34 protein-coding genes and 1 tRNA gene (2 of these 35 running past the window's edge) are annotated in these 57,671 nt (G+C 72.2%); 7 read left to right on the top strand and 28 right to left on the bottom strand.

The features are described from left to right. Both ACFVT2_RS10585 and ACFVT2_RS10580 read right to left on the bottom strand, forming a co-directional pair. Window positions 1–249 carry the beginning of an SDR family NAD(P)-dependent oxidoreductase gene (locus tag ACFVT2_RS10585; protein ID WP_390014808.1) on the bottom strand. It extends 8,592 nt beyond the left edge of the window, so the window shows 249 of its 8,841 coding nt (coding positions 1–249); its start codon is at window positions 247–249; the stop codon falls past the left edge of the window. Then, window positions 246–23,630, bottom strand: coding sequence for an amino acid adenylation domain-containing protein (locus ACFVT2_RS10580; protein WP_390014805.1), 23,385 nt, complete (start codon window positions 23,628–23,630; stop codon window positions 246–248). The genes ACFVT2_RS10585 and ACFVT2_RS10580 overlap by 4 nt, the downstream gene beginning before the upstream one ends. Window positions 23,631–24,502: 872 nt before the next feature. Here ACFVT2_RS10580 and ACFVT2_RS10575 point away from each other — a divergent pair. Genes ACFVT2_RS10575 through ACFVT2_RS10550 form a run of 6 tightly spaced genes read left to right on the top strand, consistent with a single transcriptional unit; the run spans window position 24,503 to window position 29,521 of the window. Beyond that, window positions 24,503–25,372, top strand: a complete 870-nt coding sequence (locus tag ACFVT2_RS10575) for a 3-hydroxyacyl-CoA dehydrogenase family protein (RefSeq protein WP_390014972.1) — start codon at window positions 24,503–24,505, stop codon at window positions 25,370–25,372. Continuing rightward, a complete protein-coding gene (locus ACFVT2_RS10570) occupies window positions 25,372–26,052 on the top strand; it encodes an O-methyltransferase (RefSeq protein ID WP_390014803.1) in 681 nt (226 codons plus the stop codon). The genes ACFVT2_RS10575 and ACFVT2_RS10570 overlap by 1 nt, the downstream gene beginning before the upstream one ends. After that, window positions 26,049–26,330 (top strand): acyl carrier protein, encoded by a 282-nt coding sequence (locus tag ACFVT2_RS10565; RefSeq protein ID WP_390014801.1) that lies wholly within the window; start codon window positions 26,049–26,051, stop codon window positions 26,328–26,330. The genes ACFVT2_RS10570 and ACFVT2_RS10565 overlap by 4 nt, the downstream gene beginning before the upstream one ends. Next, the gene (locus tag ACFVT2_RS10560; RefSeq protein WP_390014798.1) at window positions 26,323–27,423 is read left to right on the top strand and encodes an acyl-CoA dehydrogenase family protein; all 1,101 of its coding nucleotides are present in this window, start codon (window positions 26,323–26,325) and stop codon (window positions 27,421–27,423) included. The genes ACFVT2_RS10565 and ACFVT2_RS10560 overlap by 8 nt, the downstream gene beginning before the upstream one ends. After that, window positions 27,420–28,385, top strand: a complete 966-nt coding sequence (locus ACFVT2_RS10555) for a 3-oxoacyl-[acyl-carrier-protein] synthase III C-terminal domain-containing protein (RefSeq protein ID WP_390014795.1) — start codon at window positions 27,420–27,422, stop codon at window positions 28,383–28,385. The genes ACFVT2_RS10560 and ACFVT2_RS10555 overlap by 4 nt, the downstream gene beginning before the upstream one ends. Further along, window positions 28,382–29,521 carry an HAD-IIIC family phosphatase gene (locus ACFVT2_RS10550; protein WP_390014793.1) on the top strand — a complete coding sequence of 380 codons (1,140 nt, stop codon included), beginning with the start codon at window positions 28,382–28,384 and terminating at the stop codon, window positions 29,519–29,521. The genes ACFVT2_RS10555 and ACFVT2_RS10550 overlap by 4 nt, the downstream gene beginning before the upstream one ends. A gap of 101 nt (window positions 29,522–29,622) precedes the next feature. Here the strand turns inward: ACFVT2_RS10550 and ACFVT2_RS10545 are convergent, their stop codons facing one another. The 25 genes from ACFVT2_RS10545 to ACFVT2_RS10425 all read right to left on the bottom strand — a co-directional run bounded on the left by ACFVT2_RS10545 (window position 29,623) and on the right by ACFVT2_RS10425 (window position 56,466). Beyond that, window positions 29,623–30,066, bottom strand: coding sequence for a DUF2550 domain-containing protein (locus ACFVT2_RS10545; protein WP_390014791.1), 444 nt, complete (start codon window positions 30,064–30,066; stop codon window positions 29,623–29,625). A gap of 142 nt (window positions 30,067–30,208) precedes the next feature. Beyond that, entirely contained in the window at window positions 30,209–30,592 is a 384-nt protein-coding gene (locus tag ACFVT2_RS10540; protein WP_390014788.1) for a F0F1 ATP synthase subunit epsilon, read from the bottom strand. A 106-nt stretch (window positions 30,593–30,698) separates the two neighbouring features. Continuing rightward, a complete protein-coding gene (gene atpD / locus ACFVT2_RS10535; protein ID WP_390014786.1) occupies window positions 30,699–32,141 on the bottom strand; it encodes a F0F1 ATP synthase subunit beta in 1,443 nt (480 codons plus the stop codon). A gap of 3 nt (window positions 32,142–32,144) precedes the next feature. After that, window positions 32,145–33,062, bottom strand: coding sequence for a F0F1 ATP synthase subunit gamma (locus ACFVT2_RS10530; RefSeq protein ID WP_390014783.1), 918 nt, complete (start codon window positions 33,060–33,062; stop codon window positions 32,145–32,147). Window positions 33,063–33,082: 20 nt separating this feature from the next. After that, the gene (gene atpA / locus ACFVT2_RS10525; protein WP_390014780.1) at window positions 33,083–34,675 is read right to left on the bottom strand and encodes a F0F1 ATP synthase subunit alpha; all 1,593 of its coding nucleotides are present in this window, start codon (window positions 34,673–34,675) and stop codon (window positions 33,083–33,085) included. Between the two features lie 209 nt (window positions 34,676–34,884). Next, window positions 34,885–35,700, bottom strand: a complete 816-nt coding sequence (locus ACFVT2_RS10520) for a F0F1 ATP synthase subunit delta (protein WP_390014778.1) — start codon at window positions 35,698–35,700, stop codon at window positions 34,885–34,887. Beyond that, window positions 35,697–36,263, bottom strand: coding sequence for a F0F1 ATP synthase subunit B (locus tag ACFVT2_RS10515; RefSeq protein ID WP_390014776.1), 567 nt, complete (start codon window positions 36,261–36,263; stop codon window positions 35,697–35,699). The genes ACFVT2_RS10520 and ACFVT2_RS10515 overlap by 4 nt, the downstream gene beginning before the upstream one ends. A gap of 43 nt (window positions 36,264–36,306) precedes the next feature. Further along, window positions 36,307–36,576, bottom strand: coding sequence for an ATP synthase F0 subunit C (atpE, locus tag ACFVT2_RS10510; RefSeq protein ID WP_384098128.1), 270 nt, complete (start codon window positions 36,574–36,576; stop codon window positions 36,307–36,309). 76 nt (window positions 36,577–36,652) lie between these two features. Next, the gene (atpB, locus tag ACFVT2_RS10505) at window positions 36,653–37,447 is read right to left on the bottom strand and encodes a F0F1 ATP synthase subunit A (protein WP_390014969.1); all 795 of its coding nucleotides are present in this window, start codon (window positions 37,445–37,447) and stop codon (window positions 36,653–36,655) included. A gap of 279 nt (window positions 37,448–37,726) precedes the next feature. Beyond that, window positions 37,727–38,164: a hypothetical protein gene (locus tag ACFVT2_RS10500; protein ID WP_390014772.1), complete on the bottom strand. Its 438-nt coding sequence runs from the start codon at window positions 38,162–38,164 to the stop codon at window positions 37,727–37,729. A 288-nt stretch (window positions 38,165–38,452) separates the two neighbouring features. Continuing rightward, entirely contained in the window at window positions 38,453–39,805 is a 1,353-nt protein-coding gene (locus ACFVT2_RS10495; protein ID WP_390014769.1) for an MraY family glycosyltransferase, read from the bottom strand. A 119-nt stretch (window positions 39,806–39,924) separates the two neighbouring features. Next, complete coding sequence (glyA, locus tag ACFVT2_RS10490) at window positions 39,925–41,313, bottom strand: serine hydroxymethyltransferase (RefSeq protein WP_390014766.1); 1,389 nt, start codon at window positions 41,311–41,313, stop codon at window positions 39,925–39,927. 229 nt (window positions 41,314–41,542) lie between these two features. Then, entirely contained in the window at window positions 41,543–42,226 is a 684-nt protein-coding gene (locus tag ACFVT2_RS10485) for a protein-tyrosine-phosphatase (RefSeq protein WP_390014764.1), read from the bottom strand. Further along, on the bottom strand, window positions 42,226–42,873 hold the full coding sequence (locus ACFVT2_RS10480; RefSeq protein ID WP_390014761.1) for an L-threonylcarbamoyladenylate synthase: 648 nt from the start codon (window positions 42,871–42,873) through the stop codon (window positions 42,226–42,228). Before ACFVT2_RS10480 ends, ACFVT2_RS10485 begins: the two co-directional genes overlap by 1 nt. A gap of 82 nt (window positions 42,874–42,955) precedes the next feature. Beyond that, entirely contained in the window at window positions 42,956–43,801 is an 846-nt protein-coding gene (gene prmC, locus ACFVT2_RS10475) for a peptide chain release factor N(5)-glutamine methyltransferase (RefSeq protein WP_390014759.1), read from the bottom strand. A 36-nt stretch (window positions 43,802–43,837) separates the two neighbouring features. Then, complete coding sequence (gene prfA / locus ACFVT2_RS10470; RefSeq protein WP_390014756.1) at window positions 43,838–44,917, bottom strand: peptide chain release factor 1; 1,080 nt, start codon at window positions 44,915–44,917, stop codon at window positions 43,838–43,840. 168 nt (window positions 44,918–45,085) lie between these two features. Further along, a complete protein-coding gene (rpmE, locus tag ACFVT2_RS10465) occupies window positions 45,086–45,310 on the bottom strand; it encodes a 50S ribosomal protein L31 (protein ID WP_390014754.1) in 225 nt (74 codons plus the stop codon). A gap of 152 nt (window positions 45,311–45,462) precedes the next feature. Beyond that, entirely contained in the window at window positions 45,463–46,587 is a 1,125-nt protein-coding gene (locus ACFVT2_RS10460) for an LCP family protein (RefSeq protein ID WP_390014751.1), read from the bottom strand. 378 nt (window positions 46,588–46,965) lie between these two features. Continuing rightward, the gene (rho, locus tag ACFVT2_RS10455; RefSeq protein WP_390014748.1) at window positions 46,966–49,026 is read right to left on the bottom strand and encodes a transcription termination factor Rho; all 2,061 of its coding nucleotides are present in this window, start codon (window positions 49,024–49,026) and stop codon (window positions 46,966–46,968) included. 372 nt (window positions 49,027–49,398) lie between these two features. Beyond that, window positions 49,399–50,316, bottom strand: a complete 918-nt coding sequence (gene thrB / locus ACFVT2_RS10450; RefSeq protein ID WP_390014745.1) for a homoserine kinase — start codon at window positions 50,314–50,316, stop codon at window positions 49,399–49,401. A 346-nt stretch (window positions 50,317–50,662) separates the two neighbouring features. Then, window positions 50,663–51,748, bottom strand: coding sequence for a threonine synthase (gene thrC / locus ACFVT2_RS10445; RefSeq protein ID WP_390014742.1), 1,086 nt, complete (start codon window positions 51,746–51,748; stop codon window positions 50,663–50,665). 8 nt (window positions 51,749–51,756) lie between these two features. Continuing rightward, entirely contained in the window at window positions 51,757–53,049 is a 1,293-nt protein-coding gene (locus ACFVT2_RS10440) for a homoserine dehydrogenase (RefSeq protein ID WP_390014739.1), read from the bottom strand. A 157-nt stretch (window positions 53,050–53,206) separates the two neighbouring features. Beyond that, window positions 53,207–54,598, bottom strand: a complete 1,392-nt coding sequence (gene lysA / locus ACFVT2_RS10435) for a diaminopimelate decarboxylase (RefSeq protein WP_390014736.1) — start codon at window positions 54,596–54,598, stop codon at window positions 53,207–53,209. 115 nt (window positions 54,599–54,713) lie between these two features. Further along, entirely contained in the window at window positions 54,714–55,721 is a 1,008-nt protein-coding gene (nrtL, locus tag ACFVT2_RS10430; protein WP_390014733.1) for an ArgS-related anticodon-binding protein NrtL, read from the bottom strand. A gap of 163 nt (window positions 55,722–55,884) precedes the next feature. Next, window positions 55,885–56,466, bottom strand: coding sequence for a PleD family two-component system response regulator (locus ACFVT2_RS10425; protein WP_390014730.1), 582 nt, complete (start codon window positions 56,464–56,466; stop codon window positions 55,885–55,887). Window positions 56,467–56,778: 312 nt separating this feature from the next. On the opposite strand from ACFVT2_RS10425, the gene ACFVT2_RS10420 reads away from it, so the two are divergent. Further along, window positions 56,779–56,850 (top strand) — tRNA-Arg (locus ACFVT2_RS10420). 183 nt (window positions 56,851–57,033) lie between these two features. On the opposite strand, the gene ACFVT2_RS10415 is transcribed toward ACFVT2_RS10420, so the two are convergent. Next, window positions 57,034–57,671 carry the 3' portion of a sensor histidine kinase gene (locus ACFVT2_RS10415; protein ID WP_390014727.1) on the bottom strand. Its footprint extends 637 nt past the window's final position, so 638 of the gene's 1,275 nt are visible here — the last part of the coding sequence; its start codon lies beyond the right edge, outside the window; it ends in the stop codon at window positions 57,034–57,036.

Below are 57,671 nucleotides of genomic sequence, written 5' to 3'. Positions count from 1 at the left end.
GTAGGTGACCCGGCCCTCGGTGAGGCGGTGCCAGAACTCGCTGGTGTCCGCCGCCCCCGGGACCTGCCCGGACATGCCGATCACGGCGACGTCCAGCATCTGCGGACGGTCCGGGTGGCCGGCCGCCGGGGGGGCGGGGGTCGGCTCCGGGGCCGGGCGGTGCGCGTCCAGCAGACCGCGTGCCTGCTCGGCGCCGACCGCGCCCCGGGCGTAGCCGTCGAGGATGTCCCGGAAGTTCGCGCTGCTCATCGTTGCTCCCTCGTGGCCAGTTCGGCGTCGAGCAGGTCGAGCACCTCCGCGGCGGAGAGCTCTCCGGCCGCGAAACGTGCCTCCAACGTCACGATCAAGTCGTCCGGTGCGGGTGGCGCCGGCGGTGCTGCGGGCGCCTGCGGCGCGGGTGGCGCCGTGGGCTCCGGTGGGGCGTCGGCCGTGCCGAGCAGGCCGGTCAGGTGGTCGGCCAGCCGGTCGACGGAGGAGAACTCGTACAGGGCGGCGGCGTTGAGTTCGACGCCCAGTTCGTCGGCGATCTGCGTGACGAACGTCGAGCCGGTGATCGAGTCGACGCCCAGATCGGCGAAGGCCGTCGAGGGCGACAGGTCCTCCTTCGGCACCCGCAGCGTCCTGGCGAGCCGCTCGACCAGCAGCCGGCGGATCTCCGGGCGCCGGTCGGCGGCCCCGGACGGGCCGCCCGCGCTCGGTCCGGCCGCGCTCGGTCCGGCCGATGCCGCGGGGCGGGCCGGAGCCGCGGGGCGGGCCGCCGGTGCGCGCATCCCGATGACCTGGCGGTGCCGGTCCGCGCGCAGCAGCCGCACCGCGGTGTCGAAGCAGGCGGCTCCTTCGCCGTCGTCGAGGAAGCCCAGCGTCGGGTAGTCGCGGGCCGCCTCGCCGAACGAGGCCCGCCAGGCGCCCCAGTTGACGATCCCGACCGGGAACGCCGCGGTCCGGCCGACCGAGCGGGCGAACGCGTCGGCGGAGGTGATCCCGGCCGCGTAGGCGGCGTGGGTGCCGGCTCCGCCGAAGGCGAACGCCTGGGCCGAGGAGAAGTAGCAGAGGAAGTCCAACGGCTCGTCCGCCACCGCCTCGTAGAGGTGGCGGGTGCCCGCCGCCTTCACCTCGTAGTGCGCGCGGAACTCGTCCTCGCCGAGGTCGGCGAGGGCGCCCGGCGCCCCGGTGATCCGGGTGGCGCCGGCGAACAGCACCCCGTGGACCTCCCCGAGCAGGGCCTTCGCCGCGGCGATCGCCTGCCGGGCCTGTCGCGGATCGGTGACGTCGCCCTGGACGTAGCCGATCCGGTCGTCGTACAGGGCCGCGCGCACCGCGGGGTCGCTCTGCGGGCGGCGCCCGACGCAGACCACCTTGGCGTCGTACCGGTCGATCAGATGACGGCTGATGATGCGTCCTACGAACCCGCTGCCGCCGACCAGGACGTAGTTGCCGCCCGGCCGGATGCCGGGCAGTCCCGCCTGCGCCGCCTCGGCCGGCGCCACCGGGACGACCTCCTGCCGGTACCGGCGTCCCGCGCGCAGCGCGATGAGGTCGCCGGCCGGGGCCGGGGGCTCGGTGGCCACCGCGGCGGCCACCGCGGCGCGGCCGTCGGGCGTCGCCAGTTCGGCGCTCGACACATCGAGGTTGCGCACCGCGAACCGCCCGGATTCGCGGGCCAGGAAGTAGGCCAGTCCCGCCAGGCCGGCACCGCGCGCCGCGCTGGGCTCCCCATCGACCGACTGGGTGTCCTGCGTGACGACGGACAGGTCCGTGCGCGCGGCGGGGTCGCCCTGCCGGAGGGCCTTGACCAGGCGGAGCAGGGCGAGTTCGGGCGCGGCCGCGGTGTCCGGGCCGAGCGGGCCGGGGCCCGCGACGAGGTGGACCCGGTCGGGTGCCGGTCCGGCGAAGGTGAAGGCGGAGGCGTCGTCGAGGGGGCGCTCGGTCACCTCCGTGGCGCCGCCGTAGCGCCGGTAGTGGTCGGCCAGGGCCGTGGCGAGCGTGGCGCCCGGCGCATCGGTGACGATCAGTACCCGGCGCGGTGCCGGCCCGGCGGCGGGCACCGCCTCCGACGCCACCCAGCGCACCACGGTGAGCAGTCCCTCCGGCGGGACGACGGGCGGGGCGACCGGGGCGGTGCCGGGCGCGGCCGTCGGGCGGTCCGCCCGATCCGCGGGCAGCCGGTCCGGCACGGTGGACGGCGCGGTGGACGGCGCGTCCGCCGAGTGGTCCGTGCGGTCGGTGGGCACCCAGTGCCGTTCTCCGGCGAACGGGTAGGCCGGCAGGCTGACCCGGCGCGGACGGTCCGTTCCCCACCGGGCGGCCCAGTCCACCGGGGCGCCCTCGGCCCAGCGCCGGGCCGTGGTGTGCGGCTCCGTTCCGGACCCCGTCGGGCGCACCCCGTACCGGGCGAACTCCGCCAGCTGACCGAGGAGTTCGGCGGTGGTGCGGGCCACGAAGGCGACCCGGACGGCGAACTCGGCCCGGCCGCTCTGGAGGGTGTGCGCGACGTCGCGCAGCGGCCGGTCGTCGGCCGTGCTGAGCGCCTCCCCGAGGCGGGCGGCCATCACCCGCAGCCGGTCCTCGCTGCGGGCGGAGAGCGGCACCACGACGGGTTCCGCCGGTCGGCCGGCGGTTACCGCGGGCGCCGGGGCGGCCGGCAGGTACTCCTCCAGGACCAGGTGGGCGTTGGCCCCGGTGGCCCCGAAGGAGCTCAGTCCGGCGCGCCGCGGGCCGTCCGTCGGCGCGGGCCACGCCTCGACCGCGCGCTGGAGCCGGAACGGTGTGCCGTCCAGGCCGAGCAGCGGGTTCACGGTCCGCGCGTGCAGCGAGGGCACCAGTGTGCGGTGGTGCAGTTGCAGGGCCACCTTGGTCAGGCCGGCAATCCCGGCGGCGGCCTCCGCGTGCCCGATGTTGGACTTCACCGACCCCAGCGCGCAGAACCCGGTGTCGTCGGTGTCCCTGCCGAAGGCGGTGGCCAGGCCCCGGATCTCGATCGGGTCGCCCAGCGAGGTGCCGGTGCCGTGCGCCTCCAGGTAGCCGAGGGACCGCGCGTCGACGTCCGCCGAGGCGAGCGCGGCGGAGATCACGGCGGCCTGGCCGACCGGGCTGGGCACGCTGAACCCGCTGACCGCACCGGCGTGGTTGACCGCGGACCCGGCGACGACGGCGTAGATGTGGTCGCCGTCGGCCTCCGCGGCGGCGAGGGGCTTGAGGACCACCGCGCCGACGCCTTCCGCGGACACGTAGCCGTCCCCGCCCTCCCCGAAGGAGCGGCAGCGGCCGTCCGAGGAGTGCATGCCGACCGCGCCGTAGGTGCGGTACTTGCCGGGGTGCAGTGAGAGGTTGACGCCGCCCGCGAGGGCCACCTCGCACTCCCGGCGGCGCAGGCTCTCCACCGCCAGGTGCAGCGCGGTGAGCGAGGAGGAGCAGAGGGTGTCCACCGTCATGCTCGGGCCGTGGAAGTCGCCGAAGAAGGAGACCCGGTTGGCGATCTGGCCCTGGTTGAGGCTCAGCGGAACCGGCGTGGCCGCCTCCGCCGCCACCAGGGTGTAGTCCTTGTGCATGGTCCCGGCGAACACACCGACCGCGCGGCGCCGGTCCGGCCCCTTGGCCTCGGCGAGGGTGGCCGGGGTGTACCCGGCGTCCTCGATCGCCTCCCAGCAGGTGCGCAGGAACCAGCGTTCCTGCGGGTCGGTGATCTCCGCCTCCGGGCGGGAGATCCGGAAGAAGTCGGCGTCGAACCGGTCGACGTCGTCGAGGAATCCGCCCCAGCGGGACTCGGTGTCCCCGGCGGGTGTCCAGCGCCCGGCCGGCACCTCGGACACGCTGTCCCGGCCCGCCTTGAGGTTCTCCCAGAAGTCCACGAGGTCCGCGGCGCCGGGGTAGTGCCCGGCCATGCCGACGATCGCGAACCGCTCGGTGTCCCCGGACGGCAACCGGCGCCGCTGCAACCGCGGTCGGGCCAGCGGCACCCGCGTCGCGCCCGCGCCGCCGCTCCGGCCGGCCAGGATCGCGTGGGCGTTGGTGCCGCCGTCGGCGAAGCTGGAGACGGCGGCGACCAGCGGCGCGTCCGGCCAGGGCGTGAGCGTGCGGGCGAACCGCAGCGGCACCGCTTCGAAGTCGAAGTGGGCGAGCGGTTCCTGGCCGCTGAGGAACGGCACGATCTGGCGGTTGCGCAGCATCAGGACGGCCTTGAGGACGCCGGCGATGCCTTCCGCGCACTGCGGGTGGCCGATGTTGGGCTTGACCGAGCCGAGCGAGCAGGGGGTGTCGGAACCGGCGCGGTAGACGGCCGCGATCGCCTTCAGTTCGATCAGGTCCGGGACCTGGGATCCGGCCGCGTGGGTCTCGATGTAGGCGACGTCGTCGGGGGCGACCCCGGCCCGGGCCAGCGCACGGGCCATCACCCGCTGCTGTGCGGCCGGGTTGGGCGTGGCCGGTCCGGCGGTCCGGCCGTCGTTGTTGACCGCCACGCCCTTGATCACCGCGTGCACCCGGTCGCCGTCGGCCTCGGCCGCGGCGAGCGGCTTGAGCAGGAGGACGCCGACGCCCTCGGCGGGCGTGAAGCCTTGGGCCCGCCGGTCGAACGCGTGGAACTCCGGCCCGGTGTTGAGCAGCCCGCGGCGGTCGAAGAGCCGGTGCCCGTCGGCGTTGGGGAGCAGCGTGATCCCGGCGACCACGGCCGCCTCGACGTCGCCGGAGCGCATGGCCTGGACGGCGTGGTGCAGGGCGACGAGCGCGGAGGAGCAGGCGGTGTCCACGACCGTGCTGGGGCCTTGCAGGTCGAAGTAGTGGGAGAGGTTGGCGGCCAGGTAGTTCTGGCCGATCGCGACCACCGGGTTGCGGCTGCGGCCCAGCGTCACGTCGTCCGGGGCGTGCCGGGTGCGGCCGCCCACGTAGACGCCGATCTCCCGGCCCTTCAGCTCGGCGGGGCCGTAGCCGGCGTCGCAGAACGCGAACAGGGCCTCCTCCAGGAGCAGCAGCGCCTGCGGGTCCATCGCGGCGGCGTCGCTGTCGGAGAGGTGGAAGTGGGCGGGGTCGAATCCGTCCAGGTCGATCAGGCCGGCGGTGTATCCGGTCTCGCCGCCCCAGCGGCGGGCCGGCACCGGGGCGATCGCCGAGCGTCCCGCGCTGAGCAGCTGCCAGTAGGCGTCCAGGTCGGGGGCGCCGGGGAAGCGGCCGGACATCCCGATGACCGCGACGTCGAACGGTCCGCCGTCGGACGCCTCCGGTCGCGGGGCCGGCATGGGGGCGGACGCCGGGACGGGCACCGTAACGGCGGCCGGAGCCGGGGCGACGGCGGCAACTGCAGGGTGAACAGCGGCAGTTGGGGCCGCCGGTGCCGGTGCCGTGCCGAAGGTCCGGGCCAGGGCCGGGCCGTGGTGGGTGGCCAGCCAGGCGGTGAAGGACTCCACGGTGGGGTGCTCCACGAGGACCGACGGGTCGAGCTCGACGCCCAGTTCCCCGCCGACCCGGCGCAGGATCTGCACCATCATGATCGAGTCGGTGCCGTAGTCGGCGATCGGCACGTCGGCCGCGAGGCGCTCGCGGTCGAAGCCCAGTTGCTCGGCGAGCAGGCCGAGCAGCCAGGTCCCGGCCTCCTGCGCCTCCTGCGTCGCCTCCCCGGTCCCGGTCGCCGGCGCCCCGCCGTCCCGCGCACCGGCCGCCGCCGCGACCGCGGGGCGGGCCGGCGCCGGGGCGGCCGGCCGGCGGTTGCGCAGGGCGCGCGGTGTCCAGTCCGGGGCGACGATCGCCGGCAGGACCACCGGTCCGGCGCCGGTGGACAGGATGTGGTCGAGCAGGCGCAGGCCCTCGGCCTCGGAGAGTTCGCCCAGGCCGGTGGCCTGGTAGCCGGGCCCGGGCCGCTCGCTGCCCATGCCGACACCCCGCCAGCTGGGCCAGGCCACGCTCACCAGGGGCAGCCCGTGCGGCGCGCGGCGGGCGACGGCGTCCAGGTGCGCGTTGGCCATCGCGTAGTCGCTCTGCCCGACCGCCGCCGCGGGGACCATCGAGGCGACCGAGGAGAACAGCACACCGAACCGCAGCGGGTCGCCGGCGAGCGCGTCGACCAGGGCGTCGAGTCCGGACGTCTTCGGCGCGAGCACCGCCCGCACCGCCTCAGTCGGTTTGCTGACGAAGGCGAGGTTGTCCCGGTCGACGAGCCCCGCGGCGTGCAGCACACCGCCGATCGGCCCGTACTCGCGCCGGATCCCGGCCAGCGCCTCCCGGACCGCGGCGGCGTCCTCGCCCAGGGGCAGCGCGAGGACCCGCAGCCGGACCCCGTCGCGCTCCAGCGCCCGCAGTCCGCCGAGCTTCCGCCCGAGCGCGGTGTCCGGGCCGTAGCGGTCCCAACTCTCGCGCGGCGGAAGCTGCTCGCGCCCGGTCAGGACGAGGGTGCGGGCGCCCCAGGCGTCGACGGCGTGCCGGGCGAGCGCCAGGCCGATGCCCCGGGTACCGCCGGTGATCAGCAGCGGCTCGTCGGCCGGGAAGCGGACCGGGGCGCCGGTGGCGGCCGGCAGCTCGGCGAGCACGGACCGGTGGCGGGTCCCGTCGCGGTAGGTGACGTCGCAGTCGTCGCCGCCGTCGGCCAGTTCCCGGGCGAGCAGCGCGGGCAGGTCGGGGTCGGCGGGGTCCGCCTCCAGGTAGCGGGAGCGGATCCGGCCGTACTCGCTCTGGAGCATCCGGTAGAGCCCGGCCCTGGCGTCCCCCGTGCCCACGCCGAGCAGCAACGCCGGCCGTCCGGCCATCCGTTGGAGCACCGGCAGCCAGTCCGCGAGCGCGACGCCGCCGAGGTCGACCAGCGCCTCGAACCGGTCGTCGAGCTCGGCCACGGATCCGACCGGTACCGCGCCCGGCAGGGCGTCGGCGAGGCGGCGGGCGGCCGGCCCGGTGCCGAGGACGGCCACCGCGGCCGGCGGCCGGCCGGGGGTGGTCTCGGCGGGCTCCCACTCCCGGGTCAGCAGCCGGGTCCCGTCGGGTGCCGGGACGCCGGCCGGCCGCCGCTGCGCGGCGAACACCTCGCCGAACGCGTCCGGTTCGGCGACCGGGCGCCACACCTCGTCGTAGCCGGATTCCCGGAGCACCCGCTGCCAGCCGGCCGCGGTGAGGATCGGCGCGCCGGGGATGCGGACGTCCTCGTCGTCGTAGCGCCACCAGCCGTCCAGGAGGCCGAAGGTCAGGGTGAGCACCGCGGACTTGCGGGTGACCTCGTTGATGACGAGGACGCCGCCGGGGCGCAGCGCGGCGGCCAGATTGCGCAGGACGAGGCGGATGTCCTGGGTGGCGTGCAGCACGTTGGTCGCCACGATCACGTCGCAGTCGCCGCCGGTGAGCTGCTCGCCCGCGCCCGGCTGTTCGACGTTCCACCGGCCGTAGCGCAGGTAGCCGCGGCCGGGGCCGAAGCGGCGCTCCGCCTGGTCCAGGAAGGCCGGGGAGAGGTCGGTGTACCAGTACTCGACGCGGTCCGCGTGGGCGTCGAGGCGGGGCAGGACGACGGCGGTGGTGCCGCCGGTACCGGCACCGACCTCGGCGAGGCGGACGGTGGCCCGGGGGTCGTCGGCGAGGCGCTCGCGCACGGCCGCCGCGGTCACCTCGGCGACCACGTCGTTGAGCCGGTCGGCGACCGCGTTGCCCTGGTACACCGCGGTGAGCTTGGCCATGGAGCCGCCGGGGAACAGCACGTCGGTCGCGGGCACCGCACCGGACAGGATCCCGGGCAGCTGGTCGATGCACTCCTCGACCAGGGAGAGCTGCGCGTTCCAGTACGGGTCGGCCGCGAAGCGCGCCCGGACCGCCGGCCAGGCGGTGGCGTGCGCCGGGGGCTGCCCGGCCGCCAGCTCCAGGACGCCGTCGGCCAGCCGGGTCAGGCCCGCGGCGGTGAGCAGCCGTGCGGCCTCGTCCAGCCAGCGTCGGTACTTGTCCAGGACGGACATCCGCCGGGCCAGTTCGGCCACCGGCTCGGTGCGCCCGTGCGCGAACGCGCCGGCGGTACGGAGCCGTTCCAGCAGCCGGCCGGCGATCAGCCGGTCGAGTTCTTCCGCGGACAGGGCCGCCGGGGCCGGGGCGGCGGGCAGGTGGGTGCCCTCCCTGAGCCGGCCCAGTCCGCCCGCGGGCACGGTCTGCGGGCGGTGCTGCGCCGGGACGCCGTCGGCGGCGGGGGCGGGGGCGGGGGCGGCGTCGAACGCGTGCGGGAACCGCTCGGCCAGGTGGGCCGCCAGGTCGCGGACGGTGGTGTATTCGAAGAGCAGCGTGGGGGCCAGTTCCTGGCCCACGGCGTCCTGTACCGCTTCGACCAGGCCCAGCACCTGCACGGAGTCGATGCCCAGTTCGTAGTAGCCGGAGGTCACCGGGATCGACTGCGGTGCGCGGCCCAGGTGTGCGGCCAGCAGGCGCCGGAGGAAGTCCTGCGCGCGGGCGGTGGCGGGCGCGCCGGGGAGCGTTCCCCCGGCGGCCGGCGCTCCCGGCTCCGCCGCACCGGCGGCGGGCGCCACGGCCTTGCTGGACAGCTCGGACAACTCGGCCACCTGCCGGCCCTCCTGGTCGAAGAAGTCCACGGAGAGCCGGACGACCTCGCCGCGGCGGCTCACCGAGGAGCGGCGTACCCGGGCCGTGCAGCGCTCGGTCAGCGGTCCGGTCGTGCGGAACGAGGACAGGTGCAGCGGCAGGAACGCCCGGCCGTCGGTGTCGAGCAACGCACCGGCCGCGACCGTCCCGCCGAGCAGCAGGGCCGGGTGCACCAGGAAGTCGCCCGGTGCGGCGGTGAGTTCGGCGGCCAGTTGCTCCTGGTCGGTGCGGACCAGGCCGTCGGCGCGCGCCGCGCCGCGGTAGTGCTGGCCGTTGCCGGCGTCCCGGTCGTACGTGTCGGCCAGCGGCCTGGGGGTGTCGTGCGGGTGGCTCACCAGCCGTTCCCGGAAGACCGGCGGGTCGGTCACCTCGACCTCGGCCGTGGCGTAGGGCTCGCCGTCGGTCACGGTGACCTGCCACCGGCCGGCCCCGGCCGGGGTGCAGCGGACCTCCGCGGCCACCGGCCGGTCGGTGACGTCCAGCGGTCGCAGTGCGGTGAGGTTGCGGACCGTCACCCGCTCGACCGGGTGCCCGTGGTCGCGGAACACCCCGGCGATGAGGTCGAGGTAGGCCAGTGCGGGCAGCAGGAACCGGCCCTGCACCTGATGCCCGGCGATGACCGGGGTCGCGGTGGAGAGCAGCACCTCGCCGCGTGGCGGGGCGTCCTTCGGTGCCGGGGGCGGGGCGGGGCGGGTGCGCACCGCGTCGGCGGCGGGCAGCCAGCAGCGTTCGCGGGCGAACGGATAGCCGGGCAGCGGGATCAGCGGACCGTCGCCGGGCCCGTCGAGCTGCGCGCCGCGGACCCAGGCGGCGGCCAGTTCCCGCGGGGTGCGGTCCGCGGCCGGTGCGGCGGAGCGGACCGCGGTGCCGGTCAGGACCTGCGGTGCGGGCGCGCCCGCCAGGTGCCGGTCGAGCGCGTCCAGGAGGTCGGCCACGCCGTCGAAGACCACGGCGAGGCGGTGGGCCATCGGCTCACGGGTCCGGAGCGTCGCGGCGAGCGCGGCGGGGTGCGTGTCCCGTCCCTCGCCGCGGAGGAACTCGGCGATCTGCGCGGTGTGTTCGGTGAGCCGCTCCGCATCGCGTGCGGAGAGCACGCAGACGTACGGCGGCTCCGGCGCGGGGGGCTGCGTGGGTGACACGAACTCCTCCAGGATCACATGGGCGTTGCTGCCGCCCGCGCCGAACGCGCTGATGCCGGCGGTGCGGGGCAGCGGACGGCCCGCGGCGTCGGTGCGCGCCGCCCAGGGGGCGAGTTCGCGCTGGAGCCGGAAGGGGGTGGCGTCCAGGTCGAGGTGCGGGTTGAGGCGGTCGGCGTGCAGCGAGGGCACCAGTTCCCGGTGCCGCAGCTGGAGCAGGACCTTGGTCAGCGCGGCCATGCCGGCGGCCGACTCGGCGTGGCCGATGTTCGACTTCACCGAGCCGATCGGGATGCGCACCCCGTCCAGGTCGTGTCCCTGGAAGGCGCGGGCCAGGCCGCTGATCTCCACCGGGTCGCCGAGCGAGGTGCCGGTGCCGTGCGCCTCCAGGTAGTCCAGTTCCGCGGGGGTCAGACCGGCCCGGGACAGCGCCTCGCCGATCATCACCCCCTGGGACCGGGGGTTGGGCACGCTGAAGCCCTTTCCGGCGCCGCCGTGGTTCACCGCCGTGGACCTGACCACGGCGAGGATGCGGTCACCGGCCGCCTCGGCCGCGGAGCGCCGCTTGAGCAGCACCGCCCCGGCGCCCTCGGCGGGCACGTAGCCGTCGCCGCCCTCGCCGAAGCTGCGGCACCTGCCGTCGGTGGACAGGAAGCCGCCCTTGGCGAGTTGGAGGTACTTCAGCGGGTGGCTGGAGACGTTGACACCGCCGGCCACCGCCGCCTCGCAGTCCCCGTCCCGGATCGCCTGGCAGGCCAGGTGGAGGGCGGTGAGCGAGGACGAGCACATGGTGTCGAGGGCGATGCTCGGGCCGTCGAAGTCGAAGAAGTAGGACACCCGGTTGGCCACCGAGGCGTACGACGACGAGGTGGCGGCGCCGTCGCCGCGCAGGGCTTCGTCGACGCCGTACAGCTGGTAGTGGCCGTACATCAGGCCGACGAAGACGCCGGTGCGGACCGTGGACAGGGCCGCCCGGGAGGTGCCCGCGTCCTCCAGGAGGTGCCACACCGTTTGCAGGAAGATCCGTTCCTGCGGGTCGATGTGCTCCGCCTCGACCTGGGACATGCGGAAGAACATCGGATCGAACGACGCCACGTCGGAGAGCCAGCCGCCCCACTTGGCATACGTCTTGCCGGGGACGTCGCGGTCCGGGTCGTAGAACCGGTCGTGGTCCCAGCGGTCGTGCGGCACCTCCTCGATGCAGTCCCGGCCGGCGCGCAGATTGCGCCAGAACTGCCACAGGTCGTCGGCCTGCGGGTAGCGGCCGGCCACCCCGACGATCACGATCTCGTCGGCGGGGTCGGGCGCGGTTTCGCGCCCGGGTTCGGGCACGGTGGCGTGCACGGCCGGACCGGGGACGGCCGCGGCGGGGACCACTGCCGCGGCGGTCGCAGCCGCACCGGGGAGCGTGCCCACCGCCGCCACCGCGGCCGTCTCGGCAGCGGTCTCGGCAGCGGTCTCGGCAGCGGTCTCGGCGTGCGGTGCGGACGCCGTCCGGGGGGCGGCCAGGTCGCGCACCGCGGCGGGGTGCCGTTCGGCCAGGTACGCCGCCAACTCACCGATCGTCAGGTACTCGAAGAACAGCGTCTTGGACAGCGGGCCGAAGCGCTCCTCCAGTGCCCGGGTGAGGCTCAGCACCAGCAGCGAGTCGACTCCGTAGTGGTCGAACGGCTCGTCCTCCGCGACGTCGTCGAGCGGCATCTTCAGCTCGGCGGCCAGCAGTTCGCGCAGGAACGCGGCGGCGGTGGGACGGAGCGCACCGCCGTCCGGGTCCGGCCCGGCCGGGGTGGCCGCCAGGGGAACCGGCTCCGGCGCGGGCTCGGCGGGGCGCCGGCGCAGGGCCTCGGTGATCCGCCCGCGGTCGCCCGCGGTGAGCAGGACCCGGGAGGCGCCGGTGGCCAGCGCGCCCTCCAGGGCGTCGAGTGCGGCCCCGGTCGGCAGTGGATCCATGCCGAACTCGCGCCGCATGCCCTGCCGGGCCTCGGCGGTGAGGGTCATGCCGCCGTCGCGCCAGAGCGACCAGTCCACCGTCAGGCTGCGGCCGGGGCGCCGCTCCAGATAGTGGTCGAGGAAGCTGTTGGCGAAGGCGTAGTCGGTCTGCCCGACGTTGCCGAACACCGCGGCGGTCGAGCCGAAGGCGAGGAGGTAGTCGGGGTCGTCCGCCCGGGTCGCCTCGTCCAGGTGGACCAGGCCCCGCACCTTGGGCGCGAGTACCGCGTCGGCGTCCGCGCGGCTCTTGTGCAGCGCCAGCGAGTCCCGCAGCGTGCCCGCCGCGTGCACGACACCGGCGATCCGTCCGAAGCGGCGCCGGGCCTCGGCCACCACCCGCTCGACGTCGGCCCGCACGGCGACGTCGGCGCTCAGGTGCAGCCAGCCGTCCGGCAGGGGTTCGGTCGGTGCGGTCCGGCTGACCAGCACGATGCGGGCGCCGGGGTGCCGGGCGATCCGTTCGGCGACCAGCCGCCCCAGCTTCCCGGAACCGCCGGTGATGAGGTGCGCGCCGTCCCGGGCCAGTGGCGAGGCACCGGTCCCGGGGAGGTCGAGTTCGCGCCAGCCGCGGGCCGCGCGCCGACCGGTGCCGGTCCGCACCTCCGGTTCGCCGCCGGGGAGTTCGGCGAGCACCAGCGCGGCGAGCTCCCGGACGGAGGCGGTGGTGGAGCCGGTGCGGGCCAGCACGCTCATCCGGATCGCGGGGTACTCCTGGCCGATCGACCGGGCGAAGCCGTCGAGCGCGCGGTGCGCCGCCCCGGCGGCACCGGCCCGGTCGTCGTGGACGTACAGGTAGCGCAGCGGTCCGCCGCTTCCGGCGATCCGGGTCCGGCAGACGTCGAGGGCCGTGTGGAACCCGTCGCGCAGCGCCGCGTCGAGCCCGTCCCCGGTGGCGAGGTGGACGACGCACGAGGCGGTCTCCACGTCACCGACGCGTACCATCAACTCCGGTGCGAGGAGCGCGAGTTCGTCGCGGAGCGCCTGGGCGCGGCCGTCCCCGGTGTCGAGGACGGCGAGCGGTCCGGTCGCGGTCCGCGGGGCGGGTTCGGGTGCGGTGTCCGTCTCCTGCCACACCGGCTCGAAGGCGTGCACCGCGGGCTCGGTCTGCGGTACGGCGCGCAGGGTGAAGCGCTCGATGCGCGCCACCACGGTGCCGTCGGGGGCGGCCAGGACGATACGGAAGACCTGGGCGTCCGCGCGGCTCTCCACCGCCTCGGCGTGCACCAGGCACTCGGCCGGCAGTTCGCCGAAGAGCTGCACCGATCCGATCGAGTAGGGCAGGTGCGGTGTCGAGCCCGCCACCAGCCAACCGGCCGTCTGGAGTGCTCCGTCGAGGAGCGAGGGGTGGAACGCGTACGCGCCGTTCTCGGGGCGGCGCAGCCGCGCCAGGGCCTCGCCGTCACCGAGCGCCAGTTCCTCGACGACCTGGAAGGCCGGGCCGTACCGGAAGCCCAGGGTGTGGAAGTAGGCGTAGGTCTCCTGCCGGGTCCGGTGCCGGTGGCACCGGGCGCGCACCGCGGCCGGGTCGATCCGGTCGGGGGCCGGCGCGGCGTCCGCGCCGGGCGCGTCGAACACCACCCGACCGCGGGCGTGCGGGCGCGTCCCGACGATCTCGAACGCGCCGGAGGGCGCCACCGCCACCCGCAGGTCCTTGTGCCGGCCGGGCCGGAGGGCGACCGGCGCGGCCCAGACGATGTCGTCGATCCGCCGGACCGCGGCGGCGCCGTGCGCCCGCTCGCCGGCGAGCCGCGCCATCTCCAGGTACACCACGCCCGGCAGCACCCGCTCCTCCCCGACCTGGTGGTCGGCGAGGTAGAACTCCGCCCCGGTGAGCCGCTTGGCGAAGACCGCCTCGCCGAACGTCGAGACGTTCTCGTCCAGCAGTGCGGCACCGTCGGCCGGGGCCGGGGCGACGCTCGGAGCACGGCCGTCGGCCGGGGTCGGGGCCGGTGCGTCGACCCAGTGCCGGGTCGGCTCGAACGGGTAGGTGGGCAGCCCGATCCGGCGGGCCGGCGGCAGTGCGGACCAGTCCACGTCCGCGCCGTCGGTCCACAGCTGGGCCAGGGACGCGAGGTCCCGCTCGGCCGACAGCGCGCGGACGAAGTCCTGCCAGGCCGCGCCGCGCGAGGCCGCGGTGCGGCGCCGGTCACCGCTCACCCGGGCGCGCAGCGCCCCCGTCCCGGCTCGGCCCTCGGCGCCGGCGTCCAACTGCGCCAGCAGTTCGGTGCGGCCGCGGGCGACGAAGGCGAGCCGCTCCTCCATGGCCTCCCGGCCGGTGCGCAGGGTGAAGGCGACATCGGCGGGCGCGGGCTCGGTGCGCCGGACGAAGGCGGCCAGCCGTCGGGCCTGCTCCCGTAGGCCGCGCTCGGTCCGGGCGGACAGGACGAACAGGTCCTCCTCGGCCCGGTCCGGACCGTGCGGTACGGCCGGCGCCTCCTCGATCACCACGTGCGCGTTGGCGCCGCCGAAGCCGAAGGAGCTGACGCCCGCGCGGCGGGGCAGCGCGGTGCCGTCGTCGGCCACGGGTGCGGACCAGGGCCGGGTGGTGTCGACGATCTCGAAGGGGCTCCCGTCCAGTTCGAGGTAGGGGTTGCGCTCGCGGAAGTGCAGGCTGGCCGGGAGGGTGCGGTGCTGGAGTGCGAGCACGACCTTGAGCAGTCCGGCGATCCCGGCGGCGGCTTCCAGATGGCCGATGTTGGTCTTCACCGAGCCGATACCGCAGCTGGGTCCGGTCACCTCGGCGTCGCCGCGCAGCCGCCCGAACGCCTCGGTCAGACCGGCGATCTCGATCGGGTCGCCGAGTGCGGTGCCGGTGCCGTGCGCCTCGATGTAGCCGACGGTGCGGGGGTCGATGCCCGCCGCCCGGTAGGCCGCGACGAGCAGGTCGGCCTGCGCGCCGGGGTTGGGCGAGGTGAGCGAGGTGGTGCGGCCGCCGTGGTTGACCGCGGCCGCCTTGATCACCGCGGCCACCCGGTCACCGTCCCGGCGTGCGGCCGCGTGGTCCCGCAGCACCACCACGCCCACGCCCTCACCGCGCACGTAGCCGTTGGCGGAGGCGTCGAACGCCTTGCACCGGCCGTCCTCGCTGAGCATCTCGTTGCGGCTGAGGGCGGTGTAGAGCCCCGGGTCGAGGATCAGGCTGACGCCGCCCGCGATCGCGAGGTCGCAGGTGCCGTCGCGCAGCGCGGTGACCGCCTGTTGCACGGCGGTCAGCGAACTGGAGCAGGCCGTGTCCACCGCGACGCTGGGGCCGCGCAGGTCCAGGAGGTACGAGATGCGGTTCGGGATGATCGACTGGGCGGCGCCGGTGAGGGTGTGCGGTTCGGCCGTCCGTCCGGCGGCCCGCTGCACCTCGGTGTAGTCGGAGTTGGTGGTGCCGATGAAGACGCCGACGCGCCGGCCCGCGAGGTCCGAGGCCCGGTATCCGGCGTCCTCGATCGCCGACCACACCGCTTCGAGGAGCAGGCGCTGCTGGGGGTCCATCAGCTCGGCCTCGCGGGGCGAGATCGCGAAGAAGGCGGCGTCGAAACGGTCCACGCCGGAGAGGAATCCGCCCCAGCGGGAGCGGGAACTCCCGGTGTGCGCGCGCCAGTCCCAGCGGTCGGCGGGGATCTCGGTGACCAGGTCCCGGCCCTGCGCCAGGTTCTCCCAGAACTCCGTGAGATCGGCGGAACCGGGCAGTCGGCCGGCCATGCCGACGATCGCGATGTCGCCGGTTCCGGTGCGGTCGGCGGCGGCCGGGGCGCTGCCGGCCGCGGCCCCGGCGGGCGCGGTAGGCGCGGCGGGCGCCGGGCCGCCGGTCCCGGCCGGCGGGGCCTCCTCGCGCGGTACGTCGCCGCGGCCGGCCCCGGCCAGGTGGGCGGCGACCGCGGAGACGGTCGGGTAGCGGTAGAAGAGCGTCGGCAGCACTTCGGTGCCGTACCGCTCGCTGATCCGGGTGCTGAGCGCGGTGAAGCTGACCGAGTTCATACCGAGTTGGCCGAGCGGGACGTCCGGGGGGACCTGCCCGGGGTCCGTGCCGAGGAGGTCCGCGATCAGCTCGGTCAGCTCCGCGGTACGGACCGCGGGGCTCTCGGGGGCGGCCGCCGCGCGCACCGGGGCCGCCGGGTGTCCGGGACGTTCCGGGGCGGCCGCCGCGCCCAGCTCGGCCAGGGGCGCGGCGGTCAGTCTGCCGCGGTCCACCTTCCCGTTGAGCGTCTGCGGCAGCGACGCCACCGGGAGGAGGACCTCGGGGACCATATGCGGGGGCAGCCACCGGGCCAGCGCCTCGCGGGGCGGCAGCGCGGCGCCGCCGTCGAGCACCAGGAAGGCGTACAGGACGTTCTCGCCGCCGGTGCGGCGCGCGACCACGGCGGCCTCGCGGACCCCGGTCTGCGTGCGCAGCACCGCCTCGATCTCGCCCGGTTCGATCCGGAAGCCGCGGACCTTCACCTGGGCGTCGAGCCGGCCCAGGTACGCGATCCGACCGTCGGGCAGGGCGCGCACCAGGTCGCCGGTGCGGTAGCGGCGGACGCCGTCGGTGGTGACGAACCGTTCCGCGGTCAGCTCCGGGCGGCCCAGATAGCCGGTGGCCAGGCCCGCGCCCCCGATGTGCAGCTCGCCGGGCACGCCCGCCGGGACCGGCCGGCCCCGGGTGTCGAGCACATGCAGCTCGGTGTTGGCGATCGGGTGGCCGATGGTGACCCGCTCGCCGGGCACGAGCCGGCACACGGCCGACCAGATGGTGGTCTCGGTCGGCCCGAACATGTTCCACACCTGACCGGCGCGGGCCAGCAGTTGCTCGGCGGTGTCCTGGTCGAGGGCCTCTCCGCCGCACAGCACCTTCAGCGCGGGGTTGCCCGTCCAGCCGGCGGCGAGCAGCATCTTCCAGGTGGCGGGGGTGGCCTGGACGACCGTGGCCGGGCTGGCGTCGAGCAGGCGGCGCAGCAGGACGCCGTCCCGGGCGACCTCGGTGGGCACGAGCTCCACCCGGCCGCCGGTGATCAGCGGCAGGAACAGTTCCAGGGCGGCGATGTCGAAGCAGACGGTGGTGAGCGCCAGCAGGTGGTCGCCCGCCGTCAGACCGGGCTCCTCGGCCATCGAGAGCAGCAGGTTGGCCAGCGCCCGGTGCGGTACCTGGACGCCCTTGGGGCGGCCGGTCGATCCCGACGTGTAGATCACGTACGCGGCATCGTGCGCGGTCGGCCCGGCACCCTCCCCCGGCCGGGACCCGCCGACGGTCGCCGCGGTCCCATCAGTCCCATCAGTCCCGTCGATGCCAACGATGCCGTCGTCGGCCGCGTCGACCGCCAGGACGGGGGTGCCGAGGTCGGGGTGCGTACCGGAGGAGCGCACCAGCAGCAGGTGGAGGCCGGCGTCCTCGGCCATGTACCGCAGCCGCTCGGCCGGGTAGCCGGGGTCCAGCGGTACGTAGGCGCCACCGGCCGCGAGCACGCCCAGCAGGGCGACGAGCAGGTCAGCGGACCGGTCGACCAGCACACCGACCCGGCGTCCCGGCGCGACTCCGCGGTGCCGGAGGCGGTCGGCGAGCGCGTCGGTCCGGGCCATCAGCTCCCGGTAGGTCAGCGTGGCGTCCGGGTCGGACACCGCGATCGCCTCGGGTGTGCGGCGGGCCTGCTCGGCGAACAGGGCGGGCAGGGTGCGGTCCTCGGGGTAGTCGCGCCGGACCCGCCGGTGCCGTTCCTGGGCCGCGCGCAGTTCGTCGGCGCTCTGGAGGGGCAGGCGGTCGACGGCGCGGTCCGGTCCGGCCAGGGCCGCGTCGAGCAGCACGCCGAAGTGCGCGCCGAGCCGCCGCACGGTGTCCTCGTCGAAGAGGTCCGGGTTGTACTTGAGGCAGTACCGGGCCCCCTCGGGCTCCTCGACGACCTCCAGCGTGACGTCGAATTCGCCTTCCTGGTGGACGCCGGGGAACACCCCGGACACCGGTGCGGTGTCGGTGTCGTCCTCCACCCAGTTCTGGAAGTAGAAGGCGGTGTCGAAGAGGCGGGACCCGCGCAGTTCCTGGGCGAGGGTCAGGAGCGGGTAGTCGCTGTGCTCCAGGGCCGCAAGGACGGTGTCCCGCGCGTCGCGCAGCAGGGTCCGGAAGTCCTGCTCCGGGTCGATGTCGTGCTTGAGGACGACCATGTTCATGAAGTAGCCGAGCACCTCGGCGTACTGCGGGGACGGGCGCCCGGCGACGGGGGTGCCGATCAGGATGCGGTCCTGCTGGGAGTAGCGGTGCAGCAGGGTGGCGTAGACCGCGAGCAGGACGGTGAAGAGCGAGGTCCGCTCCTCGGCGGCCAGCCGTCGGGCGGCCTGGATCTGCCCTGCGGTCAGCCGGCCTTCGACGGAGGCCCCGCGGTAGCTCGGCACGGCCGGGCGGGGGCGGTCCAGCGGGAGCTGGAGCGCGGGCAGGTCGCCGGAGAGCTGCCGCAGCCAGTGGGCACGCAGGCGGTCGCCGTGCTCCGAACCCAGCAGCTCCGTCTGCCAGTCGACGAAGTCGGCGAAGGTCGCGGACGGTGCGGTCGCCGGCGGGCGCCGCCGGTAGAACGCGGACAGCTCGCGCAGGAACACGGCGATGGACAGGCCGTCGAAGACGATGTGGTGGAAGGTGAGCAGCAGGACCCGCCGGCCGTCGGCCAGGGCGAACAGGGTGGCCCGCAGCAGCGGTCCGCGCGCCAGGTCGAAGGGCTCCCGGACCGCCGCCCGGGCCGCCTCGCGGACCTCGTCCGGGCCGCCGGTGCCCATCTCCCGTCGGCTGACGGTGAGTTGACGGGCGGGTTCGATGATCTGCTGGTCGCCGGTCACCCGGGCGCGCAGCTGGGGGTGCCGGTCGACCATCGACTGGAGCGCGGCGCGCAGGGCGGCTTCGTCGGTGTCCGGTGCGAGCCAGAACGCCAGCGGCAGGTTGTAGGCGTAATTGCCGGGGGCGGTCCGCTCGATCACGCTCAGCGCCCGCTGGCCCGCCGAGAGCGGGAAGGCGACCGCTTCCGGCCGGGGCTGCGGCGCCGGGGGCTGTTCTTCGCCGGGCCCGTCGCCGGTCAGTCCGGCGAGGTGGTCGGCGACGTCACGCAGGGTGGGGTGCTGGAGCAGGTCGCCCAGCCGGACCCGGAGGCCCAGCTCGTCCTCGATCGCCGCCGCGATCTTCATACCGCTGAGCGAGTCGAAGCCGTAGTCGGACAGCAGCCGCTCGGGGTCGGCCGGTTCGTCGAGTTTCAGGGTGGCCGCGACGATGTCGCCGAGCCGGGACAGCAGCCCCTGACCCGCCGCGGCGGCGTGGCCGGCCCGCAGACCTGGCAGCGGCGCCGGGTCGGCGGCCGGCGCGGTCGCCGGGGCCGCCGGGGCAGCGGCGGCGTTCGCCCCGATGATCACGTGCTGGCCGAGGGCCGCACCGCGGTCCAGGACCAGGGCGTCGCCGAAGCCCTCCTCGATCAGGAGCCGCTGCCAGGTCTGCGGGGTGGCCAGCGGGGCGTCCTTGATGCGCAGCTCCGGGTCGGTGAAGGCCCACCAGCCCTCCAGCACACCGCCGGTGACGGTGATGCTGCTGCGGATCGAGGTCAGCTCGTTGAGCACCAACCACCCGCCGGGGCGCAGCAGTTCGCGCGCCGTACGCAGGGTGCGGCGCAGGTCGCCGGTGGCGTGCACGACGTTGGTGGCCACCACGACGTCCGCGCTGCCGGGGGTGAAGCCCTGCTCGGTGAGGGGCCGTTCGAGGTTGAGCATGCGGAACCGGGTGAACGGGTGGCGGGCGCCGAACCGCTCCTCGGCGGCCTCCAGGAACTGCGGCGAGATGTCGGTGAAGACGTACTCGGCGCGGTCGGCCCAGGGGGACAGTGCGGGCAGGACGCGGTCCGTGGTGGCGCCGGTGCCGGCCCCGAACTCCACGACGCGCAGCCGCTGATCGGCGCCGAGTGCCGGCACCCGCCGTCGTGCGTGCTCGGCCACCGTCTCGGCGACCAGCGCGTTGAAGGAGTCGGTGAGCGGGTTGCCGCGGTAGAAGTCCTCGACCAGTTCCATCGACGCGTTCGGGAACATGATCTCGGTGGCGCCGACCTCGCCGCGCAGCACCTGCGGGTAGCTCCGCAGGAACAGCCGGGTCAGCTCCACCGTGGCCCTGATGTCCGGGTGGTCGGCGGCTATCCGGTCCAGTTCGCTTTCCCGGTGGTCCGCGGGGGTGCGGTCCCCGGCCGCGAGGACCTCGACGGCGTCGCCCCGGACGGCGAGGTGTCCGGCGTCGGCGAGGATGTTCAGCAGGGCTCCGTGCAGCCGGTGGTACTTGGGGACGATGCCGAGCCGGTCCGCGAGGCCGGTCACGCTCTCCCGCTCGCCGGGGCGGGTGAGGGCGCCCATCTGCCGGTAGACGTCGAGCAGCGCGGATTCGCAGAGCGCGGAGAGCCGGTCGTAGCCGACGAGGACGGCTACGGCGCCCGGGTCGGCGGGCGCCGGCGGGGCGATCCGGCCGGCCAGTGCCGAGGCGCGGTGGCCCAGCACCTCCAGGGCCTGCCGGTCGGCGCGGATCGGCATGACCTGGACCGGGCCGTGGACCAGCACCCGCTCCAGGGCGTCCAGCCCCTCGCGCACCGAGAACGCCTCGACGCCGTTGCGCCGGAAGATCTGTTGGAGGCCCGGCTGCGCTCCGGAGCCGACCAGGCCCCAGTAGCCCCAGTTGACCACCCGTACCGGGTACGGGAGGCGGGTGGACAGCGCCCGGCCGTAGGCGTCCTGGAAGGAACTGGCCGCCACGTAGGCGGCGTTGCCCGCGGCGCTCACGAAGGAGCCCACCGAGCTGAAGAAGGCGAGGAAGTCCAGGGGTTCGTCCCCGAGCGCGTCGGTCAGCGCGACCGAGCCGTCGATCTTGGCGGCGAGCGCCGTGCGCAGCTCCGGTTCGGTGAGTTCGGCGAGGGTGCTGGCGTTGAACGCCATGGCCGCGTGGAAGACGCCGTGCAGCGCACCGAAGTGCTGCCGGGCCTCGGCCAGCGCAGCGCGCAGTGCGGACGGGTCCGCGGCGTCGGCCCGCAGGTGCACCAGCCGGCCGCCCGCCGCGCGCACCCGCTCCGCGGTGGCCCGCTGTTCGGGGCCGAGGGGACTACGGCTGACCCAGACCAGATTGGCCTGGTACCGCTGGGCCAGCTCCTCCGAGAGGGCGCGGCCGATGCCACCGGTCCCGCCGACCAGGAGGTACGTGCCGCCGCTGCGGTAGGGCGAGCGGTCCGGCGCCGGCAGCGGGGTCTCGACCAGGCGCCTGACGTGCCGTCGGCCGGCCCGCAGCAGGACCGCCCGCCCGCCCGGGTCCGGGGGCTCCACGAGCACCGCGGCCAGTGCCGCCTGCGGATCGGTGTCGGTCACGTCGATGCAGGTGACGTCGAGGTCGGGGCGTTCGGCGGCCACGATCTGGGCCAAACCCAGGATCCCCGCCGCGTGCGGGTTGTCGTCGTACGCACCGCTGGTCACCACGGTGAGCCGGGTGCCGAGGCCGTGGGTGCGGAACAGTGCCAGCACGCCGTCGCGCAGCCCGGCGGCCACGTCGTCCGGCCGCCGCAGCCCGCCGAGGTGGTAGAGGTGCCGCACCGGGGCGGTGAGCACCGTCGCCGGGTCGTCCCGGTCGAGTCGGACCAGTTCGGCTCCGGGGTGGTGGCGCAGCAACGCCCGGGCGAGGGCGTCGGGTTCGCCGGCGGTGAGCACCGCGACCCGGTCGGTCTCTCGTGCGGCGGGGCGCGGGGCGGCGAGTGCCTCGGGGTACCAGACCGGCTGGTAGTAGCCGAGTTCCCGGCCGTCCGGCACCACCGGGGTGGTGACGGCCTCGGGTCCGGCGCTCGGCTCGGGCCCGGCCGCTCGGGGAGCGCGCGGCGCCCCGGGTGCGGGCAGCGCCGCCTGTGCGGGCAGCGGGATCCAGTAGCGCTTACGGGCGAAGGGGTACGTCGGCAGGCCGATCCGCCGGGCGCCGGTGGCGGGCCAGTGCGCCTGGACCCCTTCGGTCCACAGCCGGGCGGCGGTGGCCAGGTCGCCGTCGGCCAGGGCCCGCGCGAAGCGGTCCGGCGCGTCGCCGCCCAGCCCGCGGCGGGTGCGGCTGCTGTCGTTGAGCTCGATGCCGGTCTCGGTGCCGGTCTCGGTGCCGGTCTCGGTGCCGGCGGCCACCGCCCGCAGCACGTCGCGTGCCCGGTCCGGGCCGGTCGCCGGGAACGCGAGCCGGACGTCCAACTGCTCCCGCCCGACGCGCAGGGTGTGCGCGAGGTCGGCGAGGGAGATCGCCGGTCCACCGCCGGCCAGTTCGCGCAGCGAGGCCGTGCCGGGCACGGTGGTGTCCCGCCCCAGCCGCTCGCTCAGCGCGGTCAGTTCGGCCGCCGAGCAGCCGTGGTCGGCGAGTTCCCCGTCCGGGTCCAGGTCCTCCGGCCGGACCCGCAGGACCTCGGCGGCCACCTGGAGGCACCGCCTCAGGGCGCCGTCGTCGGTGGGCTGCCGGTCCAGGAAGTCGGCGAGTTCGCCCGCGTAGACCCGCAGCCGCTCCTCGCTGAGGGCGGACAGCACGATCAGTTCGGGGCCGGTGCCGTCCACGGTGGCCGCCCGGCTGCCGCGGTACTCCTCGACGACGAGGTGCGCGTTGGCCCCGCCGCCGCCGAAGGAGCTGATGCCGGCCCGGCGCGGCAGCTCCCGCTCCCGGCCGTCCGCGTCGCGCACCACCGGACGGGTCCAGGGTGCGGCTTCCTGCTGTACCCGGAACGGGGTGCCGGACAGGTCGATGTCCGGGTTCAGTTCGGCCGAGTGCAGGGAGGGCGGCAGGACGCCGTGCCGGAGCTGCATCAGCACCTTGGTCAGGCCCGCGATGCCGGCGGCCGACTCCAGGTGGCCGATGTTGGACTTCAGTGAGCCGATGGCGCAGCTGCCCGGGTCGGCACCGGCTGCGGTGCCGGTGCCGGTGCCGGTGCGGAACGCCTCGCGCAGCCCGGCGATCTCGATCGGGTCGCCGAGCGGGGTGCCGGTGCCGTGCGCCTCGACGTAGGTGACGGTGCGGGGGTCGATCCGGGCCCGGCGCAACGCGGCGCCGATCACCTCGGCCTGGGCCGCCGGGTTCGGCACCGTGTAACCGCTGGTCCGGCCACCGGCGTTGAGCGCGGAGCCCTTCAGGACGGCGTAGATCCGGTCGCCGTCGGCCTCCGCCTCGGACAGCGGCTTGAGGAGGACGGCGCCCACGCCTTCGCCGTCGACGAAACCGTCCGCCCCGGCACCGAAGCTGCGGCACCGGTCACCGCGGGAGATCATCTGGCGGTCGGCGAGCATGCCCAGGTGGAGCGGGTGCAGGATGAGGTTGACCCCGCCGGCGATCGCCACCCGGCACTCCCCGCGCCGCAGGCTCTCGCAGGCCAGGTGGATGGCGGTGAGCGAGGCCGAGCAGGCGCTGTCCACGGTGAGGCTCGGTCCGCGCAGGTCGAGGACGTAGGAGACCCGGTTGGCGAGGGACCAGTGGGCCGAGCGCGCGTGGGTGTGCACCCCGTACGCGCTGCTCTCCCCGGCCAGCAGCTCGTAGTCGTTGTTCATCACGCCGGCGAAAACACCCACCGGATTGCCGTCGCTCAATCCGCGCGGCCGATATCCCGCGTCCTCGACGGTCGCCCATGCCGTCTCCAGGAACAGCCGCTCCTGCGGGTCCATCTCCTCGGCGTCGGAGGGCGAGATCTGGAAGAGCAACGGGTCGAACTTGTCGACGTCGGAGAGCCAGCCGCCCCACTTGCTGTAACTGCGGCCGTCCTTCGCCTCGGGGTGGAAGTGCGATTCCACGTCCCAACGGTCGGCGGGTACCTCGCTGATGCAATTCCGACCCTCGGCGACATTGCGCCACAGCTCATCCGGTGTGCGGGCCGAGGGATAGCGCCCGGCCAGCCCGATGACCGCGATATCCGCGTCATCCGCGGTATCCGGAGCAGTGGGAGCGACCTGCTGTACGGCAGCCAGCATTTTCAGGAGAAGAGCACGCTTGTCGTCCATAGACCTTCGTCTCGCCCGGGTGACATAGCTGAACGGATATCGCGACAGGCCACCGCACCGCGCCGTGCCATCAGGCAGGGCAGCGCTCGGTAGACATTCAAATGAACACCAACGAAAACTTCAGGACTTGCGTAGCAGAACGCGACGCACGGGCCTGCTAAAAGGCCCTCGCATTGGCATGGGGAGAACTACCTTCGGGCTTCTTCGCCGACAGGGCCCAGACAGGCGGACTGCAGCAACCCAGCATCCTCAACCCCCGTTGACACACTGACGTCAGCAGCTCAGGCGGAAGGCGCCCGCCTGCTCCTCTGAGACGGGAACGTAACATCGATTCTCAAGGGGTGGCAAGAGATTCGATCAAGGGACATCTCGACCGACTCCGGGCCCCACCTGGTGCATTACCGGGGCGCCGCAGGTCACGGCCATCCCGCCGGCAACTCCCCCGGGCATACCCGGGAAGTGCATCGGGCGGAACCGGCAGGCACTTTCCGGAACGAATGATTCCGACGCCAACCCAGAACAATCATGCTACGGTCCAGACTCCAGCTGATCTAAGTGGAGGGTTATGGCTTCGCATCGCAGACCCCCACGCATCACACCGGTGTAATTCGCGGAACGAAGCACTCCGGATTCCTCGACCGGCAGGTCCGCACACCGGATTCGACACCTGAGCCGGGCCAGGGGCACCGTTTCTCCGCCCCGGCCCGTTCCCCCGCGCCCGCCGCGGGCCGCACCCCTGTCGCCCTCTTGAGGAATTCGGCCCCCCGGACCGCTACTTTCAACTTTCAACAGAGCAATAACCTCAACCTGCTGCCTGAGCAATGCAATTAATTGTGCTGTCAACCGCTAGGTAACGGAGGTATGCGGTGACAATGGAAGACCCGGCCGCGCGACTGGCCGTTCTGGGAGCCGGTGTCATGGGCGTCAGCATCACGACACTCGCCCTCGGCCAGGGCGTCCCGGTGCTCCTGGTCGAGACCGACCCGCAGAAGCGGGCGGGGGCCCGCGCCAGGATCGAGCGCGAGCTGCGGATGGCCCACCTCATGGGGGCCCGTCCGGACGTCCCCCAGGGGCAGTTGGCGATCAGCGACTCGCTCGGCGACCGCCGCGACGGCGACACGGCGATCGACGCGGTGATCGAAGCGGTCACCGAGGACGCCGGACTGAAGGTCAAGGCACTGACCGAGGCCGCCGCGGCGACCGGCCCCGACACCGCGCTGGTGACCAACACCTCCTCCATCCCGGTGGACGAACTCGCGTCCCAACTCCCGGACCCCGAGCGGCTGGTCGGCGTCCACTTCATGAACCCCTCGTACCTGATCCGGACCGTCGAGGTCATCCGCGGCGCCCGCACCGGCGAGCAGACCGTGGCGGCCGTCCGGCGGGTGCTCGCGGCGCTCGACCGGCGCGGGGTCTTCGTCGGCGACGGCCCCGGCTTCGTCACCAGCCGGGTGCTGCACCGCATGATCAACGACGCGGCGCGGGTCGTACAGGAGGGTCGGGCCACCGCCGAGGACGTGGACACCCTGATGCAGGACTGCCTGGGGCACCGCACCGGTCCCCTGCGCACCGCCGACCTGATCGGCCTGGACAACCTCGTGGACTCCCTGTGGGTCCTGCACCAGCGCACCGGCGACGAGGGGTGCCGCCCCTGCGACCTGCTGCTCCAGAAGGTGCGCGACGGCGAGCACGGCCGCAAGAACGGCCGCGGCTTCTACACCTACCCGGGCGCGGTGGCCTGATGGCCGATCAGCTCATCCTCGACGACCGGCTCAGGGACTACGTCCGGCAGATGTCGTTGCGCGACGACGACGTCCTGCGCGACCTGCGCGCCGAGACGGCGGGCATGCCGATGCTCCAGGCGATGCTGGTGCTGCCCGAGGAGGCGCAGTTCCTCGCCCTCCTGGTCCGGCTGACCGGGGCCGCAAAGGTGCTGGAGGTGGGCACCTTCACCGGCTACAGCAGCCTGTGCATGGCCCGCGCCCTGCCTCCCCACGGCACGGTGGTCACCTGCGACAACAACGAGCGCTGGACCCGCATCGCCACCCGCTACTGGCAGCGGGCCGAGGTCGCCGACCGGATCGACCTGCGGCTCGGCGACGCGACCGGGACCCTCGACGACCTCCTCGCGCACAGCGGCCCCGGCAGCTTCGACCTGGCCTTCGTCGACGCCGACAAGGCCAACTACCTCCGGTACTACGAGCAGTCCCTGGCGCTGGTGCGGCCGGGCGGGCTGCTGGTGCTGGACAACACGCTGTTCTTCGGCAGGGTCGTCGACCCGGCCGTGCAGGACCCGGACACCCTGGCCATCCGCGAACTCAACACCCGGCTGCGCGACGACGAACGCGTGGACATCTCGCTGCTCGCCGTGGCGGACGGCCTCACCCTCATTCACAAGAAGCCCGAGAGGAAGCCGAGATGAGCGAGTCGACCACAGAGCGCCGGTTCGTGGCGGAAGACGTCGAGACCGAGCTGAAGCAGTTCCTGGAGAAGAGCACCAAGACCAGCTGGGCGTCGGACACCGACCTGTTCGCCGACGGCGGCGTCTCCTCGATGTTCGCGATGGAACTGGTCGTGCACATCGAGCGGACCTTCGACCTCGCCATCGAAGGACCGGACCTTCGGATCGACAACTTCCGCACGGTGAACGACATGACCGCGCTCGTACTCCGCCTCACCGGGGCCGACGCCGGTGAGTGACGACCTACCGGACCTGATCAGTACGGAGGTCGGCGACCGGGCCGCCGCCTGGGACCTGGCCGGCGCCATACCGGTGGAGGTGCTCCGCAGGCTCGGCGCGGCGGGCGCACTGTGCGCCGAGGTCCCCGCCGAGTACGGCGGCCCCGGCCTCTCCAGCCGCCGGAACGGCGAACTCACCGCCCACGCCGGAGCGCTGTGCAGTTCGCTGCGGAGCGTGATGACCTCCCAGGGCATGGCGGCCTGGACCATCCAGCGGTTCGGCACCCGCCCGCAGCGCGCCGAGGCACTGACCCGCCTCACCCGCGGCGACCTCGCCGCCGTGGCGTTCAGCGAACCGCAGGCCGGCAGCGACCTCTCGGCCATCGCCACCACGGTCAAGGACGACGGCGACACGGTGGTCCTGAACGGCCACAAGGTCTGGTCCACCGCGGCCGGATACGCCGACCTGCTGGTGGTGTTCGGCCGCTACCAGGACGGTGCGGCCGCGGTACTGGTACCCGCCACGACGCCCGGCGTCACGGTGCGCCCGATCCCCCAGCCGCTGGGCTGCCGCGCGGCCGGCCACGCCGACGTGCTCCTTGAGGACGTGCGCCTGCCGGCCACCCAGGTGCTCTCGGGCACCAGCCAGTCACTCCCGTTGCTCACCACCCTCGCGCTCACCTACGGACGGATGTCGGTCGCCTGGGGCTGTGTCGGCATCATCCGCAGCTGTCTGCGCGCCGCCGCCGCCCATGCCCGCGACCGGGAGCAGTTCGGCAAGCCGCTGGCCGAGCACCAGTTGGTCGCCCGGCACCTGGCCGAACTGCTGGTCGCGGAGCAGACCGCGACCAGGGTGTGCGAACACGCCGCCGGCTGCTGGGACGACCGGTCCCCCGAGCTGAGCACCGCCGCGGTGCTCGCCAAGCACGTCGCCGCGGGCCATGCGGCCCGGTCCGCCGCCACCGCGGTGCAGGTCCTGGCCTCCGCGGGTTCGGTGGACGGCGAACCGGTGGCCCGGGCGTACCGGGACGCCAAGTTGATGCAGATCATCGAGGGCAGCGAGGAGATCTGCCAGCTCATCCTCGCCGAGCGAGCGCTGGAAGGGGCCGTATGAACGCCGTCGGAATCGGGGCGGTGCACTGTCTGCTGCCGGACGAACGGGTGCCCGTCGCGGATCTGCCCGAACTGGCCCGGCTGAGCGACGAGGAGCTGAAGTTCGCCGAGCAGGCGGGGGTCGGCACGGTCGGGATCTTCCCGGACACCGAACCGACCGAACTCGCCGCCCGGGCCTGCCGCGAGCTCATGGCCACACAGTCGGAGGTCCCCGACCTCCTGCTGCACATCGGGTCACGGGCACCGGACGTGCTGATCGGTTCGGACGCCGGGAAGATCGCCCATCTCGCCGGCCTGGACGGCACGTTCCCGTTCACGGTCGACGGCCTGGGCTGCGCCGGCTCCTCGGCCGCCTGGGGCCTGGGCCGGGACCTGCTCCTGGGCGACCCCACCCGCAAGAGCGTCCTGATCACCTACGGCAGCCGCCCGACCGCCGCCGACCGGGTCCGCCGCCCGGTCACCGTGATCGGGGACGGCGCCTTCGCGATGACCCTGGTCCGGGGCGGCCGACCGGTGCTGAAGGCGCACCGGATGGAGGTGGACAGCTCCTTCCACGACCTGTTCAAGGTGGACTACAAGCACCGGCCCTGGTCGCAGTGGCGCGAGGAGTGCACCGACAACGACCGCTACTCCTTCGAACTCGCCATGCACAGCCGCAACCGGCTCGGCGACCTGGTCGACCGGGTCCTCGCCGACGCGGGCCTGGGCAAGGACGACGTGGCCGCCGCGTTGATGCAGAACGTCACCGCCAGCGCCTACGACTTCTACCGCATCTCCCTGGGCCTGCCGATCCACCCCGTGTGCGCGACGCACCTGGCCGCGTTCGGCCATCTCGGCCCGATGGACGTCGTCCTCAACCTGGACCGCCTGCTGGCCCGCGGCGAGTTGGACCCCGGCCAGCACGTCCTGGTGCTCAGCAACAGCCCCGTCGCGGCCTGGACCGTGACGCTGTGGGAAGTATGAACCCCGCCCCGGCAAAGGAGAACGAGCAAGTGACGGAACCGCCTGCCACCGTCAAGTGCCTGGTCTGGGACCTGGACAACACCCTGTGGCGCGGCACGCTGCTGGAGGACGACGACGTCGAGGTCCCCGACGCCCTGCGCGAGGTGATCGCCACCCTCGACGCACGCGGCATCCTCCAGTCGATCGCCAGCCGCAACGACCACGACCAGGCATGGGAACGCCTGGAGAAGCTCGGGCTGGCCGAGTACTTCGTCCTGCCGCAGATCGGCTGGGGCGCGAAGTCCGCCTCGGTCCGTGCCCTCGCCGACGAGCTGAACTTCGCGCTGTCGACCCTCGCCTTCATCGACGACCAGCCCGCCGAACGCGCGGAGGTGGCGTTCCACCACCCCGAGGTCCGCTGCTACCCCGCCGAGGACGCGGCGTCGCTACCGGACCACCCGGAGTTCACCCCGGCCGTGGTCACCAGCGACGCCCGCCGCCGCCGGCAGATGTACCAGGCGGGCCTCCGCCGGGAGACCGAACGCGCCGAACACGCCGGCACCGACGAGGAGTTCCTGCGCTCCCTCGCCCTGGAGCTGACCATCGGCCGGGCCGCCGCCGAGGACATCTCCCGGGTCGGCGAACTGACCCTCCGCACCAGCCAGATGAACGCCACCGGGGTGCACTACTCCGAGCAGACCCTGCGCTCCCTGCTGGCGGACGAGCGGCACGAGGTGCTGGTCGCCTCGCTCACCGACCGGTTCGGCCCGCACGGCGCGATCGGGGTGATCCTGCTCGACCGGCGTCCCGACACCTGGCACATCAAGTTGCTCGCCACCTCGTGCCGGGTGGTGTCCTTCGGGGTGGGCGCGGCGCTGCTGCGCTGGATCACCGACGAGGCCGCACGGGCCGGCCAGTCCCTGACGGCCGCGTTCCGGCGTACCGAACGCAACCGGATGATGGAAGTCGCCTACCGCTTCGCGGGTTTCCAGGAGGCCGAGGGCACAACCGCCGGACCGCCACCGAGCGAGGAGGGCACCCAGGTCCTCTGCCTGGCGCCCACCCGGCAGGACCCGCCGTCCCACCTCAAGGTCGTCGCACCGCGGCTGTTCAGCCCCTCGCGCGACCTGACCCGCTGGGTTCCCGGCACGCACTGACCGCACGGGACGGACCGCGTTCGCGCCGCTGCCCGCCCGGCGGCGGCGCGAACGGCTGACGGCCACCGCACCCGTCCGGGACCGATGCGGTGGCCATCGGCTCAGGCCACGTTGACCCGCTGGCCGGGAGGCGCCGCCTCCAACCAGGCCAGGAAGCCGGTGAGCGCGTCCTCGCTCATCGCCAGCTCGACGCGGGTTCCGCCCAGCGCACAGGCCAGCACGATGGAGTCGGAGAGCAGCGCGAGCTCCTCCTCGCTCTGCGGGATGCGGCGCTCCAGCACCTCGATGGCGGAGCGCTCCAGCAGCCGGCGGGGCCGGGGCGCGTACGAGAACACCCGGAACCACTCGATCCGGTCACCGTTGTACCGCGCCACGCCGTAGATCCAGCCCTTGCCGCTGGGCTCGTCCTCCGGCACGTTCCACCGAAGACTGCAGTCGAACGTCCCCCCGGAGCGCTGGATGAGCCTGCGCCGTAGCCCGAAGACGAACAGGCCCAGCAGCACCAGTACCACGACGATGCCGCTCACAAGCAGAGCGAGGACCATCTCGACCGACCTCCTCGCTTCGTTGGGTTACCCCCGGGTGGAGTCCGAAGGTAGGGAAACGCACCTGCATTGCCTCAGCCGCGGACCGCTCCGGAACTCCGGGCAGCCCGCGGCTGAGGATCGATCTCGTCGGTGACGGGGCTCAGTGAACGCCCGCCACCGCACGCAGCCGGACATCGGCGCGACGCTCGGCGGCCGCGTCGGCCTCCGACTTCGCTCGCTCCAGGGCCCGCTCCGCGCGCTGGACATCGATCTCGTCCGACAGCTCGGCCACCTCTGCGAGCAGCGACAGCTTGTTGTCGGCGAACGAGATGAAGCCGCCGTGCACCGCGGCGACGACGGTGCCGTCCCCGCTCTCACCGGTCGTACGAATCGTCACCGGGCCCGACTGCAGCACGCCGAGCAGCGGCTGGTGTCCGGGCATGACGCCGATGTCGCCCGACGAGGTGCGCGCGACGACCAGGCTGGCCTCGCCGGACCAGATCTGACGGTCCGCGGCGACCAACTCGACGTGCAGCTCAGCCACGATGGCTCCTCGGGTCTCCACCTGCCTGGTGTGGCAGATGTTGGGTCAAATACTAGTCGTCGTACGGGCCGGAGGCGGCCAGGGCCGCCCCCGGGACCGATGGGGGTCAGGAGACGCCCAGCTCCTTGGCGTTCTTCTTCAGGTCGTCGATACCGCCGCACATGAAGAATGCCTGCTCGGGGAAGTGGTCGTACTCACCGTCGGCGATCGCGTTGAACGCGGTGATCGACTCGTCGAGCGAGACGTCCGAGCCGTCGACACCCGTGAACTGCTTGGCAGCGTGGGTGTTCTGCGACAGGAAGCGCTCGATACGACGGGCGCGGTGGACGATGAGCTTGTCCTCCTCGCCGAGCTCGTCGATACCCAGGATCGCGATGATGTCCTGCAGATCCTTGTACTTCTGCAGGATCGACTTCACGCGCGAGGCGGTGTCGTAGTGCTCCTGCGCGATGTACCGCGGGTCCAGGATGCGGGACGTCGAGTCCAGCGGGTCGACCGCCGGGTAGATGCCCTTCTCCGAGATCGGACGCGACAGCACGGTCGTGGCGTCGAGGTGCGCGAACGTGGTGGCCGGCGCCGGGTCGGTCAGGTCGTCCGCGGGGACGTAGATCGCCTGCATCGAGGTGATCGAGTGACCACGGGTCGAGGTGATGCGCTCCTGCAGGATGCCCATCTCGTCGGCCAGGTTCGGCTGGTAGCCCACCGCGGAGGGCATCCGGCCGAGCAGGGTCGAGACCTCGGAACCGGCCTGGGTGAAGCGGAAGATGTTGTCGATGAAGAACAACACGTCCTGCTTCTTCACATCGCGGAAGTACTCCGCCATGGTCAGACCGGCCAGGGCCACGCGCAGACGGGTGCCCGGCGGCTCGTCCATCTGGCCGAAGACCAGCGCGGTCTTGTCCAGAACGCCGGCCTCCTCCATCTCGTCCATGAGGTCGTTGCCCTCACGGGTGCGCTCACCGACGCCGGCGAAGACGGAAACGCCCTCGTGCAGCTTGGCCACACGCATGATCATTTCCTGGATCAGAACGGTCTTGCCGACACCGGCACCACCGAACAGACCGATCTTGCCGCCCTTGACGTACGGGGTCAGCAGGTCGACGACCTTCAGGCCGGTCTCGAACATCTCGGTCTTCGACTCGAGCTGGTCGAACGCGGGCGCCTTGCGGTGGATCGCCCAACGCTCGGTGATCTGGGACTCGGCCTCCGGCTCGTTCAGGATCTCGCCGAGCGTGTTGAAGACCTTGCCCTGGGTGATGTCGCCGACCGGGACGGTGATGCCCGCGCCGGTGTTGACCACCGGGGCCTGGCGGACCAGACCGTCGGTGGGCTGCATCGAAATCGCACGGACCTGGCCTTCGCCCAGGTGCTGCGCGACCTCAAGGGTCAGCGTCCGCTTCTCGCCCGGGTTGGCCGGGTCGTCGACCTGCACGTGCAGGGCGTTGTAGATCTCCGGCATCGCGTCGACGGGGAACTCCACGTCGACGACCGGGCCGATGACCCGGGCGACGCGGCCCGTGGCAGCGGCCGTCTCAACAGTGGTGGTCATGTGTCAGTCACTCCCCGCGGTCGCGTCGGCCAGTGCGGCACTGCCGCCGACGATCTCGCTGATTTCCTGGGTGATTTCGGCCTGGCGGGCCGCGTTGGCAAGCCGCGAGAGCGACTTGATGATGTCTTCCGCGTTGTCGGTCGCCGACTTCATCGCGCGCCGCGTGGCGGCGTGCTTGGAGGCGGCGGCCTGCAGCAGTGCGTTGTAGATCCGCGACTCGACGTACCGCGGCAGCAGGGCGTCCAGGACGTCCTCGGCCGACGGCTCGAAGTCGAACAGCGGGAGGATCTCGCCCGTGGGCGTCTCCTCCGACTCCGCCGTCTTGTCGAGGCTGAGCGGCAGCAGACGGTCGTCGAGCGCCGTCTGCGTCATCATCGAGATGAACTCGGTGAAGACGATGTGGAGTTCGTCCACGCCGCCCTCGGCGGTGTCCTGCTGGACGGCCGCGATGAGCGGTGCGCCGATCTTCTTCGCATCCGCGTACGTCGGGCTGTCGGTGAAGCCGGTCCACGCTTCCACGACCTTGCGCTCGCGGAAGTTGTAGTACGACACACCCTTGCGGCCGACGATGTAGACGTCGACCTCCTTGCCCTCGGCCTTGAGCCGCTCGGTGAGCTGGTCCGCGGCCTTGATGACGTTGGAGGAGTAGCCACCGGCCAGACCGCGGTCGCTCGTGATGAGCAACAGCGCGGCCCGGGCGGGCTTCTCCGCCTCGGTCGTCAGCGGGTGCTGGGTGTTCGAGCCCGTGGCAACCGCCGTCACCGCGCGGGTCAGTTCACTCGCGTACGGCGTCGATGCCGCCACCTGGCGCTGCGCCTTGACGACGCGCGAGGCGGCGATCATCTCCATCGCCTTGGTGATCTTCTTGGTCGCGGTGACGGAACGGATGCGACGCTTGTAGACCCGGAGCTTGGCTCCCATGGATCAGGTCCCTTCCGTCGTCACTTGCCGGTGCCGGCCGGGGCGTCCTCGCCGAGCAGCTTGCCGTCCGAGGTCTCGAACTGCCGCTTGAAGCCGTCGATGACCTCGGAGACCGCACCAATGGTGTCGTCCGACATCTTCGCGCCCTCGCGGATGCTGGTCAGGAGGTCCTTCTTCTCACGGTGGAGGTAGTCGAGGAGCTCCCGCTCGAAGCGGCGGATGTCCTCGACCGGGACGTCGTCCATCTTGCCGTTGGTACCGGCCCAGATGGAGACGACCTGGTCCTCGACCGAGTACGGGGCGTACTGGTCCTGCTTGAGCAGCTCGGTCATGCGCTTACCGCGCTCCAGCTGCGCCTTGGAGGCCGCGTCCAGGTCGGAACCGAAGGCGGCGAACGCCTCCAGCTCGCGGTACTGGGCGAGGTCCACGCGGAGCCGGCCGGAAACCTGGCGCATGGCCTTGTGCTGCGCGGAACCACCGACTCGGGAGACGGAGATACCGACGTTCAGCGCCGGACGCTGGTTGGCGTTGAACAGGTCCGACTCCAGGAAGCACTGGCCGTCGGTGATGGAGATGACGTTGGTCGGGATGAACGCCGACACGTCGTTCGCCTTGGTCTCGACGATCGGGAGACCGGTCATCGAGCCGGCACCCATCTCGTCGGAGAGCTTGGCGCAGCGCTCCAGCAGACGCGAGTGCAGGTAGAAGACGTCACCCGGGTAGGCCTCACGGCCCGGCGGACGACGCAGCAGCAGGGACACGGCGCGGTAGGCGTCGGCCTGCTTCGAGAGGTCGTCGAAGACGATCAGGACGTGCTTGCCCTGGTACATCCAGTGCTGGCCGATGGCCGAGCCGGTGTAGGGCGCCAGGTACTTGAAGCCCGCCGGGTCGGACGCCGGGGCGGCGACGATGGTCGTGTACTCCAGCGCACCGTTCTCCTCCAGCGCGCGGCGGACCGACGCGATGGTGGAGCCCTTCTGGCCGATGGCGACGTAGATGCAGCGGACCTGCTTCTTCGGGTCACCGGAGCGCCAGTTGTCGCGCTGGTTGATGATCGTGTCGACGGCCAGGGCGGTCTTGCCGGTCTGGCGGTCGCCGATGATCAGCTGACGCTGACCGCGGCCGATCGGCGTCATCGCGTCGACGCCCTTGTAGCCGGTGGCCATCGGCTCGTGGACGGACTTGCGCTGCATGACCGTGGGGGCCTGCAGCTCCAGCGCGCGGCGGCCTTCGGTCTCGATCTCGCCGAGGCCGTCGATCGGGTTGCCCAGCGGGTCGACGACGCGGCCGAGGTAGCCCTCGCCCACCGCGACCGAGAGCACCTCGCCGGTGCGCTGCACCGGCTGGCCCTGCTCGATGCCGCTGAACTCTCCGAGGATGACCGCACCGATCTCGCGCTCTTCCAGGTTCAGCGCAAGACCGAGCGTGCCGTCCTCGAACTTCAGCAGTTCGTTCGCCATCGCCGAGGGCAGGCCCTCGACATGCGCGATGCCGTCACCGGCATCGCTGACCGTGCCGACCTCTTCGCGCGAGGCCGCGTCCGGCTTGTACGCCTGGACGAAGTTCTCCAGCGCGTCCCGGATCTCCTCCGGCCGGATCGTGAGCTCCGCCATCTGGGTTCCCTGCTCTCCTTGTTGGGCCCGAAGTTACGTGCGGCTGTCCGGGGGCTCGTCCCCCGGAGTTCCGCTTACGGCCCAACTCGGGCCGCCGTCGTGCTTGTGCTGTTCTCCCGGGGGCGTCGTCCGGACCGCGGCCGGACCTTTCGGTCCGGCGGGTCCGGTGTGCGGCCGCCGGGTGCGCAGCTCTTGAGTTGGTGGCTGGGTCAGCCGGCCATCCGCCGGGACACCTCTTCGAGGCGCTCCGAGATGGTCCCGTTGATGACCTCGTCGCCGATCCGGACCTGCACGCCGCCGAGGACCGAAGGGTCCACGTCGATGTTCAGGTGGATCTGCCGGCCGTACAGCTGGGTCAGGGCCGCGCCGAGGCGCTGCCGCTGTCCGTCGCTGAGCGGCGCCGCGGAGGTGACCACCGCGACCATCCGGTCCCGGCGAGCCGCCGCCAGCTTGGAGAGGGCGTCGAGCCCCGCCTCCAGGCTACGGCTCCGCGGCTGTGCGACAAGACGGATCACCAGTCGCTCGGTGACCGGGTTGGCCCGGCCGCCCAGCAGCGTGTGCAGCAGTTCCGTCTTGGCGGACGTCGTGGCCTTCCGGTCGGTCAGCGCACGACGGAGCTCACCGCTGGACGCGACGATCCGGCCGAACCGGAACAGCTCGTCCTCGACGTCGTCCAGTCGGTCGACCCGCTGGGCCGCGACGAGGTCCGCGCTGTAGGCCAGCTCCTCGATCGCGTCCGACAGGTCGCGCGAGCGCGACCAGCGGGCCTTGACCATGCCGGTGACCAGATCGAGGGTGGCCTCGCCAACCTGACCGCCGAGCAGCCGCCGGGCCAGCTCGGCCCGCGCCTCGCCGGCCTGCGCCGGGTCGGTGAGGACCCGACGCAACGACACCTCGCGGTCGAGCAGAGCGGTGACGGCAGCCAGCTCCTCGGCGAGGTTCGCCGCGTCGACGGACGTGTTGTCCGTCAGCGCGTTGAACTGCTCGCGTGCGGAAGCGAGTGCCTCGCGGCTCGCTCCATTCATCGGCTGGCCTCAGCCTTCGTCGCGTCCGACGCCGCCTTCGCCTCAAGCTCGTCGAGGAAGCGGTCGATGGTCCGGCTCTGCCGGGCGTGGTCCTCAAGGGACTCGCCGACGAGCTTGCCGGCCAGTTCGGTGGCGAGGGTGCCCACGTCCTGGCGCAGCGACTGGGCGGCGGACTTGCGGTCCGCCTCGATCTGGGCGTGGCCGGCAGCGATGATCTCCTCACGCTGCCGCTGGCCCTCGGCGCGCATCTCAGCGATGAGAGTCGCGCCCTGCTCCTGCGCCTCCTGGCGCAGTCGCGCGGCCTCGTGGCGAGCGTCTGCGAGCTGGGCCCGGTAGTCCGCGAGAACCTGCTGGGCCTCGGCCTGAGTCGCCTCGGCATCCTCGATCCGGCCTTCGATCTGCGCCCGACGCTCGTCCAGAACCTTGTTGATGTTCGGGAGGAGCTTCTTGGCGAGGAAGCCGAAGACGATGAAGAAAGCGATCAGGCCGATGACCAGCTCTGGAATCGGCGGGACCAGGGGGTTCTCAGGAACCTCCACCGCCAAGTTGACCAGGGCGTTCACATCAGTGCCTTCCGTCTGAATGGATAGTCGATGTGGCTTCGGTTTACTTGTAGACGAAGCCCATGACGATGCCGATCAGGGCGAGCGCCTCACAGAAGGCGAAACCCATGATCTGGTTGGTGCGGATCAGGCCGGCGGCCTCGGGCTGACGGGCCAGGGCCTGGGTGCCGTTACCGAAGATGATGCCGACGCCGACGCCGGGGCCGATGGCGGCGAGGCCGTAACCGATCGAGGCAACGTTGCCGACGACCGTGGTCTTGGCGGAGTCGCCGGCGGCGGCGAGGTGGTTGACCATCTCGAGAGCAGCGGACATGCCGTTACTTCCTTCTCGTTTCACGTACCGATGGGGGTTGGCCACCGGACAGCTGTTGGGGTGGGAGGCGGGGTGCTCAGTGGTGCTCGGCGAGCGCGCCCTGGACGTAGTTGCAGGCCAGAAGGACGAAGACGTACGCCTGGACGGCCTGGATGAACAGCTCGAAGGCCGTCATCAGCAGGGTCATGATGAACGACGCACCGGCGTACACGAAGCCGATCCCGTTCAGCAGGTACCAGCTGGCGATGGTGAACATCAGGATCAGCAGGTGGCCCGCGAACATGTTCGCGAAGAGCCGTACCGCGTGGGTGAAGGGCCGGATGATCAGGTTCGAGAAGAGCTCGATGACCATGAGCAGCGGCAGGACCCAGCCGAGCGACTTGTCATAACCGGAGAAGTTCTTGAAGGCGCCGACGAAGCCGTGCTTCTTGAAAGTGAGGAAGACCCACAGGATGTAGACGATCGCCGCGAGACCCGCGGGGAAGGCGATCACCGACGTCACCGGGAAGGAGGCGACGGGGATGATCGACCAGATGTTCATCATCCACACGAAGAAGAACAGCGAGACCATGAAGGGGACGTACTTGTCGCCTTCTTTCTTCCCCAGCGCGTCATAGACGAGCCCGCGGCGCACGAAGTCATAGCCCGCCTCGCCGATCATCTGGAGCTTTCCGGGCACAACCTTTGCCCGGCCGAATGCAGCCCAGAAGAACCACACAACAACGACCGTGCTGAGCAGAGCCAGCAGCATCGGCTTGTTGAACTCGAAGCCACCGATGGTGAAGAGCGGCTCGAAGACGAAGTTATGAAGCCCGGGAGCATCAAAGCCGCACCCGGAAAAGATGTGGCAGTCGGTCTCGAAGGCGAGCATCGTTTCAGCACTCACCGCGAGCTCCTTCAGCGTGGCGCATAGGTACGGCAACCTCGTTGTGTCGGCGCGGCGTTGAGCCACGGAGCGGCACTGGACTGGTGTTACGGATTAGGGGGCGGCTGGTCGGCACTAGGCCGGACCGGATCACAGGCATCGGCCGCGAGAACTTCCCGTTCCTGTTCGTGGACTCCGGGAGCTCAGCCGCCTGCGCCATCAGCGCCGCAGTTGGCACCGGACGATAGCAGGCCCGCATGAGGCCATTTATCTCGGCCCTACGAGTCACGTCGGCGACCCCGCCGTCTCCGCCGCCTTGGCCTCCGCGGAGTCGGGGTCCACGTACAGGATCTTCGCCTTCATATGGCCGCGCGTCTGGGCGGCGATCCATACGAGGGTGGCGGCGAGCAGGGTGAAAGCAAATGCCTTGGTATCGAAGAGCGTTGTGTCCTTGAAGGCGATGAGGAACACCGCCACGAACAGGATCTGCACGGTGTACAGCAGCAGTCCCATCATCTGGAACAACTGCGGAAGCTTCTTCGCGGTCTGCTGCAGGACGACGAGCCCTGCGCCCATCACCAGCACCACCAGCACGGTGCCGAAGACGGCGCCGATCGCTCCCGTCGCACCCGCGGTGACACCGCTCACGGCAACGGCGATGGAGCCGGCGGCGACGGTGGGCACGACGGCGTGGAGGAGTAGTCGGGCGTCATTCGACTGCATGGTGGCGCTCCGGCAATGGGTGGGGGTGATGTCGTCAGGGACGAGCGTAGACCCGGGCTGAGGAAGAACCTGAGGCCAATGGACCGTCGCACTACGGTCCTTCGGCTCTAGCGCCGGGTTTCGTGAACGGTATCACAAACTATTTGATGAGGTCTTTACCTGGTTCGTGTGGATCCTGTCACACGTGAGAGTGAAGGCGCCCATAGGTGCACTGACGGGTCGTCGATTGTCTGGTATGGGGTCAACCATCCCGATTCCCGACGCACATTCGGGCGACAGCGCAGCGCCTCAGCGATGACTCCCCGCCCTCCGGCGGTCCACGAAACGTGACCGGTCGCCGATCGCCGTGGCGCCGTGGATCCCGGCCGGAATCGGCGTCCGGGACTCCTCCCCCGACGCCTCGTCGGTCGCCCCGTCTGACGGGGCGTCCGCCCCCTGGGCGCCCGCGAACGCCGGCCCGCGGACGACCCGGCGGTACCGCGGCGGGACCAGCCGCTGGGCCCAGAGCGGGGCCCGCGGGGTGAAGCGCGGCAGCAGGAGCAGCACCAGGCCGACCGCACTGAGCAGCACGATCCCCAGCACGATCCACATGCTCGCGTCGTTCGCCGAGTACGCCACCGCGCCGAACGCGATCAGCGCCGACCAGAAGTACATGATCAGCACCGCGCGGCTGTGGGAATGCCCGATCTCCAGCAGTCGGTGGTGCAGATGCCCGCGGTCCGCGGCGAACGGCGACTGGCCCTTCCACGTCCTTCGCACAATGGCCAGAATCAGGTCGGCGACCGGCACCGCGATGATCGTCAGCGGCAGCAGCAGCGGGATGTAGACCGGCACCATCGCGTGGGTCGCCTCACGCAGACCGCCCGCCTTCTGGTTGAGCAGGTCCGGGTCGACCTGACCGGTCAGCGAGACCGCGCCGGCCGCCATCACCAGGCCGATCAGCATGGAACCGGAGTCGCCCATGAAGATCCGCGCCGGGTGCATGTTGTGCGGCAGGAAGCCCAGGCACATGCCCATCAGGACGACCGAGAACAGGGTGGCGGGCGCCGCCGCCTCGATGCCGTAACCGAACCAGAGCCGGTACGTGTACATGAAGAACGCGGCCGCGGCGATGCACACCATGCCGGAGGCCAGACCGTCCAGGCCGTCCACGAAGTTCACCGCGTTGATGGTGATGACGACCAGCGCGACGGTCAGCAGCGTGCCCTGCATCGGCGTCAGCGCGACCGTGCCGATGCCGGGGACCGGGAGATACAGGATCGTCAGGCCCTGGAGGACCATCACGCCCGCGGCGATCATCTGGCCGCCCAGCTTGACCAGCGCGTCCACGCCCCACTTGTCGTCCAGCACGCCGAGGATCCAGATCAGCGCGGCGCCCGACAGCAGCGCCCGCGGCTCATTGGTCTCGAAGACGCTCTTGAGGTTGGTCAGGTGCGCGGCGACCAGCAGCCCCGCGCACAGCCCGCCGAACATCGCGATCCCGCCCAGCCGGGGAGTGGGCTCGCGGTGCACGTCACGGGCGCGGATCTCCGGCACCGCACCGGCTGCGATCGCGAACTTCCGCACCGGGCCGGTCAGCAGGTAGGTCACCGCGGCAGTGACGCACAGCGTCAGCAGGTATTCACGCACGGGCTGCCCCATAGAGATAGCTGGCCATCACAGCCCCACACCTTATGCGTGTCCGACCCCTGGTCGTGAATACAGGGGAGCACCAGGAAGGACGCCGCCGCCCCGCGGACGGTTCCGAAAGCCCGCCCGGATCAGCCCTGATCCGGATACGGCGGGAATCGGCCGACCAGCCCGGCGACCGCGGCGCGCACCGCCCCGTCCTCCCGCAGCGCCGCCCCGATCAGCTCGGCGATCCGGTGCATTTCGGCCTCGCCCATCCCCTGGGTCGTCACCGCCGCGGTGCCCAACCGGATCCCGGTCGGGCAGGCCCCGGACGCCGCGGGCGCCCCGGCGCACGGCAGCGCGCAGGTGTCCAGCACGACCCCGGCGGCGGCCAGCCGGCCGCGGGCGGTGCGCGCGTCCACGCCGAGCGGGGTGGTGTCCGCGGTGATCAGGTGGGTGTCGGTGCCACCGGTGGTGACCGTCAGGCCCTCCCCGGCCAGCGCGTCCGCCAGCACCCGGGCATTGTCGATCACCTGATGGGCGTAGGTCCGGAACGCCGGCCGGGCGGCCTCCGCGAACGCCACCGCCTTGGCGGCGACCGCGTTCATCTGGGCACCCCCTTGGGTGAACGGGAACACCGCGCGGTCGATGCGCTCGGCCAGCCGCGCCCGGCACAGGATCATCCCGCCGCGCGGCCCGCGCAGCACCTTGTGGGTGGTCGCGCACACCACGTCGGCATACGGGACCGGGCTGGGCGCCGCGCGGCCGGCGATCAACCCCATCGGGTGTGCCACGTCGGCGATGAGGTAGGCGCCGGTCTCGTCGGCGATGTCGCGGAACGCCGCGTAGTCGATGTGCCGCGGGTAGGAGATCGAGCCGCAGACCAGGGCCTTCGGCCGCCGTTCGCGGGCCAGTGCGCGGATCGCCTCGTAGTCCAGCAGCCCGCTCTCCTCGTCGACGCCGTAGCCCGCGAAGTCGAACCACCGGCCGGAGAAGTTGGCCGGCGAACCGTGGGTGAGGTGCCCGCCGTGCGGCAGGGACATCGCCAGGACGGTGTCCCCGGGGCGCAGCAGGGCGGCGTAGGCGGCCAGCACGGCCGAAGACCCCGAGTGGGACTGGACGTTGGCGTGGTCGGCGCCGAACAGGGCCTTGGCGCGCTCCACCGCGATCCGCTCGGCGAGGTCGACGATCTCGCAGCCGCCGTGGTGCCGGGCGCCCGGATAGCCCTCGGCGTACTTGTTGCTCAAGGGCGAGCCGAGGGCGGCCAGGACCGCGGGTGAGGCGAAGTTCTCGGCGGCGATGAGTTGGAGCCCGTCGCTCTGCCGGGCGCTCTCCGCGAGCAGGACGCCGGCGATCTCCGGATCCTGGCTCAGCAGTGCGGCGAAGTCCGGGGAGCCGGGCGGCCGGGTGAGGTCGTCGAGGGCGGCGGTCCGCGCCTGTTGCTGGGCGGTTTCGGCCGCCGCGGCGATCCGGGGCTCAGCGGCCGCGGTGCGGTCGGCGGGGGACGTACGGCGGGATGACGCGGTGGTGGCGGGCATCGCTGGCTCCGGGCCTCGTACGGGGACCAGGGCACGTCTGCCGTGCCCCCAGGGCCCGTCCGAACCCTGATCGCCCGGGCAGGCCCCAATCCCAATGTAGGCGCGGTACGGGGATCGGGCGCGGCGGGCGGGGCATCGGGGTCCCGGGGCCGGTCAACGGGCCGCACAGGGGCCACCAGGGCCGTTCCCCGGGCGTTCCGGGGCGGGCCCTACCCCGATCTACGTCGGTCTACGCCGGTGCGGGGACCCCGGTCAGGGCCGTGACGACCGGATCGAGCGCGCTGTTGATCTCGTCGCCGATGGAGCGGAAGAACGTGATCGGTGCGCCGTAGGGGTCGTAGACCTCGTCGGACTCCGGGTTGGGGGCCAGCAGCCAGCCGCGCAGTGCGGCGGCGGCGCCGACCAGCGCGCGGGCGCGCTCGACCAGCCCGCCGTCCGGCAGGTCCGGGTCGGGCGCCGGCAGGGTGGCCGGATCTATGGCGCGAACCAGGCGGTTGAACTCCTTCAGCGTGAAGGTCCGCAGCCCGGCGGAGTGCCCCATCGAGATGACCTGCGCACGGTGGTCGCGGGTGGCGGTCAGCACCAGGTCGGCCCGGATGACGTGCTCGTCGAGCAGCTCGCGGCCGATGAAGCCGCCCGGGTCCGCGCCGTAGTCGGCGAGCACGGTCGCGGCGTGCGCCTCCATCGGGGCGCCCTCATGGCCCCAGGTGCCCGCGCTCTCCACGAGCAGCCCGCAGCGACGGACGTCGCCGAGCCGCTCCTCCAGGGCGTGGCGGTGCAGCCGCTCGGTGATCGGCGAGCGGCAGACGTTGCCGGTACTGACGTGGAGGATCCGGAAACAGGCCGTGGGGTCCGCCGGGGCGGACCGGGTGTCGTCGCCTGGTCCCGCTATGCCACGCCCCGGGGGCGGCATCAATTCGCCACCTCGAGCTCGGGGACCACCTTGCGCAGTTCCTCGGCGCTGATCGCGCCCGCGCGCAGCAGCACCGGCACCTTTCCGGTGACGTCCACGATCGAGGACGGCACGGCGGCGGGCGTCGGGCCGCCGTCGAGGTAGACGGAGACCGAGTCGCCGAGCATCTCCTGGGCGGCGTCGCAGTCCTGCGGCGACGGGTGGCCGGTGAGGTTGGCGCTGGAGACCGCCATCGGGCCGAACTCGTTGAGCAGCTCGATCGCGACCGGGTGCAGCGGCATCCGCACGGCGACCGTGCCGCGGGTCTCGCCCAGGTCCCAGGTCAGCGACGGCTGGTGCTTGGCGACGAGGGTGAGCGCCCCCGGCCAGAACGCGTCGACCAGCTCCCAGGCCTGCTCGGAGAACTCGGTGACCAGGCCGTGCAGCGTGTTGGGGGACCCGACCAGGACCGGGGAGGGCATCCCTCGACCGCGGCCCTTCGCCTCCAGCAGGTCGCCGACGGCCTCCGGGCTGAAGGCGTCCGCACCGATGCCGTACACGGTGTCGGTCGGCAGCACGACCAGCTCGCCGCGGCGGACGGCCGAGGCGGCCTCACGCAGGCCGGTCGCGCGGTCGGTCGCGTCGCTGCAGTCGTATCGCCGTGCCATTAGCGGTCCTCCTCATGCGGAACGGTTACGCGGAACGAATACTGCGGATGCATCGGCTGCCTCGGCGCCGGAGTGGGGCGGCTCATGGCGTCGCCCGGCGCGCGGTGGCGAATCGGGGCCGGTTGTTGAGGTCGGGGTGGTCGGCCGCGTCCGCCCAGCCCTGCTCCTCGTTGAAGATCCACGGCACCTGCCCGCCCTGGGTGTCGGCGTGCTCGACGACGACCACGCCGCCGGGCCGCAGCAGGCGGTGTGCGGTCCGCTCGATGCCCCGGATGGTGTCCAGACCGTCCTCGCCGGAGAACAGCGCCAGCTCCGGGTCGTGGTCACGGGCCTCGGGGGCGACGTACTCCCACTCGGTGAGCGGGATGTACGGCGGGTTGGAGATCACCAGGTCGACCTGCCCGTCCAGTTCGGGGAGCGCGGTGAGCGCATCGCCCTGGTGGAGAACGACGCGGGACCCCTCGACGTTCTTGCGGGCGAAGGTCAGGGCCTGTTCGGAGAGCTCCACGGCGTGCACCCGCGACCGCGGGACCTCCTGCGCCAGGGCGAGGGCGATCGCCCCGGAACCGGTGCAGAGGTCGACGATCAGGGGCTCGACGACGTCCATGGCGCGCACCGCGTCTATGGCCCAGCCGACCACCGACTCGGTCTCCGGGCGGGGCACGAACACCCCTGGCCCGACGGCGAGTTCGAGGTAGCGGAAGAACGCCCGACCGGTGATGTGCTGGAGGGGCTCGCGCGCCTCACGGCGTGCGATGGCCTCCCAATAGCGGGCGTCGAAGTCCGCGTCGGGGACCGTGTGCAGCTGGCTGCGCTTGACGCCGTGCACATGCGCGGCCAGCTCCTCCGCGTCGAAGCGCGGTGAGGGCACGCCGGCGTCGGCCAGCCGCTGGGTGGCCTGGGCCACCTCCGCGAGCAGCAGGTTCACTGGTCCTCCAGCCGATACGTCCTGGGTCTTGCGGTCTTACTGGGCGGCGGCGAGCTTGGCCGCCGCGTCGGCGTCGATGCACGCCTGGATGACCGGGTCCAGCTCGCCGTCGAGCACCTGGTCCAAGTTGTACGCCTTGAAGCCCACCCGGTGGTCCGAGATCCGGTTCTCCGGGAAGTTGTACGTGCGGATCCGCTCCGAGCGGTCCACCGTGCGCACCTGGCTACGCCGGGCGTCCGACGCCTCCCGCTCGGCCTCCTCCTGGGCCGCGGCCAGCAGCCGCGAGCGGAGGATGCGCAGTGCCTGCTCCTTGTTCTGGAGCTGGCTCTTCTCGTTCTGGCAGGACACCACGATGCCGCTGGGCAGGTGGGTGATCCGGACCGCGGAGTCGGTGGTGTTGACGGACTGGCCACCCGGCCCCGAGGAGCGGTAGACGTCGATCCGCAGGTCGTTGGGGCCGATCTCGACCTCGACCTCCTCGGCCTCCGGCGTGACCAGCACACCGGCCGCGGAGGTGTGGATCCGGCCCTGCGACTCGGTGGCGGGCACCCGCTGCACGCGGTGCACCCCGCCCTCGTACTTCAGTCGCGCCCAGACGCCCTGTCCCGGCACGGTGGCACCGCCGCCGCCCTTGGTCTTCACCGCGACCTGGACGTCCTTGTAGCCGCCGAGGTCGGACTCGTTGGCGTCGAGGATCTCGGTCTTCCAGCCGGCCCGCTCGGCGTACCGCAGGTACATCCGGAGCAGGTCGCCGGCGAACAGCGCGGACTCCTCGCCACCCTCACCGGCCTTGACCTCCAGGATGATGTCCTTGTCGTCGTTGGGGTCGCGCGGGACGAGCAGCAGTCGCAGCTTCTCGGTGAGCTCCCCGCGGCGGACGTCCAGCTCCTTGACCTCGTCGGCGAAGTCCGGGTCGTCCGCGGCCAGTTCCCGAGCGGTCTCGATGTCGTCGCCGGTCTGCTTCCAGGCACGGAACGTGGCGATGATCGGGGTCAGCTCCGCGTAGCGCTTGTTGAGCCGCATGGCCTCGCGCTGGTCCGCGTGGACCGCGGGGTCGGCCAGCCGCTTTTCGAGATCGGCGTGCTCGCCGACCAGTTCCTCGACCGCCTCGAACATCGTGTGTTCCTCTGCTGACTGCTGGTGTGGCTTCCCGGGGTGGCTGTGCCCCGTTGCCGCTGTGCGGCGGGCCGGACCCGGGCCGGGAGGCAGAGGGTCCGGACGACAAAGACGCCGGTCCGGTCCCCCCTGTCCGGGGGCGACCGGAGACCGGCGCCTTGCGGGTCGCTACTTCTTGGCGGCCGCGGCGGACTTGCCGAAGCGGGCCTCGAAGCGGGCCACACGGCCGCCCGTGTCCATGATCTTCTGCTTGCCCGTGTAGAACGGGTGGCACTCCGAGCAGACGTCGGCGCGGATGTTGCCGCCGGCAACGGTGCTACGGGTGGTGAAGGACGCGCCACAGGTGCAGCTGACCTGGGTCTCGACGTACTCCGGGTGGATGTCGCGCTTCAAGGGATTCTCCTAGGTTCGGGAGTGCACCGGGTCGTGGCGCGGATTGCGTCACGTGAACCGGGGCCGACGGTCCAGTCTGCCAGCACTGGCCGTATCTCCCAAAACCGGGGTACGGCCACCACTATTCCCGGGCGGCCCGGGGGCAATTGCGACTACTTGACGTAGTTGGCCGTACCACCCTTGTCACCTGCGGAACCCTTGATCGCGGCCTTGGGAATGTCCTGGTCGTGGCGGAGCGCGTCCCAGACCTTCCGGCCCTGGGTGGCCAGCGGCAGCACCCGGTCGGGGTTGACCGGGTCGTAGGCCACCGGGAGCGTCACCATGTCGATGCCGTCGGACGAGATCCCGCCGAGCTCCTTGGCCAGGCCGGTCAGCGCGGTGACCGAGTTGAGGTCGGTGTCGGTGGTGACGGCCTTGGTGGCGGTGTCGGCGATGTCGTAGAGCTTGGCCGGGTTGGAGAGCACGCCGACGCTGCGGACCTGCTTCATCAGCGCCTTGACGAAGGTCTGCTGGAGCTGGATCCGGCCCAGGTCGCTGCCGTCGCCGCCGGGGACGCCGTGCCGGGTGCGGACCAGGCCGAGGGCGTCCTCGCCGTTGAGGGTGTGCTTGCCCGGCGGCAGGTGCAGGTGGCTGTACTTGTCGTTGATCGCCTTGGTGGTGGTGATGTCCACCCCGCCCAGGGCGTCGATGAGCTTCTTGAAGCCGGTGAAGTCGACCTCGACGAAGTGGTCCATGCGGATCCCGCTCATCGACTCGACGGTCTTGACGGCACAGGCCGGCCCGCCGACCTCGAAGGCGGTGTTGAACATCGCCCGGTGCTGCCCGGGCACGGTCCGGCCGTCCTTGGTGCAGGTGGGCCGGGTGACCAGGGTGTCCCGCGGGATGCTGACGACGCTGGCCTTCTGGTGGCCCTTGTAGACGTGCACGACCATCGCGGTGTCGGAGCGCGCCCCGCCCTCGTCCTTGCCGTAGGAGGCGTTCGTGCCGGAGCGGGAGTCGGAACCCATGACGAGGATGTCCATCGAGCCGTTGTCGACGTTCTTGGGACGGTCCTGGCCGAGGGCGGCGTTGATGTCGACGCCCTTGAGGTTGCCGTTGAACTTGAAGTAGAGGTAGCCGAGCCCGGCGCCGCCGAGCAGGACGGCGCTGACCAGCGCGCACAGCGTGATGGTCAGGACTCGGCGGCCCCGGGTCGGGGCCTTGCGCCGCTGGCCGGTGGCACGCAGGGCCCGGCCCCGGTCTCCGGCCTTCCCTGCGGTCCCGTCGCTCTGCGCCATCTGTTCCTCAGTCCTTCATCGGTCGACTGCTCCTGGCCGTCCCCCTGCCGCAGGCAGTTGATTGCCTAGTCAGACGGGAGGCTGTCCGGAAGGGTTGCACAGCGCGTTATGAGCGTTTTCTTAGAAGGCCGGGGCGTCCGGAGCCGGTGCACGGGCTCCGGGGCGGCTCTCACCAGGGCTTTCGCCGTACCGCACCGGCCGGCGGAAACTGCGTACGCGGTACGGATCTGTGCGAAAGGTCTCAAGCGGGGCACGGCGCCGCGCGGCACAGGTCACATCCGGGGCGCAGGGCGGAACAGCAGCGGAACAAAAAAGCCGGGCCCCCTCACCCGCGGGGGGTGAGGGGGCCCGGTCGTGCGTGCGGCGCGGCCGCGGGCGTCAGTCGTTGCCGTTGCCCGTGGTCGGCGTCGTCTTCTGGATCTGGAGCAGGAACTCCGCGTTGGACTTCGTCTGCTTCATCTTGTCCAGCAGCAGCTCGATGGCCTGCTGCTGGTCCAGCGCGTGCAGCACCCGACGCAGCTTCCACACGACGGCCAGCTCGTCGCTGCCCATCAGGATCTCTTCCTTACGGGTGCTGGACGCGTCCACGTCCACCGCCGGGAAGATGCGCTTGTCGGAGAGCTTGCGGTCGAGCTTGAGCTCCAGGTTGCCGGTGCCCTTGAACTCCTCGAAGATCACCTCGTCCATCCGCGAGCCGGTCTCGACCAGCGCGGTGGCCAGGATGGTCAGCGAACCGCCGTCCTCGATGTTGCGCGCGGCACCGAAGAAGCGCTTCGGCGGGTAGAGCGCGGTCGAGTCGACACCACCGGACAGGATGCGGCCGGAGGCGGGCGCCGCGAGGTTGTACGCGCGGCCCAGGCGGGTGATGGAGTCCAGCAGGACGACCACGTCGTGGCCCAGCTCGACGAGACGCTTGGCGCGCTCGATGGCGAGTTCGGCGACGGTGGTGTGGTCCTCGGCCGGGCGGTCGAAGGTCGAGGAGATGACCTCGCCCTTGACCGACCGCTGCATGTCGGTGACTTCTTCCGGACGCTCGTCGACGAGGACGACCATCAGGTGGCACTCGGGGTTGTTGCGGGTGATCGAGTTGGCGATCGCCTGCATGATCATGGTCTTGCCGGTCTTCGGCGGGGCCACGATCAGACCGCGCTGGCCCTTACCGATCGGCGTGATCAGGTCGATGATTCGGGTCGTCAGACCGCCCGACTCACCTTCCAGGCGCAGCCGCTCCTGCGGGTAAAGGGGCGTCAGCTTCCCGAACTCCGCCCGCTGGCGGCCCTGTTCGGGCGCCATGCTGTTGACGCTGTCCAGGCGCACCAGGGCGTTGAACTTCTCGCGCCGCTCGCCGTCCTTGGGCTGACGGACCGCGCCGGTGACGTGGTCGCCCTTGCGCAGGCCGTTCTTGCGGACCTGGGCGAGCGAGACGTACACGTCGTTCGGGCCGGGCAGGTAGCCGGAGGTCCGGATGAACGCGTAGTTGTCGAGGATGTCGAGGATGCCCGCGACGGGGATCAGCACGTCATCGTCGGCCACCTGCGGCTCGTTGGCGAATTCCTCGCGGCCACGGCGCCCGCGGCGGTCGCGGTAACGACCGCGCCGACCGCGCCGGCCGCCCTCGAAGTCCTCGTCGTCGCCGCCGTCCCGGCGGTCCCGCTGACGGTTGCTGCCCTGGCTGCCGGCGTCACCCGCGTCGGTCTTGCGACGGTCACGGTCACCGCGGTCGCGGTCACCACCACGGTCACGGTCACCGCGTTCACGGTCACCGCGGTCGCGCCGACCACGCTCGCCCTTCTGACCGCGCTCCTGGCGGTCCCCGCGCTCCTGGCGCTCGGCACCCTTGGCGGACCGGCCCTCGCCGGCCTCCTGCGGGGCGACCGCGGTCTCGGTGCGGACCTCGGTCTTGACCGCGGTGGCGGCCTCGGCCTTGGCCTCGGTGCGGACGTCGGCGTCCGGGCTGCCCGCGGGGGCGGTGGCCCGACGGCGGCGACGCTCGCCGGCCGGCGCCTCGTCGCTGACGGGCTGGCCCGGGATGTCGATCTGCTGCTGGGCGCCGGACTTCTCCGCCGCCTTGGTCGACTTGGCGGCCTTCTCGGTCTTTGCGGCCGGCTCGACACCGTCCTCGCCGGTGCGGGCCTTGGAGGTCGTACGGCGCTTGGGCTTGGTCTCGGTGTCGGCAGGCGCATCGGCCTTGGCTGCGGTCCCGGAGCCGCCGGTCTGCTTCTCCTTGATGACCTCGATCAGCTGGCTCTTGCGCATCCGCGCGGTGCCCTTGATACCGAGGCCGGAGGCAATCTGCTGCAGCTCTGCCAGGACCATGCCCTCAAGGCCGGTGCCGGAACGGCGGCGCCGCGTGGTGGCAGGCGCGGCGGGAGCGTCCGTGGCGGGCGTGGTGGCACTGCCATCGGTGCGCGCGCCCATCAGATCGGTGGTGTCGCTCACGAAGGGTCCTTCCCTGGAGCGGGCGTCGGCCTGTCTGGCTCGGCGACCGGTTGTGCTGTCCGGCTGGGTCCTTGGTCTTGCGGACCGGGCCGGGGCGGTGGTCCCGCCGGATACGGCGGAAAGATCAATTCAGGGCTCCGGCGTGAAGATCTGGGGTGTGACTGTTGTCGCCACGCCGATTCCGGAGCGTGCTCACTTCTGCTCAGGCCATTGCTCCAAGCAGTTTGGGAGGCTCCCGGAAGAAAGTGGTCCCGATGGGGGACACGAAGCACCGCGCCACACTGGCGTCGAGTACTGACTTGAGGTTAACACTACCGGATCCAACAAACATTCCCCCTCTCAAGACCGGTAATCGTCGATCACTGGTCATGGTCACCCGGCGAGCGGCAGCACACACGTACCGGCTGCGTCGAGGGTCAGCCGATTGGCCGCCCACCCCTCTCCCGCCAGCGCCGCGACCTTGTCGGCCGCCGCTTCTTCGACCAGTGCGAGCACCGTCGGGCCCGCACCGGAGATGACTGCGGGGACGCCGTCCGCGCGCAGTCGGTTCACCAGGGCCGTGCTCTCCGGCATCGCGGGGGCGCGGTATTCCTGGTGAAGTCGGTCCTCGGTCGCGGCGAGCAGCAGCTCGGGGCGCCTGGTCAGGGCCTCGACGAGCAGTGCGGCGCGACCGGCGTTGACCGCGGCGTCCACATGCGGGACGGTGCGCGGCAGCAGTCCGCGAGCGGTCTCGGTAAGCACCGGTTTTCCGGGCACGAAGACCACCGGAACGATGGAATCAGCGGGATCCATCCGGATCGCCCGGGCGGTGCCGGTTTCCATCCAGGCGAGGGTGAAGCCGCCGAGCAGGCAGGCGGCGACGTTGTCGGGGTGGCCCTCGATCTCGTTGGCGAGTTCCAGCAGCGCGGCGTCGTCGAGTTTCTGCTCGCCGCCTATGGTCACGGCGCGGGCGGCGACGATCCCGGCGCAGATGGCGGCCGACGAGGAGCCCAGACCGCGGCCGTGCGGAATGCGGTTGGCGCAGACGATCTCCAGGCCGCGCGGCTGCCCGCCGAGCAGGTCGAAGGCGGTGCGCATGGACCGTACGAGCAGGTGGCTTTCGTCGCGCGGCAGTGTGTCGGCACCCTCGCCGGCGATGTCCACGTGCAGACCGGAGTCGGCCACCCGCACTACGACGTCGTCATACAGGCCCAGGGAAAGTCCCAGGGCATCAAAGCCGGGGCCGAGATTGGCGCTGGTAGCGGGGGTGCGCACCCGGACGGCGGCGGCGCGGAACGCGGGACCGGCCATCGCTCGATGACTCTCCTTGATTGAAACTGCGGTACTGCCCCCGAGCACAGCGCCGCGGCACCGAGGTGCCCGGCCGGCTCGTGGGGTCTGTTCTGACCTGCCCTGCGCACCACTGCGTTATGCCGTGGGGAGGGGAGTTGGGTGCCAGCCTATCGAAGGAAGGTTCTGTCGCGACATAGGGCGCACAGGAGGCGCACGATGCGTGTCGCGCGCCACCGCATGCCCCAACACGGCCTTTGCAGTGTTTGCCGGGGCTTTGCGCAAGGTGTCGTACGGGGGACGGCGGGCGACTGGCCGGCCCGTCGTCCCCGTACGTATCCGCAGGTCCCGGGGGTGTCCGGGACGGTCAGCCGAGGCCGAGTCGCTCGGCGGCGGCGTCCGCGTCGATCGGGACCGTGACCGGCTGCGGGGCACCGGCCACCGCCCAGTCCGGGTCCTTGAGGCCGTTACCGGTGACCGTGCAGACGATCCGCTGGCCGGGGTCGACCTTGCCCTCCTCGGCGGCCTTGAGCAGACCGGCGACCGAGGCGGCCGACGCGGGCTCCACGAAGACACCCTCCTTCGCGGCCAACAGGCGGTAGGCAGCGAGGATTTGACGGTCCGTCACCTCATCGATGAGGCCGCCGGACTCGTCCCGGGCGCGCTCGGCGAACTCCCACGAGGCGGGGTTGCCGATCCGGATCGCGGTGGCGATGGTGTGCGGGTCCTTGACGACCTCACCGCGCACGATCGGGGCGCTGCCGGATGCCTGGAAGCCCCACATCCGCGGGGTGTGCGCGGCGATGCCGTCGGCCGCGTACTCCCGGTAGCCCTTCCAGTAGGCGGTGATGTTGCCGGCGTTGCCGACCGGCAGCACATGGATGTCCGGGGCGTCGCCGAGCATGTCGACGATCTCGAAGGCGGCGGTCTTCTGCCCCTCGATGCGCACCGGGTTAACGGAGTTCACAAGTGCGACCGGGTACTTCTCGGAGAGGCCCCGGGCCAGCGTCAGACAGTCGTCGAAATTTCCGTCGACCTGGAGGATCTTGGCGCCGTGTACCAGCGCCTGGCCCATCTTTCCGAGCGCGATCTTGCCCTGCGGGACCAGTACCGCGCAGACCATCCCGGCCCGGACCGCGTAGGCGGCGGCCGAGGCGGAGGTGTTGCCGGTGGAGGCGCAGATGACCGCCTTGGCGCCCTCCTCCTTGGCGCGGGTGATGGCCATCGTCATCCCGCGGTCCTTGAAGGAGCCCGTGGGGTTGGCACCCTCGACCTTGAGGTGCACCTCGCAGCCGGTGCGCTCGGACAGCACCTGGGCCGGTACGAGAGGCGTACCGCCCTCCCGGAGGGTGACGACCTCGGTCGTGTCGCTGACCGGAAGCCGGTCACGGTATTCCTCGATGATTCCGCGCCACTGACTGCTGGTGGTGGTCACGGTGGAATTGGCAGACATGGGTTCCTTTACTCCCCTTCGACCCGCATGATGCTGACGACACCGCGGACGGTGTCCAGCTCGCGCAGTGCCGCGACCGTCGACGACAGGGCCGCGTCGGTCGCTCGGTGGGTGACGACGACGAGGTCGGCCTCGCCGTCCTTCCCCTGCTGACGGACCGTATCGATCGATACGCCGTGTTCGGCGAAGACCGTCGCGACCTGAGCCAGAACGCCCGGCTTGTCGGCCACGTCGAGACTGATGTGGTAGCGGGTGACGACCTCACCCATGGGGCTGACGGGCAGCGCGGTGTACGCGGACTCCCCCGGCCCGGTGGCACCGGCGAGCTTGTTCCGGCAGACCGCGACGAGGTCGCCGAGGACCGCGGAGGCGGTCGGGGAACCGCCCGCACCCGGCCCGTAGAACATCAGCTGACCGGCCGCGTCGGCCTCCACGAAGACCGCGTTGTACGCCTCGCGCACGGAGGCCAGCGGATGCGTCAGCGGAATCATCGCCGGGTGCACCCGCGCGGTCACCGACGCGCCGTCCGCGGCCCGCTCGCAGATGGCCAGCAGCTTGACGGTGCAGCCCATCCGCTTGGCGGAGGCGATGTCCGCGGCGGTGACCTCGGTCAGCCCCTCGCGGTGCACGTCGTCGATGGTGACGCGGGTGTGGAAGGCGATCCCGGCGAGGATCGCGGCCTTGGCGGCGGCGTCGAAGCCCTCGACGTCGGCGGTCGGGTCGGCCTCGGCGTACCCCAGCGCGGTGGCCTCGTCGAGCGCCTCGCTGTAGCCGGCGCCGGTGGTGTCCATCTTGTCGAGGATGAAGTTGGTGGTGCCGTTGACGATGCCCAGGACGCGGTTGACCTTGTCCCCGGCGAGCGACTCGCGCAGCGGCCGCACCAGCGGGATCGCACCGGCGACCGCCGCCTCGTAGTACAGGTCGGCGTTGTACTTCTCGGCCGTCGCGTGCAGTGCGGCACCGTCGGCCGCCACCAGCGCCTTGTTGGCCGAGACCACGCTCGCACCGTGCTCGAAGGCGGTGGTGATCAGCCCGCGGGCCGGCTCGATCCCGCCGATCACCTCGATGACGACGTCGATGTCGCCGCGTTTGACGAGGGCGGTCGCATCGGTGGTGATCAGCTCGGCCGGGATCCCGGCCCGCACCCGCTCCGGGCGGCGGACGGCGATCCCGGCGAGCTCCACGGGCGCGCCGATGCGGGCCGCGAGGTCGTCGGCGTGCGTCGTCATGATGCGCGCCACCTCTGAGCCGACCACACCACAGCCCAGCAGCGCCACCTTCAGCGGACGCGTACGCATCATTCGACCTCGTCTTTTCTTCGATCCAGCAGTTTCATGCTCGGTCATGCACCAGTTTCCTGGTCATGCACCAGTCTCACGCACCGGACGGCGGTTTCTGCCGTTCGTCCGGATGCCGAGACATTTATTTCATCCGGAGCCCGGTCCCGGCGATTCGCCCCTACCCGACGTCCAACCGCAGGAGATCTTCCTCCGTCTCCCGCCGGACGATCACCCGGGCCGCACCGTCCTTGACCGCCACCACCGGCGGCCGCAGCGCGTGGTTGTAGTTGCTCGCCATGGACCGGCAGTACGCACCGGTGGCCGGCACCGCGAGCAGGTCCCCCGGCGCGACGTCGCTGGGCAGGAAGGCGTCCCGGACGACGATGTCCCCGCTCTCGCAGTGCTTGCCGACGACCCGCGAGAGCATCGGCTCGGCGTCGGAGGTGCGGGAGACCAGCGCCACGCTGTACTCCGCGTCGTACAGCGCGGTGCGGATGTTGTCCGACATCCCGCCGTCCACGGAGATGTACGTCCGCAGCCCTTCCAGCTCCTTGACCGTACCGACCTCGTAGAGCGTGAAGGCGGTCGGGCCGACGATCGCCCGGCCCGGCTCGACCGACAGGCGCGGCACCCGCAGCCCGGCCGTCTCGCACTCGCGGCCCACGATCTCGCGCAACGCCCCGGCGATCTCGTGCGGTGCGCGCGGGTCGTCGTCGGAGGTGTAGGCGATGCCCAGTCCGCCGCCGAGGTCGATCTCCGGCAGCTCCACGCCGTGCTCGTCCCGCACCTCGGCGAGCAGCTGCACCACCCGCCGCGCGGAGACCTCGAATCCGGCCATGTCGAAGATCTGCGATCCGATGTGGCTGTGGATCCCGATGAGTTCGAGTCCGTCCAGCTTCAGTGCGCGCCGCACCGCCTCGGCGGCCTGGCCGCCGGCGAGTGCGATTCCGAACTTCTGGTCCTCGTGCGCGGTCGCGATGAACTCGTGGGTGTGCGCCTCGACACCGACCGTGACCCGGATCTGCACCCGCTGCCGCTTGCCGAGCCGCTCGGCGATGTGCGCGACCCGCACGATCTCCTGGAACGAGTCGAGCACGATCCGCCCCACGCCGGCCTCGACGGCCCGGGTGATCTCCTCGGTGCTCTTGTTGTTGCCGTGCAGCGCGATCCGCTCGGCGGGCATTCCGGCGTCCAGTGCCGTGGCCAGTTCGCCCCCCGAACAGACATCGAGGTTGAGGCCCTCCTCGGTCAGCCACCGCACGATGGCCCGGGACAGGAACGCCTTGCCCGCGTAGAAGACGTCGGCGTCCGGCCCGAACGCGTCCTTCCAGGACCGGCAGCGGGCCCGGAAGTCGTCCTCGTCCAGGAAGTACGCCGGCGTGCCGAACTCCTCGGCGAGCGCGGTCACGGCCAGCCCGCCGACCGTCACCGCACCGTCGGCGTCGCGCCGGACGGTACGGGACCAGACCTGCGGGTCAAGGGAGTTGAGATCGGCGGGCGGCCCGGCGTAGTGCCCCTCGGGCAGTACGTCGCCATGGCGGGGCCCTGCGGGATGCGCGGAACGGCTCATAACGGAAACGGTCCCCTCAAGATCGTTCAGAGGTGCTGAGCGGGGCAGTCGTCGGCGCGCCCCGCGGGTGTTCGGACGCGTACATCAGACATTTCCAGACTCAGGCATAGGTGGTTCAGACGTGTTCAGGAGCAGAGATGCCGAGCAGGCGCAGGCCGTTCCCCAACACCGTCCCCGTGGCTTCGGCAAGGGCCACCCGGGCGCGGTGCACGGCCAAGGGTTTCTGCTCGCCGACGGGCAGCGGCCAGAACTCCTCCTGCCAGCGCAGATAGGCGTCCGCGGTGGTTTCCAGGTGGCGCACCACCCGGTCCGGCGCGCACCGCCGCGCGGCGGTCGCGGTGACGGTCGGATACGTGGCGAGAGCACTCTCCAGCGTCTGGAGGACCCGCACGTCCCCGCCGGCGGCGTCCGCCGTCACGTCCCCCGGCTCGCCGGCGAACCCCAGCTCGCCGGCGTTCCGCGCCATCGCACGCGTCCGGGCGTGGGCGTACTGCACCCGGAACCGCGGGTTGTCCTCGTGCTGCACCGGCCGCTCCGGCGCCCGCACCGGGTCGTGCGCCGCGGGCTTGAGCAGCGCCCACCGCGCCTCGTCGACCCCGAGCCGGGCCACCAGTCGGGTCAACTCCCCGTCACCGGTGTCCGGCGGCCGTTCCGTACGTGCCTCGTCCCGCCCGAGCCGGGCCAGGACCTCGCCCACGACGGTCTCCCGGGCCTCGGCCCACTCCCCCACGTATCGAGCCGCCTCGCCGACCCGTCCCGGTCCCGCCGCACCGGACACAGGGGCCTCGCCATAACGCTCCCCGCGGGCCAGTACCTCCCCCGCGAGACCGGCCGACGCCCCGTCCCCCAACGTGAAATTCAAGAACCCCGGCCCGGCGATGTCGACCCGGGCGATCCCGGCGCTCCCCGCCAGCCGCCTCCGTAGGATCTCGGCCACTTCGCGTGCGGGCCGCCCCGCCTGCTGCGCGAGCTGAAGCGCCACATTGGAGGCGTAATCCCCACACCCGGGCCGCGGCGGCGGCTGCACCACGATCCGCGCCGGCACGGGCACTGAGAGCTCCCGCTCCTCAACGGCACCACGCACGGAGCGCAGGACGGTACGGGAGAGCTCGGCCGGGGTCACAGGACAAGCGTATGGGAGGAGGGGGGTGCCCACGCGAACGGGTTTCGCGTTGTGGACACCGGGCCACGGTCCGTAGGGAAACGGACCGGCGTACAGGCGGCCTACGGGCCGACGACGGAAGCGGGGAACGAGGAAACGCCCCGCTCAAAGGGACCGCGATGCGTCACCCGGCGGCCCGTCCTCCCCCACTGCCCGGCTCACCGCCCGCCGAGCCACCGCTCTCCACACCGTCCCCCGGAGCGGCCTCCTCGGACACCCCACCACCCGTCCCCGCCAGGTCGCCCCGCGGCGCCTCACCCCGGCCACCGGCACCCTCGGTCTCCGCACCACCCCCGGCGCCGGCGCCCTCGGGGCAACCCCCGCACCCCTCATCCCCCGGGTGCTCCCGCTGCTGCTGCCGCCCCTCGCGCACCAGCATCCCCACCGTGCGCACCAACTCTGTCGGCTCGAACGGCTTGGCCAGAAAGGCGTCGATCCCCACCGACTCCCCGTTGTCCACCTCGCCCTGCGAGCACGCACTGACGATGGCGATCGGGATGTCCCACGTCCGCGGGTCGGAACGCAGCCGTGCCGCGGTGTGCAACCCGCCCAGCCTCGGCATCACGACATCGAGGGTCACCACGTCGGGTCTGACCTGATGCACGACATCCAGACACTCGGCACCATCAGCCGCGGTCACGACCTCGAAGCCCTCCAGCTCAAGGTTGACCCTGATCAACTGCCGGATCACTTTGTTGTCATCCACCACAAGGATCCGACCGGACAAGCCAGGCACACCATGAGACTAGGTGTGCACTTGCAGCTGCGTCCCGGTTTTGCCCACTTCCGCCCCCGTGCGAGGGACCTTTCGGCGACCACCGCCGACCCGCCCTCCGCATGCGGTAAGGGCGACCTTCCTTAGGCCCTCCGAGACGCTCCCCGCCGCGCCCCTCGTCCCCCTTCCTCCACCCCCGGACCCACCCCGCCCGCCGGCTCCACGACCGGCCACCAAAACGTTCATGACCACCCCATCGGAGCTGGTAGTGTTCTACCCGTCGCCGCAACAAGCAGCGACAACGCCCCCGTAGCTCAGGGGATAGAGCAACGGCCTCCGGAGCCGTGTGCGCAGGTTCGAATCCTGCCGGGGGCACCTCAGAGAAGGTGCCGAAAATCCCTTGACTGGCGAGAAGCCGGTCAGGGGATTTTTTGTTGTCCGGAATTTCCGCCCGGGGTTTCCGCCCGGGTCTGCTGCTCGGGTTTGTTCGGGTTTATTGCTCGGGTTTTTGTTGGGTGCGTTTCCCTTGCCTGCGTTTTTGTTGCCGGTTGCGGCTTCTCAGTGGTGCGCGTTCAAGGGGAGGAGGCACGTCACCCGCCAGCCCGGCGGCTCCGTTCCCGGTTCGTGGTCGGTCGGGCCGGCCGTCAGGGTGCCGCCCAGGGTCGTGATGCGGGCGGTGAGGGTGGGCAGGCCGGTGCCGCTCGCGGGGCGGGGGACGGTCGGTGGGGCGGGCGGGGTCGAGGCGGTGGCGTTGGTCACGGTGAGCCGGAGGGTGTTGGGGTGGGGGCGGTCCGCCGTGACCTCTACACGGGTCGATCCCGGGGCATGGCGGCGGATGTTGGTGAGGGATTCGAGGACGGTGCGGTAGGCGGTGTCCTCGGCTTCCGGGGAGAGGGGGCTGGGGTGGGCGGCCAGGAGTGCCGGGTCGAGGTGCAGGGAGACGGTCGCCGGGGTCGAGGCGGTGAAGCGCGCCACCAGGTCGGGGAGGGCCGCGAGGGCGGGGCCCTGGCGGAGGGTCTGGACGGTGCGGTCCATGGAGTCGAGGGCGCGGAGGCCGGCGGCTTCGATGCGGGCGAGGAGGGCGGGGTGGGCGGGGTGGGCGGGGCCTTGAGTGCCCGCGGGGGCGTCGGGGCGTTCCGTGCCGTCGTTCGGGGTTTCCTCAGCGTCGAGTTGGGCGGCCTGGGCTTCCAGGACTA

The sequence above is a fragment of the Streptomyces sp. NPDC058000 genome (genome assembly GCF_042886435.1).
Taxonomy (GTDB): Bacteria; Actinomycetota; Actinomycetes; order Streptomycetales; family Streptomycetaceae; genus Streptomyces.
Note: the sequence above shows the minus strand (reverse complement) of the source record. Positions and strands in the feature narration are given on the sequence as shown.

Coding starts and splice junctions, on each gene's coding strand:
- atpA (WP_390014780.1), bottom strand. CDS start 34,675: ATGGCGGAGCTCACGATCCGGCCGGAGGAGATCCGGGACGCGCTGGAG.
- thrC (WP_390014742.1), bottom strand. CDS start 51,748: ATGTCTGCCAATTCCACCGTGACCACCACCAGCAGTCAGTGGCGCGGA.
- ACFVT2_RS10530 (WP_390014783.1), bottom strand. CDS start 33,062: ATGGGAGCCAAGCTCCGGGTCTACAAGCGTCGCATCCGTTCCGTCACC.
- prfA (WP_390014756.1), bottom strand. CDS start 44,917: ATGTTCGAGGCGGTCGAGGAACTGGTCGGCGAGCACGCCGATCTCGAA.
- ACFVT2_RS10575 (WP_390014972.1), top strand. CDS start 24,503: ATGGAAGACCCGGCCGCGCGACTGGCCGTTCTGGGAGCCGGTGTCATG.
- ACFVT2_RS10520 (WP_390014778.1), bottom strand. CDS start 35,700: ATGAATGGAGCGAGCCGCGAGGCACTCGCTTCCGCACGCGAGCAGTTC.
- ACFVT2_RS10580 (WP_390014805.1), bottom strand. CDS start 23,630: ATGGACGACAAGCGTGCTCTTCTCCTGAAAATGCTGGCTGCCGTACAG.
- atpB (WP_390014969.1), bottom strand. CDS start 37,447: ATGCTCGCCTTCGAGACCGACTGCCACATCTTTTCCGGGTGCGGCTTT.
- ACFVT2_RS10485 (WP_390014764.1), bottom strand. CDS start 42,226: ATGCCGCCCCCGGGGCGTGGCATAGCGGGACCAGGCGACGACACCCGG.
- ACFVT2_RS10570 (WP_390014803.1), top strand. CDS start 25,372: ATGGCCGATCAGCTCATCCTCGACGACCGGCTCAGGGACTACGTCCGG.
- ACFVT2_RS10480 (WP_390014761.1), bottom strand. CDS start 42,873: ATGGCACGGCGATACGACTGCAGCGACGCGACCGACCGCGCGACCGGC.
- ACFVT2_RS10495 (WP_390014769.1), bottom strand. CDS start 39,805: ATGGGGCAGCCCGTGCGTGAATACCTGCTGACGCTGTGCGTCACTGCC.
- ACFVT2_RS10440 (WP_390014739.1), bottom strand. CDS start 53,049: ATGATGCGTACGCGTCCGCTGAAGGTGGCGCTGCTGGGCTGTGGTGTG.
- ACFVT2_RS10500 (WP_390014772.1), bottom strand. CDS start 38,164: ATGCAGTCGAATGACGCCCGACTACTCCTCCACGCCGTCGTGCCCACC.
- ACFVT2_RS10555 (WP_390014795.1), top strand. CDS start 27,420: ATGAACGCCGTCGGAATCGGGGCGGTGCACTGTCTGCTGCCGGACGAA.
- ACFVT2_RS10565 (WP_390014801.1), top strand. CDS start 26,049: ATGAGCGAGTCGACCACAGAGCGCCGGTTCGTGGCGGAAGACGTCGAG.
- glyA (WP_390014766.1), bottom strand. CDS start 41,313: ATGCCCGCCACCACCGCGTCATCCCGCCGTACGTCCCCCGCCGACCGC.
- lysA (WP_390014736.1), bottom strand. CDS start 54,598: ATGAGCCGTTCCGCGCATCCCGCAGGGCCCCGCCATGGCGACGTACTG.
- ACFVT2_RS10460 (WP_390014751.1), bottom strand. CDS start 46,587: ATGGCGCAGAGCGACGGGACCGCAGGGAAGGCCGGAGACCGGGGCCGG.
- atpD (WP_390014786.1), bottom strand. CDS start 32,141: ATGACCACCACTGTTGAGACGGCCGCTGCCACGGGCCGCGTCGCCCGG.
- ACFVT2_RS10550 (WP_390014793.1), top strand. CDS start 28,382: ATGAACCCCGCCCCGGCAAAGGAGAACGAGCAAGTGACGGAACCGCCT.
- atpE (WP_384098128.1), bottom strand. CDS start 36,576: ATGTCCGCTGCTCTCGAGATGGTCAACCACCTCGCCGCCGCCGGCGAC.
- thrB (WP_390014745.1), bottom strand. CDS start 50,316: ATGGCCGGTCCCGCGTTCCGCGCCGCCGCCGTCCGGGTGCGCACCCCC.
- ACFVT2_RS10545 (WP_390014791.1), bottom strand. CDS start 30,066: ATGGTCCTCGCTCTGCTTGTGAGCGGCATCGTCGTGGTACTGGTGCTG.